This is a genomic window from Pseudomyxococcus flavus (assembly GCF_050038885.1).
Classification (GTDB): Bacteria; Myxococcota; Myxococcia; order Myxococcales; family Myxococcaceae; genus Myxococcus; species Myxococcus flavus.
In genome coordinates, this window is sequence record NZ_CP143624.1 from 6,268,867 (window position 1) to 6,325,769 (window position 56,903).

The 56,903-nt window shown below is 70.8% G+C and carries 47 protein-coding genes (2 of these 47 only partly in view); 23 read left to right on the forward strand and 24 right to left on the reverse strand.

The features are described from left to right. Positions 1-1,269, reverse strand: partial view of an RIO1 family regulatory kinase/ATPase gene (locus tag VZL07_RS26400; protein ID WP_426750499.1) — the 5' portion only. 921 nt of this gene lie to the left of the window's left edge; 1,269 of the gene's 2,190 nt are visible here — the first part of the coding sequence; its start codon is at positions 1,267-1,269; its stop codon lies off the left edge, out of view. Positions 1,270-1,646: 377 nt separating this feature from the next. On the opposite strand from VZL07_RS26400, the gene VZL07_RS26405 reads away from it, so the two are divergent. From VZL07_RS26405 to VZL07_RS26425, 5 genes are all read left to right on the forward strand, one after another. Then, entirely contained in the window at positions 1,647-2,234 is a 588-nt protein-coding gene (locus VZL07_RS26405) for an EF-hand domain-containing protein (protein WP_426750500.1), read from the forward strand. A gap of 42 nt (positions 2,235-2,276) precedes the next feature. Beyond that, positions 2,277-5,102: a response regulator gene (locus VZL07_RS26410; RefSeq protein WP_426750501.1), complete on the forward strand. Its 2,826-nt coding sequence runs from the start codon at positions 2,277-2,279 to the stop codon at positions 5,100-5,102. Between the two features lie 101 nt (positions 5,103-5,203). Continuing rightward, positions 5,204-6,625, forward strand: coding sequence for a glutathione-disulfide reductase (gene gor, locus VZL07_RS26415; protein ID WP_426750502.1), 1,422 nt, complete (start codon positions 5,204-5,206; stop codon positions 6,623-6,625). A gap of 77 nt (positions 6,626-6,702) precedes the next feature. Continuing rightward, positions 6,703-7,998, forward strand: a complete 1,296-nt coding sequence (locus VZL07_RS26420; RefSeq protein ID WP_426750503.1) for a DNA polymerase beta superfamily protein — start codon at positions 6,703-6,705, stop codon at positions 7,996-7,998. Continuing rightward, complete coding sequence (locus VZL07_RS26425; protein WP_426750504.1) at positions 7,995-8,783, forward strand: nucleotidyltransferase domain-containing protein; 789 nt, start codon at positions 7,995-7,997, stop codon at positions 8,781-8,783. Before VZL07_RS26420 ends, VZL07_RS26425 begins: the two co-directional genes overlap by 4 nt. Before the next feature lie 146 nt (positions 8,784-8,929). On the opposite strand, the gene VZL07_RS26430 is transcribed toward VZL07_RS26425, so the two are convergent. Then, complete coding sequence (locus VZL07_RS26430; RefSeq protein WP_426750505.1) at positions 8,930-10,090, reverse strand: serine hydrolase domain-containing protein; 1,161 nt, start codon at positions 10,088-10,090, stop codon at positions 8,930-8,932. Positions 10,091-10,126: 36 nt separating this feature from the next. Further along, positions 10,127-10,384: a DUF504 domain-containing protein gene (locus VZL07_RS26435; protein WP_426750506.1), complete on the reverse strand. Its 258-nt coding sequence runs from the start codon at positions 10,382-10,384 to the stop codon at positions 10,127-10,129. 344 nt (positions 10,385-10,728) lie between these two features. Between VZL07_RS26435 and VZL07_RS26440 the strand changes: the two genes are divergently transcribed. Then, complete coding sequence (locus VZL07_RS26440; protein WP_426750507.1) at positions 10,729-11,040, forward strand: hypothetical protein; 312 nt, start codon at positions 10,729-10,731, stop codon at positions 11,038-11,040. Between the two features lie 70 nt (positions 11,041-11,110). On the opposite strand, the gene VZL07_RS26445 is transcribed toward VZL07_RS26440, so the two are convergent. Next, a complete protein-coding gene (locus VZL07_RS26445; RefSeq protein ID WP_426750509.1) occupies positions 11,111-12,469 on the reverse strand; it encodes a BamA/TamA family outer membrane protein in 1,359 nt (452 codons plus the stop codon). A gap of 130 nt (positions 12,470-12,599) precedes the next feature. Between VZL07_RS26445 and VZL07_RS26450 the strand changes: the two genes are divergently transcribed. Beyond that, entirely contained in the window at positions 12,600-13,331 is a 732-nt protein-coding gene (locus VZL07_RS26450) for a M90 family metallopeptidase (RefSeq protein WP_426750511.1), read from the forward strand. A 69-nt stretch (positions 13,332-13,400) separates the two neighbouring features. Then, positions 13,401-14,357 (forward strand): type I pantothenate kinase, encoded by a 957-nt coding sequence (gene coaA, locus VZL07_RS26455; protein ID WP_426750513.1) that lies wholly within the window; start codon positions 13,401-13,403, stop codon positions 14,355-14,357. 9 nt (positions 14,358-14,366) lie between these two features. On the opposite strand, the gene VZL07_RS26460 is transcribed toward coaA, so the two are convergent. From VZL07_RS26460 to VZL07_RS26470, 3 genes are all read right to left on the reverse strand, one after another. After that, a complete protein-coding gene (locus VZL07_RS26460) occupies positions 14,367-15,752 on the reverse strand; it encodes an aldehyde dehydrogenase family protein (RefSeq protein ID WP_426750515.1) in 1,386 nt (461 codons plus the stop codon). Between the two features lie 153 nt (positions 15,753-15,905). Next, positions 15,906-17,480, reverse strand: coding sequence for a DUF1570 domain-containing protein (locus tag VZL07_RS26465; protein WP_426750516.1), 1,575 nt, complete (start codon positions 17,478-17,480; stop codon positions 15,906-15,908). Positions 17,481-17,579: 99 nt separating this feature from the next. Beyond that, positions 17,580-18,053 carry a GNAT family N-acetyltransferase gene (locus VZL07_RS26470; protein WP_426750517.1) on the reverse strand — a complete coding sequence of 158 codons (474 nt, stop codon included), beginning with the start codon at positions 18,051-18,053 and terminating at the stop codon, positions 17,580-17,582. A 93-nt stretch (positions 18,054-18,146) separates the two neighbouring features. Here VZL07_RS26470 and VZL07_RS26475 point away from each other — a divergent pair, with 93 nt between their 5' ends. Together VZL07_RS26475 and VZL07_RS26480 are read left to right on the forward strand one after the other, a co-directional pair. After that, positions 18,147-19,196, forward strand: a complete 1,050-nt coding sequence (locus tag VZL07_RS26475; RefSeq protein WP_426750518.1) for an AbrB family transcriptional regulator — start codon at positions 18,147-18,149, stop codon at positions 19,194-19,196. Between the two features lie 134 nt (positions 19,197-19,330). Continuing rightward, positions 19,331-20,194: an NAD-dependent protein deacetylase gene (locus VZL07_RS26480; protein ID WP_426750519.1), complete on the forward strand. Its 864-nt coding sequence runs from the start codon at positions 19,331-19,333 to the stop codon at positions 20,192-20,194. A 14-nt stretch (positions 20,195-20,208) separates the two neighbouring features. On the opposite strand, the gene gspC is transcribed toward VZL07_RS26480, so the two are convergent. Continuing rightward, a complete protein-coding gene (gspC, locus tag VZL07_RS26485; protein ID WP_426750521.1) occupies positions 20,209-21,081 on the reverse strand; it encodes a type II secretion system protein GspC in 873 nt (290 codons plus the stop codon). Positions 21,082-21,470: 389 nt separating this feature from the next. Between gspC and VZL07_RS26490 the strand changes: the two genes are divergently transcribed. After that, positions 21,471-23,105 (forward strand): transglycosylase SLT domain-containing protein, encoded by a 1,635-nt coding sequence (locus tag VZL07_RS26490; protein ID WP_426750522.1) that lies wholly within the window; start codon positions 21,471-21,473, stop codon positions 23,103-23,105. A 75-nt stretch (positions 23,106-23,180) separates the two neighbouring features. Here VZL07_RS26490 and VZL07_RS26495 read toward each other — a convergent pair whose 3' ends face one another. Continuing rightward, positions 23,181-24,299, reverse strand: coding sequence for a hypothetical protein (locus tag VZL07_RS26495; RefSeq protein ID WP_426750523.1), 1,119 nt, complete (start codon positions 24,297-24,299; stop codon positions 23,181-23,183). Between the two features lie 45 nt (positions 24,300-24,344). Here VZL07_RS26495 and VZL07_RS26500 point away from each other — a divergent pair, with 45 nt between their 5' ends. Next, on the forward strand, positions 24,345-25,307 hold the full coding sequence (locus tag VZL07_RS26500; protein WP_426750524.1) for a class I SAM-dependent methyltransferase: 963 nt from the start codon (positions 24,345-24,347) through the stop codon (positions 25,305-25,307). A gap of 44 nt (positions 25,308-25,351) precedes the next feature. Here the strand turns inward: VZL07_RS26500 and cysI are convergent, their stop codons facing one another. The 7 genes from cysI to VZL07_RS26535 are packed head-to-tail and all read right to left on the reverse strand — an operon-like array spanning position 25,352 to position 33,727. Further along, a complete protein-coding gene (gene cysI / locus VZL07_RS26505; protein ID WP_426750525.1) occupies positions 25,352-27,040 on the reverse strand; it encodes an assimilatory sulfite reductase (NADPH) hemoprotein subunit in 1,689 nt (562 codons plus the stop codon). A gap of 24 nt (positions 27,041-27,064) precedes the next feature. Next, positions 27,065-28,891, reverse strand: coding sequence for an assimilatory sulfite reductase (NADPH) flavoprotein subunit (locus VZL07_RS26510; RefSeq protein WP_426750526.1), 1,827 nt, complete (start codon positions 28,889-28,891; stop codon positions 27,065-27,067). Further along, entirely contained in the window at positions 28,888-30,612 is a 1,725-nt protein-coding gene (locus VZL07_RS26515; RefSeq protein WP_426750527.1) for a GTP-binding protein, read from the reverse strand. Before VZL07_RS26515 ends, VZL07_RS26510 begins: the two co-directional genes overlap by 4 nt. Further along, a complete protein-coding gene (cysD, locus tag VZL07_RS26520; protein ID WP_426750528.1) occupies positions 30,612-31,529 on the reverse strand; it encodes a sulfate adenylyltransferase subunit CysD in 918 nt (305 codons plus the stop codon). Before cysD ends, VZL07_RS26515 begins: the two co-directional genes overlap by 1 nt. Beyond that, on the reverse strand, positions 31,522-32,322 hold the full coding sequence (gene cobA / locus VZL07_RS26525) for a uroporphyrinogen-III C-methyltransferase (RefSeq protein ID WP_426750530.1): 801 nt from the start codon (positions 32,320-32,322) through the stop codon (positions 31,522-31,524). Before cobA ends, cysD begins: the two co-directional genes overlap by 8 nt. Beyond that, entirely contained in the window at positions 32,319-32,972 is a 654-nt protein-coding gene (locus tag VZL07_RS26530; RefSeq protein WP_426750531.1) for a precorrin-2 dehydrogenase/sirohydrochlorin ferrochelatase family protein, read from the reverse strand. The genes cobA and VZL07_RS26530 overlap by 4 nt, the downstream gene beginning before the upstream one ends. 8 nt (positions 32,973-32,980) lie before the next feature. Further along, positions 32,981-33,727 carry a phosphoadenylyl-sulfate reductase gene (locus VZL07_RS26535; RefSeq protein WP_426750532.1) on the reverse strand — a complete coding sequence of 249 codons (747 nt, stop codon included), beginning with the start codon at positions 33,725-33,727 and terminating at the stop codon, positions 32,981-32,983. Positions 33,728-34,386: 659 nt separating this feature from the next. Between VZL07_RS26535 and VZL07_RS26540 the strand changes: the two genes are divergently transcribed. Together VZL07_RS26540 and VZL07_RS26545 are read left to right on the forward strand one after the other, a co-directional pair. Then, on the forward strand, positions 34,387-34,824 hold the full coding sequence (locus tag VZL07_RS26540; protein WP_426750533.1) for a DUF2383 domain-containing protein: 438 nt from the start codon (positions 34,387-34,389) through the stop codon (positions 34,822-34,824). A 284-nt stretch (positions 34,825-35,108) separates the two neighbouring features. Then, positions 35,109-35,810, forward strand: coding sequence for a hypothetical protein (locus VZL07_RS26545; protein ID WP_426750535.1), 702 nt, complete (start codon positions 35,109-35,111; stop codon positions 35,808-35,810). Positions 35,811-35,825: 15 nt separating this feature from the next. On the opposite strand, the gene VZL07_RS26550 is transcribed toward VZL07_RS26545, so the two are convergent. Both VZL07_RS26550 and VZL07_RS26555 read right to left on the reverse strand, forming a co-directional pair. Then, positions 35,826-36,920 (reverse strand): hypothetical protein, encoded by a 1,095-nt coding sequence (locus VZL07_RS26550; protein WP_426750536.1) that lies wholly within the window; start codon positions 36,918-36,920, stop codon positions 35,826-35,828. Positions 36,921-37,014: 94 nt separating this feature from the next. Next, on the reverse strand, positions 37,015-37,407 hold the full coding sequence (locus VZL07_RS26555) for a hypothetical protein (protein ID WP_426750537.1): 393 nt from the start codon (positions 37,405-37,407) through the stop codon (positions 37,015-37,017). 330 nt (positions 37,408-37,737) lie between these two features. Here VZL07_RS26555 and VZL07_RS26560 point away from each other — a divergent pair, with 330 nt between their 5' ends. From VZL07_RS26560 to purL, 5 genes are all read left to right on the forward strand, one after another. Next, positions 37,738-39,255, forward strand: coding sequence for a hypothetical protein (locus VZL07_RS26560; RefSeq protein WP_426750538.1), 1,518 nt, complete (start codon positions 37,738-37,740; stop codon positions 39,253-39,255). Between the two features lie 31 nt (positions 39,256-39,286). Continuing rightward, positions 39,287-40,141, forward strand: coding sequence for a metal-dependent hydrolase (locus VZL07_RS26565; protein ID WP_426750539.1), 855 nt, complete (start codon positions 39,287-39,289; stop codon positions 40,139-40,141). Positions 40,142-40,244: 103 nt separating this feature from the next. Next, positions 40,245-41,405 (forward strand): NAD-dependent epimerase/dehydratase family protein, encoded by a 1,161-nt coding sequence (locus tag VZL07_RS26570; protein ID WP_426750540.1) that lies wholly within the window; start codon positions 40,245-40,247, stop codon positions 41,403-41,405. A 92-nt stretch (positions 41,406-41,497) separates the two neighbouring features. After that, entirely contained in the window at positions 41,498-42,691 is a 1,194-nt protein-coding gene (locus VZL07_RS26575) for a glycosyltransferase family 39 protein (protein WP_426750541.1), read from the forward strand. Positions 42,692-42,822: 131 nt separating this feature from the next. Then, positions 42,823-46,731: a phosphoribosylformylglycinamidine synthase gene (purL, locus tag VZL07_RS26580; protein WP_426750542.1), complete on the forward strand. Its 3,909-nt coding sequence runs from the start codon at positions 42,823-42,825 to the stop codon at positions 46,729-46,731. Positions 46,732-46,786: 55 nt separating this feature from the next. Here purL and msrB read toward each other — a convergent pair whose 3' ends face one another. Continuing rightward, positions 46,787-47,209, reverse strand: a complete 423-nt coding sequence (gene msrB / locus VZL07_RS26585; protein ID WP_426750543.1) for a peptide-methionine (R)-S-oxide reductase MsrB — start codon at positions 47,207-47,209, stop codon at positions 46,787-46,789. Positions 47,210-47,420: 211 nt separating this feature from the next. Here msrB and VZL07_RS26590 point away from each other — a divergent pair, with 211 nt between their 5' ends. After that, positions 47,421-47,837 (forward strand): CBS domain-containing protein, encoded by a 417-nt coding sequence (locus VZL07_RS26590; protein WP_426750545.1) that lies wholly within the window; start codon positions 47,421-47,423, stop codon positions 47,835-47,837. A 49-nt stretch (positions 47,838-47,886) separates the two neighbouring features. Here the strand turns inward: VZL07_RS26590 and thrS are convergent, their stop codons facing one another. Further along, on the reverse strand, positions 47,887-49,089 hold the full coding sequence (gene thrS, locus VZL07_RS26595) for a threonine--tRNA ligase (protein WP_426750546.1): 1,203 nt from the start codon (positions 49,087-49,089) through the stop codon (positions 47,887-47,889). A 339-nt stretch (positions 49,090-49,428) separates the two neighbouring features. Continuing rightward, positions 49,429-51,294: an OPT/YSL family transporter gene (locus VZL07_RS26600; RefSeq protein ID WP_426750547.1), complete on the reverse strand. Its 1,866-nt coding sequence runs from the start codon at positions 51,292-51,294 to the stop codon at positions 49,429-49,431. 137 nt (positions 51,295-51,431) lie between these two features. Here VZL07_RS26600 and VZL07_RS26605 point away from each other — a divergent pair, with 137 nt between their 5' ends. Further along, complete coding sequence (locus VZL07_RS26605) at positions 51,432-52,967, forward strand: MBL fold metallo-hydrolase (protein WP_426750548.1); 1,536 nt, start codon at positions 51,432-51,434, stop codon at positions 52,965-52,967. A gap of 5 nt (positions 52,968-52,972) precedes the next feature. Here the strand turns inward: VZL07_RS26605 and VZL07_RS26610 are convergent, their stop codons facing one another. Then, entirely contained in the window at positions 52,973-53,959 is a 987-nt protein-coding gene (locus VZL07_RS26610; protein WP_426750549.1) for a hypothetical protein, read from the reverse strand. Between the two features lie 101 nt (positions 53,960-54,060). On the opposite strand from VZL07_RS26610, the gene VZL07_RS26615 reads away from it, so the two are divergent. Next, positions 54,061-54,876, forward strand: a complete 816-nt coding sequence (locus VZL07_RS26615) for a methylase (protein WP_426750550.1) — start codon at positions 54,061-54,063, stop codon at positions 54,874-54,876. Between the two features lie 133 nt (positions 54,877-55,009). Here VZL07_RS26615 and VZL07_RS26620 read toward each other — a convergent pair whose 3' ends face one another. After that, positions 55,010-55,183 carry a hypothetical protein gene (locus tag VZL07_RS26620; RefSeq protein ID WP_426750552.1) on the reverse strand — a complete coding sequence of 58 codons (174 nt, stop codon included), beginning with the start codon at positions 55,181-55,183 and terminating at the stop codon, positions 55,010-55,012. Between VZL07_RS26620 and VZL07_RS26625 the strand changes: the two genes are divergently transcribed. After that, positions 55,182-56,480: a carbamoyl-phosphate synthase gene (locus VZL07_RS26625; RefSeq protein ID WP_426750553.1), complete on the forward strand. Its 1,299-nt coding sequence runs from the start codon at positions 55,182-55,184 to the stop codon at positions 56,478-56,480. The genes VZL07_RS26620 and VZL07_RS26625 overlap by 2 nt on opposite strands. On the opposite strand, the gene VZL07_RS26630 is transcribed toward VZL07_RS26625, so the two are convergent. After that, a protein-coding gene (locus VZL07_RS26630) for a pyridoxal-dependent decarboxylase (RefSeq protein ID WP_426750554.1) crosses the window boundary here: on the reverse strand, positions 56,470-56,903 show its 3' end. It continues 1,009 nt past the right edge of the window; only the last 434 of its 1,443 coding nucleotides appear in the window; its start codon lies beyond the right edge, outside the window; it ends in the stop codon at positions 56,470-56,472. The two genes, VZL07_RS26625 and VZL07_RS26630, sit on opposite strands and share 11 nt — an antisense overlap.

Genomic DNA, 56,903 nt, shown 5'->3' on the forward strand with positions numbered 1-56,903 from the left:
GCCGCCATTGCCCACGCGAGGCCCGCTGGGGCCCCCCTGGCGGCCACCGTCATTGTCACCCATGCGCCGCTCGTTCTGGCCCGGGCCGCCATTGCCCGTGCGAGGGCCGTTGGGCCCAGGGCGGCCACCGCCGCCGCTTCCCGTCCGCTGCTCATTTGGGCCGGAGCGCCCAGGCCCACCGCCGCCCATCCGCTGACCGTTCTGCGGTGGGCGCGGGCCGTTCGGGGTGTTTCCGCCACGGGGCGGGGGCCTGCCTCCGCCAAAGCCCCGGTTCCGGCCACCCCTCGGAGGGGGCGCGGCCACCGCGGGCTTGCCGCGCTCACCACCGCCCTGCCTCAGCACCAGGGCTTCCAGCTCGCGAAGCTCGGCCTCGGCGGCCTCCTCGGGCGTCATCGCGTGGGCGGGGGCGGCCGGCTCCAGCGGCGCGGGCTCCAGGGAGAACGCGTCACGGCGCTCGTCGCGCGGGGGCCGGGATCCCGGGCCGCGCGAGCCACCGCGGCCCCCGTTGCGACGCGGCGCATCCCGATACGTGCCCGACGGCGTGAAGTCCGGGGTGAGCTCCCGCCGCACGTAGGCGTTCCAGATTTCCCCCGTGTCACCCGCGGTGCCATGCAGCCAGGGGGCGGTGGCGGCGAGGAAGTTGCGGACGTTGTCCAGGTCGCGCCGGAAGTAGAACTCCGCGCGGTTGTTGCGGGCGGCCGCCACCGTCTGCGGAAAGTCGATGATGGTGGGCCCCGCGTAGCTCATGAGGATGTTGTACGGGGACAGGTCGCCGTGGATGAGGTCGGCGCACAGCATGTTGATGACCTGGGCCCGCAGGTCCAGGTAGAGCGCCTGGGCTTCCTCGGGCGTGGCCGGTGGTGCTTCCACCAGGCGGGGGGCGGGGTGGCCCGCCGCGTCCAGCACCACCTCCATCAGCAGGATGCCCTCGTAGAACATCACCGGCGTGGGCACGCGCACGCCCTGGGCGTGCAGCTTGTAGAGCGAGTCCGACTCCGCGCTCTTCCAGGCGTCCTCCGCGGCGTTCTGGCCGAAGCGGCTGCCCTTCTCGATGGCGCGGCGCGTGCGCGAGTTGCGCACCTCGCGCCCTTCCCGGTAGCCCGCGTTGTTGCGGAAGTTGCGCTCGTGGCGCTCCTTGTACAGCTTGGCCGCGACCACCTCACCGGCATGCTGGACCAGCCATACCTCTGCTTCCTTGCCCGTCTTCAGCTGACCGATGACGGCTTCGATGATGCCATCGGCCAGGAGGGTCTCTAGCGAGTCATTCATTCAGACGCGGGATTCCAGTGGGGGCCGGGCAGATTGTCGGCGCAGTGGCGTGCGGGCGGCCCTGTTCGCGGCGCACGGCGGCATGTGAACATCTCGCGGGCCCTTCTTGCTACCAACACAGTGCGGCAAGCTGCCAGGAAGCCTGGCGGACGGCCTGCTAGCAGCTTGCGTCCCCGTGTTCCAGGAGAGCCCGGGCTTTGAGGAAAGGGGTGGGTCATCTTGGACCAAACCCTCGTCCCGGGGCAGGGAATCCCACCGGTGGGGCCCGCCGGTCCACGCCCGGGGGCGCGGCTCGCCGCGGAGTCGCCACTCCACGCACGGTGCTTGGAGCCGCACGGGGGAGCGCTACGATGCGCCCGCTGAGGGAGGGGTTCATCATGGCGACGAAGTCACGCAAGACGGCTGTTGCGAAGAAGTCATCCCGAAAGAGCGCGACGGCCAAGAAGGCCGCTGCCAAGAAGGGCGGGGCCCGGAAGGTCGCGGCCAGGAAGACGTCGGCGAAGAAGGCCGGCGTCGCGAAGAAGAAGACGGCGGCGAAGAAGGCTCCCGCGAAGAAGGCCACGCCAAAGAAGGTGGCGGCGAAGAAGGCTCCCGCGAAGAAGGCCGCGGCGAAGAAGGCCACCGCGCGCAAGAAGGCGACGACGAAGCGGGCAGCCCGGCCGGCGACGGGCTCGCCGCTCATCGAACAGGTGGAGACCACGTCCGCGGGCGTGCAGCCGCTGGCGCCCACCCACGCGCCGGTGGATGAGTTCACCAGCACCGGCAACGAGGTGCTCGACATCTTCCAGCGCTATGACCGTGACCGGACCGGCACCATCGACCGCGCCGAGTTCGCGCGCCTGCTGGAGGCGCTGGGCCAGAACATCTCCGACGAAGAGCTGGAAATCGCGATCGACATCGTCGACACCGACCGTACCGGGAAGATTTCCTGGAACGAGTTCAAGGCGTGGTGGAACAGCCGCTGAGCGGGCGTGGCAAGTCCGTCCAGGACCGCGCGGCCCTCTGGCATGATGCGGTCCGAGCGGACCTTCATTCTCGCGGTAGGGGGAAGGGTGGCTGACCTGGCATCGAGCGCACATGCGGCAGTCTTCGAGCACTCCCGTGACGGGGTGCTCGTGCTGGATGCTGGGCAGAACGTCGTGGAGGTCAACCGTGCCGCGGAGCGAATCTTCGGGCCGCGGAGCGCCTACGTGGGGCAGCCGGTGGGGCTGCTCCTGCCGGGCTGGCGTCCCCCCGAGCCCCGCGCGTCCGCCGACGCTGCGGCTCGCGAGACGGAGCTGGCGGGCCAGCGCCCCGGTGGCTCGGGCCCCGCTGTCTATCTGCGCGTGCTGACGCTGCCGATTCCGGGCGAGCACGAGACGGGCTGGGTGCTCCAGCTCCAGGACATGACGGCGCGCCTGGAGGTGGAGGCGTCGCTGCGCCAGCAGAAGGAGTTCTTCGAGGCGGTGGTCATCAACAGCCCGGTGGCCATCATCACCATCACCCGCCAGTTCCGGGTGCTGTCGTGGAACCCCGAGGCGACGCGGCTGTTCGGCTACACCCCCGCCGAGGCGCTCGGGAAGCACATCTTCGACCTGGTGGCCACCGACTCGACCGTGCTCCCCGAGGCGCAGCAGGCGTCGCGGGAGGTCGTGCTGCGCGGGCGCCTGCGCTCCGTCACCCGGCGGGTGCGCAAGGACGGCACCGTGGTGGACGTGGAGCTGCGGGCGCTGCCGGTATCCGTGGGGGGACGGCAGCTCGGCTTCATCGCCATCTACCATGACATCACCGACCTGGAGCGGGCGCGCAAGGCGGCGGAGGCGGCCAACCAGGCCAAGAGCCTCTTCCTGGCCACGATGAGCCACGAAATCCGCACGCCGATGAACGCCATCATCGGCATGACGGGGCTGCTCCTGGACCGGGCGCTGACAGAGGAGCAGCGAGACTTCGTCGCCACCATCCGGCAGAGCAGCGAGGCGCTGCTGACGCTGCTCAACGACGTGCTGGACTTCTCCAAGATTGAAGCGGGCCGCTTCGAGGCGGAGCTGCGGCCCTTCGACCTGCGCCAGTGCGTGGAGTCGGTGCTGGACCTGCTGGCCGTGCGCGCCAGCGAGAAGGGCCTGGACCTGGGCTGCGACATCGCGCCGGAGGTGCCGCAGATGCTGGTGGGGGATGCCTCGCGCATCCGCCAGGTGCTGCTCAACCTCGTGGGCAACGCGCTCAAGTTCACCGAGCAGGGTGGGGCGGTGGTGAGCGTGGACGGCGCGCGCCTCCCCGGAGAGGAGGGCTCGGCGGAGTGGGTGTTGACCTTCGCCGTGCAGGACACCGGGCCCGGCATCCCCGAGGACCGCCGCACCGGGCTGTTCCAGCCGTTCAACCAACTGGACGCGTCGGTGTCCCGGCGCTTCGGAGGCACGGGCCTGGGGCTGGCCATCTCCAAGCGGCTGGTGGAAGCCATGGGAGGCTCCATCTGGGTGGAGAGCGAGGGCATCCCCGGGCGGGGCACCACCTTCCGTTTCACCCTTCGCGCCCAGGTCGCGCCACAGGCCTACGCGGTGCACCTGCGCCAGGACCAGCCACTGCTCCAAGGCCGGCGCATGCTCGTCGTGGACGACAACGCGCTCTTCCGGCGCCTGCTGGGGCGTCAGCTCCGGGCCTGGGGTGTAGAGCCGGTGGAGACGGCCTCGGGGAGTGAGGCCCTGGCCCAGTTCCAGGCGGGGGCGCGCTATGACGTGGTGCTCGTCGACCACCACATGCCGGGGATGGATGGCACCGTGCTCGCGGAGCGCATCCGGCAGCTCGAGCCGACCCTGCCGCTGCTGCTGCTGTCGACGCCGGGCCGGCGGGGCAATCCACCCGAAGGGCTGTTCGCCGGAGTGCTGTCCCGGCCGCTGAAGACCTCGCAGCTCTACGACGCGCTGATGTCGTGCTTCTCGCAGCACGTGCCCCACCTGCCCGGCAGCCGCGACGCACAGCCCTCCCGCGCGGGGCCCTTTCCGGGGGTGCGGCCGGGCGATTCCATCCCGCTCGACATCCTTCTGGTGGAGGACAACGCCACCAACCAGAAGCTGGCGCTGCTGGTGCTGGAGCGGCTCGGCTACCGCGCCGACGTGGCCCTCAATGGCCGGCAAGCCCTGCAGGCCGTGTCCCAGAAGCGCTACGACGTGGTCCTCATGGACCTGCAGATGCCGGAGATGGACGGCCTGGAGGCCACGCGCCGCATCCGACAGGAGCTGCCGCCCAGGGCCCAGCCGTGGGTCATCGCCATGACGGCCAACGCGATGGACTCCGACCGTGAGCAGTGCTTCTCGGCGGGCATGGATGACTTCCTCGGCAAGCCCATCCGCGTGGACGCGCTGACGGCCGCGCTCGTTCGCTGTGGGCAGCGCCGCTCGGAGGTGGCGCCGGAGCAGCGTGTCTCCGGTGGCACCGTGGTGACGCCTGTCACGACGCTCATGGACAGCCTCCCCGAGTCGGCCCGCATCCCGGGGCTGGAGCCCCTCGCGCTCGCGCGCCTGTGGGCGGAGCTGGGGGCGCAGGCGGGGCTGGTGCTGCCGGACCTCATCGACACCGCGATGCACAGCATGCCGGCGCTGCTGGAAGACGCGTACGCGGCGCTGGCCCGGGGCCACGCGGACGACCTGGGCCGTGCGGCGCACACGCTCAAGTCGAACGCGGCGTGGTTCGGCGCCAGCGCGTTGGAGGCGCAGGCTCGCGACATCGAGCAGCACGCGGATACGGGCAACCTGGACGGCATGGCGGCGCGGCTGGACCGCTGCCAGGAGGAGCTGGCGTCGACCCGGGTGCTGCTGGGCCAGCTGCGCGACAGCATCCTGGCCCTGTCGGGCGGCTGACACGGGGCGGGCCCGAAGCCGCACGTCGACGGTGCCGGAAGCCCTGCCCGGGCGCTATCTCTGGGGGGAGTCACAGACGCCACCGAGGAGAGCGAGAGCGCATGGCCCGTTACGACTTCGACCTGTTCACCATTGGCGGCGGTTCTGGCGGCGTGGCGGCCAGCCGCAGGGCGGGGGCCCACGGCGCCCGGGTCGCGGTGTGTGAGGACCGCGACGTGGGCGGCACGTGTGTCCACCGGGGCTGCGTGCCCAAGAAGCTCCTGGTGTATGGCTCGCACTTCCGCGAGGAGTTCCAGGACGCGGAGGGCTACGGCTGGTCGGTCCAGGAGCCGGTGTTCACCTGGCGCAAGCTGCTGGCGGCGAAGGACAAGGAGCTGGAGCGGCTGAAGGGGGTGTATGCGCGGCTGCTGCGCGACTCGGGCGTGACGCTGCTCGAGGGGCGAGGGCGCGTCCTGGACCCCCACACGGTGGAGGTGGCGGGGAAGCAGTACACGGCAGAGCGCATCCTGGTGGCCACCGGCTCCCGGCCGTACCTGCCGCCGGACATCACGGGCATCGAGCACGCCATCACCTCGGACGAGGCACTGTCCCTGCCGGAGCTGCCCCGGCGGCTGGCCATCGTGGGGGCCGGCTACATCGGCGTGGAGCTGGCGGGCGTCTTCCATGGCCTGGGCGCGACGGTGACCATGCTGATTCGCGGCGCGAGCGTGCTGGGCGGCTTCGACGACGACGTGCGCTCCTTCCTCACGGAGGAGATGCGGAAGAAGGGCATCGACCTGATGACGGACACCTTCATCCGGGACATCGAGAAGCGCGAGGACGGCGGGGTGAGCCTGCTGACGGGCGGCGGCGAGACGGTGGAGGCGGACGCGGTGCTCTTCGCCACCGGCCGGATTCCCAACACCGTGGGGCTGGGGCTGGAGGAAGCCGGCGTGGTGCTGGACGCGAGGGGCGCGGTGGTGGTGGACGAGTGGTCGCGCACCTCGGTGGAGAGCATCTACGCGGTGGGAGACGTCACCGACCGCATCAACCTCACGCCAGTGGCCATCGCGGAGGGCCGGGCCCTGGCGGAGACGCTCTTCAATGACAACCCGATGCAGATGGACCACACCAACGTGCCGTCCGCCGTCTTCAGCCAGCCGCCCGTGGCCTCCGTGGGGCTGACGGAGCTGGAGGCGAAGGCGCGGCACGGCAAGCTGGACATCTACGTCACCAGCTTCCGGCCGATGAAGCACACGCTGAGCGGACGCAACGAGCGCACCATGATGAAGGTGGTGGTGGACCGCGAGTCCAACCGGGTGCTCGGCTGCCACATGGTGGGGACGGACGCGCCGGAAATCATCCAGGGGCTGGCCGTGGCGGTGAAGTGTGGCGTCACCAAGAAGCAGCTCGACTCCACCGTGGGCATCCACCCCACCGCGGCCGAGGAGTTCGTCACCCTGCGCGACAAGCGGCCCGACCCCGACGAGCGCCTGGCTTCGGAGATGGGCCACGATGCGGTGGTGCCGCCACCCCGTCGGTGACGCCCCGTGCCAGGCCGGTCAGGCGCGGAGCCGTGCCGGCGTCCCTGGGCGGCTTCCGCCCCCCCCCGAGGTGAGCCATGAGTGATTCTCCCACGGAGTCCCCCGGCGCTGGCGCCGCGCGCATCCGAGGCCTGGAGCAGGTGGACCGGCTGTCGGTGCCCTTGCCTCACGGGACCGAGGTGACGACGCGCGTGGAGCGACTGGCCTCGGGTGGCCGCCGCATCCCACAGGGCGTGGTGGGCCGGGTGGTGCGCGCGCATGACGGCGGCTTCGACGTGCAGATTGTCGGCGTGGGCGAGGTCTGGTTCGCCCGCGACGAGCTGGTGCCCCGGCGCCCGGGACAGGTGCAGTTCGCCCGGCGCCGCGAGGCGGCGTGGAGCGCGCTGACACCCTGCGTGGTGTTGGAGACGCGCGTGGGCAGTCATGCATGGGGCCTGGCGGACGAGCGCTCCGACGTGGACGTGCGCGGCGTGTTCGCCCTGCCGTTGCCCTGGACCTTCGGGCTCGCGGAGCCGCCGCGCGATCTGGTGAGCGCGGATGGCAGCACCACGTACTGGGAGGTCCACAAGACGGTGGAGCAGGCGCTGCGCGCGGACCCCAACACGCTGGAGACGCTCTTCGTCCCCGGCGCGAAGGCCCTGGACCCGGTGGGCGCGTGGCTCCTGGAGGAGCGCGACGCCTTCGTGTCCAAGGCCCTGTTCGGCAGCTTCGGGCGTTACGCCATGAGCCAGCTCGACAAGCTCACGCGCAGCCAGCGGTTGGCGGAGCACCGGGACCTGCTGCTGGCGTGGCTGTGCGAGGAGCCCGCGCCGGACCTGGATGAAGTGGCGCGGCGCTTGTCGGCCGTGTCGCCGCGTGAAGCGCGGACGCCCCGGGATGCGCTGCTGGCGGCGAAGACGTACGTGAAGCAGCTCTATCGCTCGCTCTGGGACCAGGGGCTGCTGGCGGCCAACGACTTCAAGGCGCTGACCGAATACGCGCGTGGTGGCGGGCAGCGGCCTCCGTCCGCGCGCGAGCTGCGGCCGAAGAACGCCTACAACCTGCTGCGGCTGGTGGCCACGGCGACGGGGTGGCTGCGCGAGGGCGTGCCCGCCTTCGAGGCCACGGGCGCACTCAAGGGGCGTCTGCTGGACATCAAGGCCGGCCGCGTGCCGCTGGAGGATGTGCTGCGGGACGCGGAGGCCATGGCCCCGGAGCTGGAGGCCGCGCACCGGGAGAGCCGCCTGCCGGAGCACCCGGACTATGCGCGCGCGGACCGGCTGCTGCGGCGCGTGGGCGAGGAGCTCGCACGACGCTGGGTGATGAAGGAGCCCGGCCCCCTGGGACGCGATGCCCCGGAGGCCCCGGCCATGACGTGGAGGGAGATGGAATGAAGGGCACCTTGACGGAACATCAGCGCGCCATGGCGGACCGGGTGCTCGACGAAGAGTCCCGCCGCCGCTCGCACCTGGTCGTGTCGCTTTCGGGCGCGCATGCCTATGGCTTCCCCTCTCCGGACAGTGACCTGGACCTGAAGTCCATCCACGTCGCGCCCACCGCCACGTTGCTCGGCCTCCAGCCCACGCATATCCCCACGGAGCGGCTGGAGGTGGTGGAGGGCGTGGAGGTGGACTACTCCTCCAATGAGCTGCTGCCCGTGCTCCAGGGCATCCTTCAGGGCAATGGGAACTACCTGGAGCGGGTGCTGGGCGCCATCCCGCTGCGTGAGTCGCCGGAGCTGGAGGCGCTGCGGCCGCTGGTGCGCGGGGTGCTGTCCCGCCGCATCCATCGGCACTACCACGGCTTTGGCCAGGGCCAGCTCCGCGAGTGGGAGAAGAGCGGGTTCCGGTCCGCGAAGCGGTTGCTCTACGTCCTGCGCACCACGCTGACGGGGACGCATGCGCTGCGGACGGGCGTGGTGGAGACGGACGTGACGGAGCTCCTGGCGCCGTATGGCTTCGAGGACGCGCATGCGCTGGTGGAGCAGAAGCTCCGCGGGGAGAAGAGCGAGCTCCCCGAGGAGCTCAGTGTGAAGTGGCGCGGCGAGGTGGCGCGCTCGTTCGAGGTGCTCGAAGCCGCGCGGGCGGAGTCCGTGCTCCCCGAGGTTCCTCCCGCCGAGGCCGTGGCCGCGCTGGAAGCGTGGATGCTGGACCTCCGGCGGAGGAACTTCGGCGGATAGCTGCTCCCTCCGGCAGCATCGCCGCCAGGCAGGGATGCTGGGCCTCCGAAGGCGGAACTTCGGGGGCTCTTCGTCCCTGGAGGGAGCGCATTTCCACCCGGAGAGGATGCAAATCGTTCGGCGGAGCAGGGGGGCGAGCCGCTTCCTCAGGGTGTCATTGCCGCTCGGATGAGCGGCTTCACCGCCATGGAGAGGTTCATCGCGAAGCTGACGACCCCCGCGCCCGGGTCATCGCGCTCCAGGTGCATGCCGAGCACGGCGTAGTAGCCCGTCTCGCGGTCCACCCAGGGCGTCCAGCCGAAGGCGCCCGGTGAGCTGATGACGGCGCAGCCCCGCGCGGGTGTCGGGCACTCCAGCCACGCTGCCAGGCCGTAGCGCAGGCCCAGCCCCATGTCCGCCGAGGGCGAGCTGCCGATGATGACGTCGGGGTAGGGCTCGATGGCCTGGGCGTCGAACAGCTCCGGCGTGCCGAAGGTCCGGCCCGCGTAGACGCCGCGGTGGAACACGATGGCGAGCAGTGGGGCGTACTCGTCCATGGACGCGCGCAGGCCACCCGCCACCAGGGGATTGGTGGTGCCAATCGGCTGGTTGGGGAACGTGAAGTACGCCACGTCCGAGGGCAGCCCCAGGGGCTGCGCCAGCGTCTCGGCGAAGAGGTTGTTCCACGTCTTGCCCGTCGCCACCTCCGCCATGCGGGCCGCGACATGCAGGTGGGTGCTGCCGTAGTCGAACCGCGTTCCGGGCGGCGCGACCCGCGAGGTGTTGGCGATGCTGTCGACACACGCCGCCAGCGTGATGCCGGGTTGGAGCGTGCAGTGATGGCCGGGGGCAAGGCCCGACGTGAAGGAGAGCAGGTGCCGCAGGGTGATGCCCGCCTTGTCACCCGTCCAGCCGAGCACCTCGCCGGTGGTGGAATCCAGGGAGAGGTGGCCCTGCCGGATGAGCTCGAAGATGAGCGTGCCGGAGACCATCTTCGACGCCGAGGCTACCGCTACCCGGCGGTCCGGCGCGAAGTCGCCGACCATGCGCTCGTAAACCTTGTTGTCGTGAGCGTCGTAGATGGCGAGCCCGACGCCGGGAACGGATGTACCGGCGTCGGCGACGTGCGCTTCCAGCACGGCCGTTATGGCATCCCACGGGGAGCCGGCGTCCGGCTCCGGAACGCCCGCGTCAGCCGTGGGCTCACCCGCATCGGGGTTGAGCGTCCCGGCGTCGGGCTCCGGGACACCTGCGTCGGGCGCGGGCGTGTCCGCTCCACCACAGGCAAACAAGACGACTCCAGCAAGGGCCAACAGGGCTCGAAGCATGTGCGTGATTTTCGCCTCCAAGCCCCATCAACACGGCTACCCCGGCGGAGGTTGCGAAGAATCAAGCAGGTTCAGGCGCTCGCGCCGGTCCCAGACGACCTGATGGCGCCATTTGAAGTACCAGACGCGGTGCCAGGGAATCTCACCATCCGGGACGAAGGCGTCGAATGGCATCTCCTCGAGCGTCTCGCCATGGGCGTCATACCCGATGATGAACTCGCGTGGGTTGAACCGCTCGTCCCACCGGATGCGGTGGTAGACCTCGCGGCTGGTCGTGAAGCGCTCGTGGGACATGGCCGGGCTCGCAGGAGGAAGGGTGGGACCGCGCCCGTCCTCATTGATGTCACCGGGACCTGGCGCGGCGCACCCGACGGCCTACCTGGGGACCGTCTGACACGTCGCTCCTGACACGGCGGGGGCACATCCGTGAGGGCCGCTCAGGGTTTGTCCCCGTGTGGGGGGGCGGTCATTGCTCACGCTGAGAAGCACTGACGCCCGGCTCCTGGGCGCGAGCCCATCCGGCACACCTCTTGGTATATGCTGGATAGCTGACTTTGAAAGGCATTATTAGTTGCATCCCTCTGTGGAGTGCGTCAGCCTTGGATTGCAGGATATTCGCGTCTTGGGAGGGAGTCATCATGCGCAGAGTCGCTCTTCGTGCTGCTCTTGCCGTGATCGCCGTTGCCACCGTCGCGTCCGCTGCCCCCGCCATCAACTGGGAGTCGGGCCTGACCTTCTACAGCGACGATTTCATGACCCCCGTGGCGAACTTCCCGGACCCTGCCGGCGGGTGCCATGCGTTTCCAGCCACCGCCACGTCGCTCGTGGGGTGGAGCAACGTCGAGAACGTGATTGCCTACTGGTCGGATGACTGCAGCGGACAGGAGATCTGGCTCGGCACGCTGAGGACGTTCCAGCCGGGCGAGTACGCGAGCTTCTCCGCCTTCTGAGCCGCCACGACGGATGGGCATTCCTTCTGGAGTGCCCATCCGCCGCGCAGCTTGAAGTGCCCTCGGCGTATCAGGACGGATTCACGCCGGCGACGAGGTAGAAGCGGAACTCACCCGAGTTGACGCCGTAAGCCGCATCCACGCCCACCAGCGGGAGCACGATGTTGCGCAGGTAAAGGCGTAGGCCCGCGCCGACGCCCTGGGCCACGGTGGCGTTCCCCAGCCCTCCTTCCGAGCCCGGCAGGTAGCTGCGCACCACGCGGCCATTCACGTCGCGCAGCTCTCCGCTCCCGGGCAGCTTCCGCCACATCATCACCCCGGTGTCGGAGAAGGCCACGCCGCGGAAGGACAGCGGGCTCACCGTGAACAGGGGGAAGTGGTACTCGGCGGTGAAGCTCAGCCGCGAGTCGCCTCGGAACTGGCGGTAGACGAAGCCGCGCAGCGAGTTGCCGCCCATCACGAGCTCCTGATGGAAGGGCAGGTCCACGCCGGCGACGGCTTCTCCGCGCAGCACCAGGTTGTGCTCACCCACCAGCCGCAGGCCGTGGCGGTACAGCAGGCCGAAGCGCTCGTAGCGGAAGTCGCTGCCGACGTCGGGGCTGGAGACCTCGTAGGAGGCCTCCAGGTTGAGCCCCTCCATCACCGCGTGCAGGTTCTGCCGGGTGTCGACGCCCACCATCAGCCGCAGCGACGCGTCCGTCTGCGCGGGCCCCAGGGCGAAGACGGGCGTGGTCACTTCCTCCTTGGCGTCGGGGGACTTGGCGTCGATGGACATCAGCCGGTACTTGGCCGCCGCGCGCACCCGCTCGAACAGCAGGAAGCCCAGCTCTCCGGCGATGGACGCCGAGTTCATGCGTGTCCGCCGCACCACCTCCGGGCGCCGCTGGCCGGAGCCGGGCCGGTACTCGTCCACCCGGTCGCTGCGCAGCTGACCTTCCAGGCTGAAGCGCAGCTGCGGCAGGCCGAAGAGGTTCGGGTCCAGGAAGCCCGCGAAGATGCCGCTCTCCGCCGTGCTCACCTGCGCCGCGGTCGCGAACTTCTTGCTGCGGCCCCACAGGTTGTTCTCCGCGTACAGCACGCCGCCGCCCACGTTGTCCGACTGCAACACGAAGGTGGGCGCCACCACCCACGACGCCTTGTCCTCCACTTCGAGAATCAGCCGCACCCGGCCTGGGCCGGCGGGCTCGAAGTCCACCTTCACCTCCTGGAAGAGGCCCGTGGCGACGAGCCGGCGTTCAATCCTGGCGAGGTCCTCCTGGGTGAGCGGGTCTCCTTCATCCACGCGCGCATAGGCGCGCACCGTCTCGGGACGGGTCTTCTCCGGTCCTCGCACCACGACTTCGTCCACCACGGGGTCCGGTTCCGTGTATTGCGCAGTTGCCCGGGGCGCCAGGAGGCTCATCACCAGCGCCGCGCATCCAACCCACACGCGTCTGCTCATCGCTCGTTGCACGTCCGTGAAAGGGGCCGCCGGCCAGCGCCCGCGAAGCGGAACTTACCTTGAGTTTCACCCTGGGAGGTGCACCTCCGGACACGGCCCGTCTGCTATGCCTGGGCGTATGGTCTCCTTCCTCCGTCAGTTCCAGCGGCGGCGCCTGCTCCTTCGGCCCTTTCCCGAGGCCTGGCTGGGCCACCTCGACGCGCGCGTGCCCTTCTTCCGCACGCTGTCCCCCCCGTTGCGGCAGTCCTTCCTGGACAAGCTCAAGGTGTTCGCGTGGGAGAAGGAGTTCATTGGCGCGGGCGGGCTGGAGGTCACCGAGGAGATGCGCGTGGTGATCTCCGCCACGGCGGTGCAGCTCGTGCTGCACCTGGACCTCGGGTATTACGACCGGCTGCGGGAAGTCATCGTCTACCCCGGCGCCTTCCGCATCCCGGACCGCACGGGCGTGGTGCTGGGAGAGGCCAAGAACTGGGGCTCGGTCATCCTGTCGTGGGAGTCGGTGCTCGCGGGGCTGCGCAACCCCGTGGACGGCCACGACACCGCCACGCACGAGTTCGCGCACGTGCTGGACCGGGCGGACGGTGCCTTCGATGGTACGCCCAACCTGCGGGCGTACTCGCACTACCGGGCCTGGAGCTCGGTGATGAGCGAGCACTTCCACAAGCTCCAGCAGGGCCGCCGCCTGGAGCGGCAGGTCCTGGACGACTACGGGAGCCTCAACGAGGCCGAGTTCTTCGCGGTGGCCACCGAGTCGTTTTTCGAGAAACCCCGGCAAATGAGGGAGAAGACACCGGCGCTCTATGAGGAGCTGAAGCGCTTCTATGGTTGGGACCCGGCGACTGGCACCTGAACGTCCGAGCGCGAAGGCTCCGGCTGTGCTACGCGGCGGCCTGGATGTTCATCTCCTGGAGTGGAATCCATGGCCTCATCCCCCAGTAGCCCGTCCGCATCCATGTTCATCGACCTGGAACGGGATGCCTGGCGGGCGCTGCGTGCCACCACGCCCCTTTCATTGGAGTCCTCGGAGATTGACGGGCTTCGGGGGCTGGGAGAGCACCTGGACCTGGACGAGGTGGTGGACGTCTACCTGCCCTTGTCCCGGCTGTTGAACCTGCAGGTGGCCGCCGCGCAGCGACTGTGGGCGGACCAGCAGGCCTTCCTGGGCGGCACGGTGCAGAAGGTGCCGTTCATCATCGCCATCGCCGGGAGCGTGGCGGTGGGCAAGAGCACGACGGCGCGCATCCTCCAGGCCCTGCTGAAGCGGTGGCCGGACCACCCGCGCGTGGAGTTGGTGACGACCGACGGCTTCCTCTTCCCCAACGGCGTGCTCACCGAGCGCGGCCTGATGAAGCGCAAGGGGTTCCCGGAGAGCTACGACCGGCGAGGCCTGGTGCGCTTCCTGGCGGAGCTGAAGGCCGGGCGCGCCGAGGTGACAGCGCCGGTGTACTCGCACCTCGTGTACGACGTGCTGCCCGGCGAGGCGCAGGTCATTCGCCAGCCCGACATCCTCATCCTGGAGGGGCTCAACGTCCTGCAGACGGGGGCGCAGGAGGGGAAGCAGCTCCCCACCACGTTCCTCTCCGACTTCTTCGACTTCTCCATCTACGTGGATGCACACGAGCACGACATCCGCCGATGGTACGTGGACCGCTTCCTCACGCTCCAGCAGACGGCGTTCCGCGACGAGCGCAGCTACTTCCGCCGCTTCTCCGAGCTGAGCCATGAGCAGGCGGTGGCCATGGCCGAGTCGGTGTGGGGCGAGATCAACGGCCCCAACCTGGCCCAGAACATCGCGCCCACGCGCTCACGCGCCCGGCTCATCCTGCTGAAGGGACCGGACCACAAGGTGAAGCGGGTGCGCCTGCGGAAGATGTAGCGCCGCGTCTCAGAAGCGCAGGCGGTAGTGGAGCGCCTTGGGCCGCGTCAGGGCGTCGAAGCCCAGCGCGCTCAACGTCACGCCGCGGCCGGAGTCCTTCACGCCGCTCCAGGGCAGTGCGGGGTCCAGCGCGTCGCAGCGGTTCATGTAGACGGTGCCCGCCTCGAGCTGCCGTGCCAGCCGGTCCGCGCGCTCGCGGTCCGACGTCCAGACGCTCGCGGTGAGCCCCAGGCGCGAGGCATTCATCAGCGCCACGGCCTCCTCGTCGGAGTCGACGGGGGCGACGGGCAGCAGCGGTCCGAAGGACTCCTCGCGCATCAGCCGCGCCTGGGGGCTCACGTCCCGGAGCAGCGTGGGCCCGAAGAAGCGGCCCCGGCCTTCGACTTGCGTGGGCTGGCCACCCGCGACGAGCCGGGCGCCCAGGGCGGTGGCGTCCTGGACGAAGGCCTGGAGCTCGGCGGGGTGCCACGGTTGGGCGATGGGCCCCATCGTCGTCTGCTCGGACTCCGGGTCACCCAGCACGTACGCGCGCACGAGCGGCTCCGCGGCGGCGACGAAGCGCTCGTACAGCGAGCGGTGCACGTACACGCGCTCCACCGCGCAGCAGCTCTGCCCGGCGTTGTACATGGCGCCGTCGACGATGTTCTCCACCGTCTTGTCGAAGTCGCAGTCCGGCGCGACGTAGGCCGGGTCATTGCCCCCCAGCTCCAGGCCGATGTGCAGGAAGCGCTCGCGCGCGGCGGCCTGAATCCTGTGGCCGCCGAGCACCGAGCCGGTGAAGAGCACGTGGTCCACCCGCGCGTCGCCGACGAGCTGCTCCGTGCCGGGGTAGTCCAGGAAGATGGCCTGCACGGTGCCCTCGGGCGCGCCGGCCTCGGCGAAGGCGCGCGCGAAGTGGGCGCCGCACAGCGGGGTGCGCGGCGAGTGCTTCACCACGACGGCGTTGCCCGCGAGCACCGCCGGCGCAATGGCATTCACCGCCGTGAGCAGCGGGTAGTTCCACGCGGGCAGGTCCAGGACCACGCCCAGGGGTTCCTTGGCGATTCTCCGTTCGAAGCCGTCCTTGGGCGGCAGGACGATGTCCGCCAGCGACTCGGCGGCGATGGCGGCCATGTGGCGGAGCCGGCCCGCCATGCCGCCCACCTCGCTCCGCGCCTGGGAGAGGGGCTTGCCCATCTGCCGGGTGATGTCCCGGGCAATGGCCTCGGTGTGCTTCTCCATCGCCTCGCAGGCGCGCAGCACCAGCTGCACGCGCTCCTCCACGCGCAGGGAGCGCAGGGCGCGCGACGCGGCCCGGGCGCGCTCCAGCACGGCGTCCAGCTTCGCGGGCGGCGTGAACTCGACCGACGCGGCGACGTCGCCGGTGAAGGGGTTGTCGACGATGTGCGTGTTCATGGCCTCGCAGGAAAGCCACGAAGGCGCATGGCGTCATGGGCCCGCCTGGGCGCGGAGGGGCCGGCGCGTGCGGTACGCGACAGATGTCGCCAGGGAAGTGTTGCCGGTCCGTCGACTCCGGGAGCGCGCCCTCGGCCCGCGGACAGGCGGGCCTCAGGCGTCCGGGGTGGGGGCTCCGCAGAGCGTTCCGTCCTTGAGCCCGGCGATGCGGCGCTCGAGCGTCCGCTCCAGCTCCGGGACGCCTTCTTCCTGGATGAGCTCCAGCGCCCGCTGCTCGGTCTGGAGGGCTTCCTCGCATGCGCCGCTTCCGGCCAGGGCCAGGGCCAGCGTGTCCAGTGCGTTGGGGCTCCAGGGGGCAAGCGTCACGGCCCAGCGGGCCAGGGGCATGGCTTCCTCGGCCCGGCCCTGCGTGACGAACATCCAGGCCAGCTCGCGCGCCGCATGGGCATTGCGTGGGTCCAGCCTGAGGGCCTCGCGGTAGGCGGACTCGCGCTCTTCGTGGGCGAGCGGCTCGTGGCGCAGCGCGGACCCCAGCATCAACCAGGCCCCGGCCTCCGTGGGATGCGCCTTCACCGCCTCGCGGGCAATGGCGACACGCTCGCCCTCTGGCGCGCTCCGCAGCTTCGCCGACAGCGCCAGCAGCCCGGTGGGGTTCAGCCGGAGGGCTTCCTCGAGCTCGTCCTTGGCCACCTTCTGCCGGTTGGAGATGAAGGGCTCCCGGTGCGCCAGGGCCGCGCCCAGCGCCGCCAGCTTGGACCGGATGGCGTGGACCTGGGCGTCGTCGATGACCTCCTCGACGAAGCCCGTGCCCACGGGCGGCACGGTGACGGTGCGCTCCACGAAGCGGCGGTTGCGCACGTATTCGTAGAGCAGCGCGTCGAGCTCGGGGGAGGTCAGCTCGGGGAGCGCCCGCGCCAGCGCCTCATCGGGGGCGACGCCCTGGTTGAGCAGCGCCAGGTACTCGGCGAAGGGCCGGGGGCGCTCGTTCAGGAGCCAGTGCACCAGCAGCCAACTGCCCGCGTAGTTCGCGCCGACCTGCTTGTCCTGCTCGCGCGCCTCCAGCGTCCGGTCCCACTGGAGGACCCGCTGCATCGTCCAGCCCCGCGCCAGGCCCCGCTGGACAGCGTTGAGCCAGGAGCCCATGACCATGATGGCCTCCCAGTGGGGCGAGCCCACGACGGCCGTCTGCCCGTCCTCGGAGAGGCGCAGCGTCTCCAGGTACTCGGCCAGCCCCTCCGAGAGCCACCGGGGCTGACGGGAGAGGGTATAGGCGCTCAGGTAGTGGGCCAGCTCATGGTTCAGCGGCGAGGAGGTGGAGAGGGAGAGGCCCGCGAAGAGCCGGTCCCACGTCCGGGGCCGCCCCGACAGGACGATGAGCGCCTCGCTGTCGGAGCGGTGGAAGAAGGCCCGCACGCGGCGCGGGTAGAGGCCCTCGAACTCGCGTGGGCTCTGGAGGACGTAGACGTCCACCTTCGTCATCTGCTGGCCCTGGGCCTGGGGCCACATCGCGGTGAGGATGGCGGCGCGGGTCCGCTCCAGCCGCCGCATGGCCTCGCGGGCGTCCTCCGCGGGAAGGTCCGTGTGGAGCGTGTAGTGGTCGCTGTCCAGCCGCACCCAGGGGCGTCCCCCTTCGCCGGGACACGTGGTGAAGCGCGGGCCCACGACGCACGCGAGCTGGGTGGTGGAGAGCAGGGCGAGCAATGCCCCCATCGCGAGGCCGTGGCGCAAGTCGGGTTGTCTCCTTGGGCCAGGGCGCGGTCCCCGGCGCTTCGCCAGTGTAACGTCCGGCCCCCGCGGGCATAGCGGCGGGCGACGCGTCAGGGCGCGTCAGCGCTGGCCGCTCGCTGTCCGCACCATGTCGATGTGGGGAATGCCGTCCTCGTCGTACACGTCGCCTCGCGCCTGGAAGCCGAAGCCTTCGTAGAAGCGCTGGAGGTAGTGCTGGGCGCCGATGTGGATGGGCGCCTCCGGGTAGAGGCTGTCCAGGCGTGAGATGCCGCGCGCCACCAGCTCGCGTCCGAGTCCCAGGCCGCGTGCGCGGGGCGACGTCACCACGCGCCCCAGGCTGCTCTCCCCGGGGTACTTCAGGCCCGGGGGAAGGATTCGCAGGTAGGCGGCGAGCACGCGAGTGTCCTGGGATTCGTCATGGAGGAGCAGGTGCTCCGCGCCCCGGTCGAACCCGTCCACGTCCTGGTAGATGGAGCGCTGCTCCACCACGAACACCTCCTGCCGCAGGGCGAGCACGTCGTACAGCTCGTCCAGTGACAGGGCCTGGAAGGACTTCCACTGCCAGCTTCGCATGAGGTGGCCGTCTAGCACGGGTAAGCGGGCCGGACCTCTCTCGCCGTGCATCCGGCGCGTCTCGCAGGCCCGGCTGATACCCTGGGTGCCGTGATGATGAAGTCACGCCGGGTGGTGGCCGTCACCGTGGTGTCGCTGCTCGCCGCGGGGCTCGCCGAGCTCGCCCACCTGCCAGCCGGCGCGCTGCTGGGCTCGATGCTGGTGTCCATCGTGGCGTCGCTGACGCTGTCCGTGCATGCCCCGGTGTCGCGGCGAGGGATGCTGGTGTCTCAGTCCGTGCTCGGTGGCGCGCTGTGCGCGTCCTTCTCGCCGGAGGCCTGGAGCGCGCTCGCGGACAACTGGGCGGTGTCGCTTGCCGCCGTGGTGGGCGTGGTGGCGGTGGCGCAGGGCGTGGCGCTGGTGTGCGCGCGGCTGGGGCACCTGGACCCGCGCACGGCCACCCTGGGGCTGATGCCCGGGGGCGCGTCCGCGATGGTCGCGCTGAGCGACGAGCTGGGGGCGGACGCCCGGCTGGTGACGCTCTTCCAGTACATGCGCCTGTGCATCGTGATCCTGGTGGCCGTGGCGGTGGGCCGATGGGCGGGGGACACCCCGGACGAGGTGCTCGCCCGGGCGGCGGACCTGCCCGGCCCGCCTTCGCCGCTGCTGGCGTGGCTGACGACCGCGGGCGTCTGCGCGGTCGGGAGCTTCCTGGGACTGCGGCTGAACCTGCCGGCCGGCTCCTTCCTGGGCCCCGTGCTGCTGGGCATCCCGCTCACGGCCCTGGGGGTTCCGGTGGGCGCGTTGCCTCCGGGTGTCCTGCTGCTCGCCTTGTGGGCGTTGGGCGTTCGCGTGGGCAGCCAGTTCGATGCCTCGGCCATCCATGAGTTGAAGCGGGTCGCTCACGTCGCGGTGGTGGCCTCGGTGGCGATGGTGGCCGGCTGCCTGCTGCTCGCCTGGGGGTGGTCCGCGGCCTCGGGCGTGGACCTGATCACCACCTACTTCGCGACCTCGCCCGGCGGCGCCGATTCGGTGCTGGCCATCGCGCTGGGAACGCGTGCCACTTTGTCCGTCGTCCTGGCGGTCCAGGTGGGGCGGGTGCTCCTCATCTTCCTGGTCGCGCCGTCCTTCCTGCGCCGCCTCTCGCCCTCGCGTGAGAGCTGAGGTGCTCGGTGGGTTGCCTGCCTGCCGGCCGAGCAGGATGCAGGGGGCGAGGCACGACACATTCAGGGCAGGAGACCCCAGCGAGGGCCGACATCCGGCGGCGCTGGGTTTACGCGGTTAGTATGTAGGCCGCGATGACCTCACTGCACGATGTCCTGCCTGCCTCCGACGCGAACCCGAGCGTGGAGGCACTGGCCGCGCTGCTCCGGCGCCGCAGCACGGTGGTGCTCACCGGTGCGGGGTGCAGCACGGAGTCGGGCATCCCGGACTACCGGGGGCCAGGGACGCGGGCCCGCGCGCGCAACCCCATCCAACATCGCGAGTTCCTCACGCGGCCCGAGGCGCGGGCGCGCTACTGGGCGCGGAGCCTGATGGGCTGGCCGCGCTTCTCCTCGGCCCGGCCCAACGCGGCGCATGCGGCGCTCGCGGCGCTGGAGCAGGCGGGGCATGTGCGCGGCCTCATCACCCAGAACGTGGACCGGCTTCACCACGCGGCGGGCAGCTCGCGGGTCATCGAGCTGCATGGCGCGCTGGCCCGGGTCCGCTGCCTGGCCTGCGGCGCCCAGGAGTCGCGAGCGGACTTGCAGGAGCGGCTGCTGGCGCTCAACCCCGGCTTCTCCCACGAGGTGCTGGTGCTGAGGCCCGACGGCGACGCGGACCTGTCCTCCGAGCAGCTGTCCTCATTCCAGGTCCCGGCGTGCCTGAGCTGCGGCGGCACGCTCAAGCCGGATGTCGTCTTCTTCGGCGACAACGTGCCCGCGCCCACGGTGGAGGCCGCGTTCGCGCTCCTGGAGGAGGGCGATGCGTTGCTGGTGGTGGGCTCGTCGTTGGCCATCTTCTCTGGCTACCGCTTCCTGGTGCGGGCCTCGGAGCGGCGCATGCCCATTGCCATCCTCAACATCGGCGAGTGCCGCGGTGTGGAGCTGGCGGACGTCCACCTGGAGGCCCGGGCGGGGGACGCGCTCCCGCGGCTCGCGGAGGCGCTGGCCCGGAGCTGAGCGGCAGCGGGGGCTCACCTCATGTCGTAGACCTTGCGGATGGGGGCTCCGCCGCGCTCGATGTCGAGCTCGATGTGCGGTGTCCCGCGCAGCAGGGTGAAGGCTTCCAGGGCCCGCTCGGGACTGTCGAGCGGGATGCCATTGATGCGCCGGAGCACGTCCCCCGTCTGGACTCCGAGCTGCTCGTAGAGGGAGCCCTTCTTGACGGCGTAGAGCTTGAAGCCCTGGGGCTTGCCGTCACGGAAGGCGGGAACCACGCGCGCCTGGCTGAGCAGCCCATCCATGTTGTTGAGCGCGTCGTCGATGCTGCGGCGGGACACCTCGTAGGTGTGTTCGCCCACGGCGCGGATGCCCGAATCCAGGGGCGCGACGTTCGCCAGGACGGGCGCCAGGGGCGTGGCGCCATGTCGGGTGAACTGGAGGTATTCCTCGCGGCCGTCGATGGAGAAGGTGATGCGCTCCCGCTCGATGGAGACGATGCGGGCGCCCAGCAGCTCGTCGCCGGTCATCACGCTCCGGATGCGCCTGGCGTCCAGGTCCTCGACGGAGGCAAGCGACCACTGCGAGTCATGCGCCACCAGCGTGCCCAGCAGCTTCAAGCGCAGCGACGTGTTCATCGCCGCGGTGGGGGGAGCGTCGGGGCCACCTGTCGTGGAGGGCTTCCCCAGCCGGAGGCCGGTGAGGCGGGCCAGGCGTTCTCCTTCGAGGGGCGTCCGGGGCGCGTCGTCGAGCTTGCCGGGGGATGAAGTCACATCCGCGACACCTGGCACCGGAGGCGAGAGCGAGAACTCGACGAACAGGTTGGTGGTGCTCGCCACGAGCAACGCAGTGAGCGCGATGAAGCCCGTGGTCACGAGCCAGAAGGACCTGCGCGGGAAAGAGGCCATGAGTGCGTGTCTCCGTGTGCGGGATGGGAGTGACACGAGGCCTTGAGCAATCACGAGGCCACGGGGGCCGTGGGCGTTCCTTCACTCGGAGCGCTTCGTGCGCAGACTCCGCGCGCCGCTGTCCCTGTCACGAAGTCACGACGCGTGCGTGACAAGCTGTCAGAAGGCGCTTTGACAGAACTGTCACAAATTGTGCGGCGTGTCATTTGTCCGCTGTCTTTGGAAACCAACACTGCTTGTGGCGGGGAAATGGCTGGGTGGATTTGGTCAGATTTGACAATTCCGACACCAGCGTTCGTTGAGGCACGAGGCAACTTCGGCTCGCGGCTGCCGACAATCGTGGCATCCCCCCAACGCACCTGTCTGTCTGGGTGACGAGAGCTCTGGCCGTGAAGACCTACTCCGTCCGCAGTGGCGACACGCTGAGCGCGCTGGCGCGTCAGTTCAACACGTCTGTTTCCGCGCTGGCCAAGGCCAATGACATCTCAGACCCGAACAAGATTCGGACGGGCCAGAAGCTGACCATTCCGGACGCCTTCGAGGGCGCGCCGCGACAGGGTGGAGCCAGCTCGGGCGCCGGCACGGCTGGCCGTCCCGCGGGCGGCGACACCTTCACGGCGGCACCGCCGACGGCACGCGCCGCCAACGGCCAGGTTCGCGACGACGATGGCCGCACCTTCTCCACGTCGAGGGACGGCACGCCGCTCTACAAGCAGGGCGATGCGCAGTGGGGCTCGCGGCGGCTGGGCACCAGCTCCAGCCTGTCCGCGGCGGGCTGTGCCATGACGGCCACGGCGATGGCCGTGAGCAAGATCACCGGGAAGACCATCAACCCGGGCGAGATGGACGCCTACCTGGACCGCAACAACGGCTATGCGGGCAACGCGCTCAAGTGGGGCTCCGCGGCGGCCATGGGCGGCCTGGGGGCGGCGAAGCAGGCGTGGAAGCTCGACACCATCAACAAGCAGATCGACGCCGGCCGGCCGGTGGTCGTTGGCGTGGACTACAAGGCGGGCAGCGGCGGTGGCGCGAATGGCACCGACCACTGGATCACCATCACCGGCCGCGGCACGCAGAACGGCAAGCCCGTCTACTACGCGAATGATCCGGCCACCGGGAAGGAGATCACCCTCAACGTCCAGGGCAGCCGCCTGACGGGGGGCCCCCAGGGCTACAAGACGACGGGCGAGCTGGTGACCTTCTCGGGCGGCAACCCGCGTCCGGGCAACACGAACGGCACGGGCGGTACGCAGGGCTCTGGCGAGACGCCGCCGTCCACCTCGGGTGGTTCGGTGAAGGGCATGGCGCTGCCCGGCCGCGACCTGGAGAAGGGCGCTCGCGGGCCCGCCGTGGAGAAGCTCCAGAGCGCGCTGGTGAAGGGCGGCTACATGACCCAGGCCGAGATGAACACCGGCCCGGGCGTCTTTGGCCCCCGCACCGAGGCGGCCCTCAAGGAGTTCCAGGCCGCCAACGGCGTGCCCAACACGGGCTACTACGGCCCGCTGACGCGCGCGGCGTTCTCGAAGCTGGGCGCCGAAGTGGCCAGCGGCGGCTCCACCAGCGGCACGGGGGGCACGCAGGGCACGGGCAACGCGGGGCCGGCGAAGGGGAACAACGACCTGAGCGGCTTCTCGTCCAACAAGTACGACAACCTCATCAACGAGATGTCGCGGAAGTACGACGTGCCCGCGCGCCTCATCAAGGCGGTCATCCAGCAGGAGTCCGCCTTCAACCCGAACGCGCGCTCGGGTGCGGGGGCCGTGGGGCTGATGCAGCTGATGCCCGGCACGGCGAGCGACCTGGGCGTCACGAACCGGACGGACCCGCGTCAGAGCATCGAGGGCGGCACCAAGTACCTCTCGCAGCAGCTCAAGCGCTTCAATGGCGACGTGCGCCTGGCGCTCGCGGCCTACAACGCGGGGCCGGGCAACGTGAGCAAGTACGGTGGCGTGCCGCCGTTCAAGGAGACGCAGGACTACGTGCGGAAGATCACCGGCTGGTACAACGGCGCGGGGCCGGCGTAGCTCCTCCGGTCGACGTTCCGCGCACGGCCCGGTCCCCCTCGCGGTGGCCGGGCCGTTGTCTTCTGGCGCCGTGGCTCAGCGCGCGGGCCAGAAGGCGGGCGCATAGGCGTCCGGGATGGACGTCACCCGCTGCCGCGTCTCCGGGTTCCAGACGGTGGCCGCCGCATAGCCACCGTACGACGTCACGAGCAGCAGGCCCCGGTCGAACAGGAAGCTCAGGTAGGCGTCCGGCTCCGTGAGGTCCTTCAGGGACACACGCTCGTCTCCGCGTGCCCAGAGCAGGGGTTGGCCCATCATGGTCAGGGGGCCTTCCTGGCGGGCCCGGAAATAGAGCGTGCCGCCCGGGCCGGGCAGCTCCATCCACCAGCCGTCCTTCGAGATGCCAGGTGCCTGGGCATCCAATGACTGCGCCGTGGCCGCGGGGACGCGCGTCCCCAGGAGCTGGCCAGGCGGCGAGGCAGTCCACACCGGCGTGAGCGTCGACTCGGCGTCGAGCAGGCCGTGGTCGGACGTGGTGTCCTCCTGGACACGGTTCACCTTGGCCTCGATGCGCTTCCATCCGCCGTCCTCCAGGCGAAAGGCCAGGGCGAGCCCCGGGACGCCCGGGCCGGGCGGTACGGGAAAGCTCTCGCCGGCGAAGGTGAGCGCGCCCTTCTTGATGGCCTTGGCCTCGAACGCCACGTAGACGAGCGCGACGGGACGGCCCTGGGCATCGAAGCCGAGGCGGGACACATAAGGCTCGTTCGGCTCACCCGCGCTGTTGCCTCCAGGCAGCGTCTTCAGGTCGAGCGGCTGGCCGGACTTCGCGTCGACGTCCACACGCCAGGCGCGGGGCACCTCGCCCTCGCCCGAGGGCCATGTGAAGACGAGCCCCTGCTTCCCATCCGGGCTCCACGACACCGAGGACCGGTCGCAGTAGGCGTCGAAGCGGAACACGCGCGTGGGCGTGCCCGGCAGGGGCTGGCGCATCCACTCGCAGTGCTCGGCGTCCTCGGTGGGCTTGAGGTAGCCGAGCTCCACGGTGGGGGCAGGCGGGGGCGCGGGCTTCGCTGGCGCCGGCGCGGGCACCTGCGGTGTGGGGGCAGGGGCGGTGGTGGCGGGAGGTGGCGCGGGCGTCTTGTTGTCCTGTCCAGACTGACAGCCCATGAGCGCCACGGCGGCGAGCAAGGCGGGAGTGGAGCGGAACCGATGCATGGGGCGAACGATACAGGAGAGGTGCCGCGATAGGCTGCTGGCGTCATGCCGAGCCCCACCGAGCCTTCCGCGCAGCCTCGCCGCTTCCACGACGAGCCCCTCGTCGTCATCCATCGACATCTGCTGGAGCGGCTTGGCGCGGGCTCGGTGAGCATCGAGGTCCCTGACCCGGACCTGGGGCGGGGCTGTTACCCCGGCGAGCAGGTGGGCCCCGGGGGCACGCTGGTCCATCGTCCCCTGCGGAGCTGGTGCGACCTGGCGGAGGGGCTCGGGTGCCGGCTGCGGACGCCTCGCGCGGTGGATGGGACGCACGTGTCGCTGACCTTCGAGCGGCTGGGGCCCGAGGCGCCCTGGCACGTGGGCGGCGAGGTGGAGGGGGGCGCGCCCGCGCAGGAGCGCTACGGCGCCGCGTCCGCATTCGCTCGGCTTCGGAAGCTGGAGGACGCGGGCTTCCTGCTGCCCTGGCTCGACGCGCTCGGCCGCATCCGGCTGCCCGAGTCCGCCCGTGTGCTCGACCTGGGGGTGAATCGTGGGGATGAGCTGGCGGCCTTCTCGTGGCTGGAAGGCACGCCGGACGTGCGCTTCGTGGGCGTGGACCACAGCGCGAGCGCCATCGCGGAGGCCCGTGCTCGCTTCCCGGATGCGCGTCACGCGTTCGTTGTCGCGGACCTCAACGCGCTGCCAGAGGGGCTGGGCCGCTTCCACCTCGTGGTGTCGGTGGGCACGTTGCAGAGCCCCGGCGTGGACGACCACGCGCTGCTGCGCAAGCTCGTGCAGGAACACCTGGAGCCGAGCTCGGCGCTGCTGCTCGGCTTCCCCAACTCACGCTTCCGGGATGGTGAGGTCGTCTACGGCGCCCGGGTGCGGAACCTTCGCGAGCCCGACCTCTCGCTGCTGGTGAAGGACCTGTCCTTCTACCGCCGCTACCTGCACCAGCACGGGTTCCGCACCTTCCTGGGCGGTAAGTACGACCTGCTCCTCACGGCGGTGCGCGACGCGGGCGGCTGAGCACAGCCTGCCCGGATGTCTCGCCGGGCAGGCTGTGTGTCCGCTCAGGAGGGACGTGGCGAGGCGCTCGGGGCCGGGACGTGGCCCGCGCGCACCACGAAGTCACCGAAGCCTTCACCGGGCTGCCGTTCCCGCGCGTAGTCCGCGAACAGGGGCTCCAGCGCGGCGAGGATGGTGTCCTCGTCGATGTTCTCCCGGTACAGGCGGTTGAGGCGCTGGCCGCGCGCATCGCCGCCCAGGTGCAGGTTGTAGCGGCCTGGCGCCTTGCCCACGAGGCCCACCTCCGCCAGGTACGGCCTCGCGCAGCCATTGGGGCACCCGGTGATGCGGAGCAGCAGGTTGGCGTCCTGGAGCCCATGGGCGCGCAGGCGCTCCTCCACGCGGCCCACGAAGGTGGGCAGGTACCGCTCGGCCTCGGCCATGGCCAGGCCGCACGTGGGCAGCGCCACGCACGCCAGCGCGTTGCGGCGCACGGGGCTGACGCTGCGGAAGCTGTCCAGCGCATGCGCGGCCACCAGCGCGTCGATGGTGGCCCGGGCTTCTGCGGGCACTCCAGCGATGATGAGGTTCTGGTTCGCGGTGAGGCGGAAGTCCCCGGTGTGGATGCGCGCGATTTCCCGCAGGCCGGTGAGGTGCGGGGCGCCAGGCCGGTCCGCCACGCGGCCGCTGTCCAGGTGCAGCGTCAGGTGCCACCGGCCGTCATGGCCCTCCGTCCAGCCGAAGCGGTCCCCGTTGTGCTCGAAGGCGAAGGGGCGCGCCGGCTCGAGCGCGAAGCCCAGCCGCTTCTCCAGCTCCGACGTGAACCAGGGGACGCCGCGCTCCTCCAGGACGTACTTCAGGCGGGCGTGCTTGCGGTTCGCCCGGTCGCCGAAGTCGCGGTGAATCTTCACCACCTCCTCGGCGACGGTGAGCGTCTTCTCCGGTGTGATGAAGCCGACGACGTCCGCCAGTCGGGGATAGGTGGCCGCGTCGCCATGCGTGGCGCCCATGCCGCCGCCTACCGAGACGTTGAAGCCCACGAGCGCTCCGTTCTCGATGATGGCGATGAAGCCCAGGTCCTGGGCGAACACGTCCACGTCGTTGAGGGGCGGCACCGCGACGGCGGTCTTGAACTTCCGGGGCAGGTAGGTGGGGCCGTAGATGGGCTCGTCCTCGCCGCCGGCCACCTTCTCCTTGCCCAGCCAGACTTCGTAGTAGGCGCGCGTCTTCGGCAGCAGGTGCTCGGAGATGCGCACCGCCCACTGGTACACGGTTTCGTGGACGCGCGAGTCCACGGGGTTGGGGTTGCACAGCACGTTGCGGTTGACGTCACCACAGGCGGCAAGGGTGTCCATCATCGCTTCGTTGATGCGCGCGATGGTGGCCTGGAGGTCGTCCTTGATGACGCCGTGGAGCTGGAACGCCTGCCGTGTGGTGATGCGCAGCGTGTGGTTGGCGTGCGCTTTCGCCAGCGCGTCCATCGCCAGCCACTGGGCGGGTGTGCAGACGCCTCCCGGAAGGCGGGTGCGGAGCATGAAGCTGTAGTCGGGCTCGAGCTTCTGCTGACGCCGCTCCTCGCGCACGTCGCGGTCGTCCTGCTGGTAGCTGCCGTGGAACTTGATGAGGCTGGTGTCCGGCGTGGCCAGGCCACCCGTCACCGGGTCCTGCAGGCTCTCCGCCAGGGTTCCCCGGAGCAGGCGGCTCTGCGCCTTGATGTGCTCCACTTCGGAGAGCGGCTTGGGCTGGTTGCTCATGTCGTTGCTCGCAAACGGAATGGGTCAGTAGACGTCGCGCAGGTAGCGCCGCTGCTCGCGCAGCGACTCGAGCCAGGCGTGCGCGTCCTCGCGGCTCTTGCCGCCGTGGGTGGAGACGATGTCCACCAATGCCGCGTGGACATCCGGGGCCATGCGCTGGGCGTCGCCGCACACGTAGAGCGAGGCGCCGCCTTCGAGCCACGCGTACACGTCGCGTCCGGCCTCGCGCAGCCGGTGCTGCACGTAGACCTTCTGGGCGCGGTCTCTCGAGAAGGCGAGCGACAGCCGGTGCAAGGTCTGCTTCTTCAGCGCCTCCTGCCACTCCGTCTGGTAGAGGAACTGGGTCCGGAAGTGCTGCTCGCCGAAGAAGAGCCAGTTGCGGCCCCGAGCGCCGGTCTCCGCCCGCTCCTGGACGAAGGCGCGGAAGGGCGCCACGCCGGTGCCCGGGCCAATCATCAGCACGTCCGTGTCGCCATTCTCGGGCAGTCGGAAGCGCTCGTTCGGCTCCACGAAGACGCGGACCTTGTCGGTGCCCGCCGTGCGCGTGGACAGGTAGGACGAGGCAGCTCCGAAGTGCCGCAGGCCGAAGGCCGTGTAGTCCACCACCGACACGGTCAGGTGTGCTTCCTCGCCCACGCGCTTGGGGCTGGAGGCAATCGAGTACAGCCGGGGCGTCAGCCGGCGCAGGGCCTGGACGAGTGCGGCGGCCTCCCATGTCGCCTTGTGCGCGCGCAGCACGTCGATGACCTGATGGCTGGCCAGCAGCGCGCGGAAGGCCTCGGCCTGGCCGGGCTCGAGCGCCTCTCGCAGCGCCGTGCTGCCCGACAGGGCGGCGTGTCGCTCCAGGAAGGGGCGGTTGAGCTTGGTGATCTCCAGCTCGTCGCTCAGCCAGCGCGCCAGGGGCAGCGTGCGGCCGTCGCGCGTGACGTCCGCGTGGCCATCCAGGCGGAGCTCGGACAGGAGGGTCTCCACCAGCTCGGGCGGGTTGTGGTGCCACACGCCCAAGGCGTCGCCCGGGGCGTAGCTCAGCCCGGAGCCTTCGAGTGACAGCTCCAGGTGCCGCACGTCCTTGAGCGCGCCTCGCGCGGTGATGCGCTGATTGAGGAGCACCTCCGCGGCGAAGGGCGCCTCCTTGCCGTGCGCGGGCGTGGCGGGCGGCTCGCGCAGCGGCACGACAGTAGCCGTCGCTTGCGCCTGGGGGGCCAGTGCCTCGCGCGCGCGGGCGAAGGCCTGGTCGAGCCACCCCTTGGCGACGGGCTCGAAGTCCACGTCACAGTCCGCGCGCTCCAGCAGGCGGGTGGCGCCCAGCTCCGCGAAGCGGGCGTCCAGCACGCGGCCCACCTCGCAGAAGCGCGGGTAGCTGGAGTCACCGAGGCCGAGGACGGCGTAGCGCAGCCCCTCCACGCGAGGCGCGCGCTTGCCGAGGACGAACTCGCAGAAACCACGTGCGTCGTCTGGCGGGTCGCCGTCTCCCTGCGTGCTGATGACCACGCAGAGCAACTTCTCCTTGGCCAGCTCCCGCACCGGATAGTCACTGGCGCGGAACAGGCGTGCGCCCAGCCCGGCGGACTCCACCTGACGCTTGAGGCGTTCGGCGAGCAGACGGCTGTTCCCTGTCTGCGTCCCGTAGATGATGGTGAAGGAGACGGCCGGCGCGGCCACGGGCGCGGGAGCCACGGGCGCCACGGTGGCGTGTGGCGTGCGAGCCGCGAGGCCCGCCGCGTAGCCGCTCAGCCAGTGGAGGGCGGAGGCATCGAGCCCCTGGAGGAGCTCGAGCAACTGGGTGCTCCGGGGCTCGCCGAGCAGCGTGCTGACGAACGGCTGCGCCTGGGGCGCGGGGGCGGCGCTCATCGTGCGGCCTCCCGGAGGGTGGTGATTCGGGTGAGCTGCTGCTCCAGGTCCTCACTGGCATCCAGCTCCAGCCACGCGGCGCCGGCATCCCGGGCCTCCGCGCGCAGCGTCTGGCGCGCCTGGGGCGCGTCCGTGTGGACCAGGGCCACCAGCCCCGCCGTCGCCAGCGCGAGCGCGACCTCCACGTCGCCCTGGACGGCGGAGACATGCCAGCCGAGGTCGAACAGGCGGCGCTCCAGCTGGAAGGCGCGGGTGCTGGCGTCCTCGGTGGCGGGCAGCAGGACGATGGCGCCCGGCTGACCCAGCCGTCCCCGCCGCTCGGACTGCGTGACGAGTGAAGACGCCACCGCGCCACTCGACGCGTCCTCCGGGGGACCCAGGACCATGCCCGCGCCCACCGTGTCGTGCGTGAGCGCGTCGATGACGATGAAGGCGCCCGTGCGGCGATTGTCCCGGTACGGGTCGGTCAGCAGCGGGCGGCGGCACACCAGCCGCACCCGTCCGATGTCATTGAGGGCCAGCGACTCCGCGGGCTGCTCGGACAGGTCCGCCAGCTCCTTGCGCCACAGCACCCGCTCGATGTGCGCGGGCGCGGTGCGAGAGGCCTGCTTCACCAGGTAGCGGCGTGAGCAGTCCAGCGGCTGCTCCCCGAACCACACCAGCATCGCGTCGAGCCGGTGGAGCGACAGGGGCGGCTGCTCGACGTGTGACAGCAGGTCGCCCCGGCTGGCGTCCACCTCGTCGGCGAGCCGCAGCGTGATGGAGGCCGGGAAGGATGCCTCCTCCAGCGGCCCGTCGAAGGTGTCGATTCCCGCCACCCGCGTGCGGCGTCCGGACGGATGGACCTGCACTTCGTCTCCCACGCGGATGGTGCCGGAGGCCAGCTGCCCCGCGAGCCCCCGGTAGTCCTGGTGCGGCCTCAGGACGTACTGGACGGGGAAGCGGAAGGGCGCGTCCTCCTGCCGGCGCTGGTGGGGGAGGGACTCCAGCCACGCGAGCAGCGTGCCTCCCTGGTGCCAGGGCGTGCGGGCACTCGGACGGGTGATGTTGTCGCCCCGGCTGGCGCTGACCGGAAAGAGGCGCACGCCCTCGAAGCCGAGCGCATGGGCGAAGTCGGCCAGCTCGGCGCCGATGCGTTCGAAGATGGCCTGGTCGAAGCCCGTCAGGTCCATCTTGTTCACCGCCACGGCCAGGTAGGGGATGCCCAGCAGCGAGGCGATGTACGCGTGGCGGCGCGTCTGCGGCAGCACGCCCAGCCGCGCGTCCACCAGGATGACGGCCGCGTCCGCCGTGGAGGCGCCGGTGGCCATGTTGCGCGTGTACTGAATGTGCCCCGGCGTGTCCGCGATGATGACCTTGCGGCGCGCGGTGCTCAGGTACCGGTACGCGACGTCGATGGTGATGCCCTGCTCGCGTTCGGCGCGCAGGCCGTCGGTGAAGAGGGAGAAGTCCAGCTCCTCCTCTTCGGCGCCGGCCGCGGCCCGCAGGCCCTGGGCCAGCACCTCTGGTGGCGCGTTGGACGCGGCGTCCGTCGGGCGGGCGGCCCGCTTCGCGCTGGCCTTGCGCACGGCGGAAATCTGGTCCTCGAAGAGCCCGTCGCTCTCGTAGAGGAGCCGGCCGATGAGGGTGGACTTCCCATCGTCCACGGAGCCGACGACCACCAGCCGGAGCAGCTCGCGGGCGGAGTGCTGTTCGAGCAGTTGCTGCAACCCGGTATCCATCAGAAGTAGCCCTCGCGCTTCTTGAGCTCCATGGAGCCCTCTTCGTCGTGGTCGATGAGCCGGCCCTGCCGCTCGGACTGGCGGGCGTTCACCATCTCGTGGATGACGCTCTCCACCGTGGTGGCGGAGGACTCGATGGCGCCGCTCAGCGGATAGCAACCCAGCGTGCGGAAGCGCACCCGCCGCAGCTCGGGCTTCTCCCCGGGCCGCAGCCGCATGCGCTCGTCGTCCACCATCAGCAGGGTGCCGCCCCGGTCAATCACGGGGCGCTCGGCCGCGAAGTACAGCGGCACCACGGGGATGCGCTCGCGCAGCACGTAGTGCCACACGTCCAGCTCCGTCCAGTTGGACAGCGGGAAGACGCGCATGCTCTCCCCGGCGTCGACGCGGCCGTTGTAGAGGTTCCACAGCTCCGGGCGCTGGCGCCGTGGGTCCCACTGGCCATGCCGGTCCCGGAAGGAGAACACCCGCTCCTTGGCGCGGGACTTCTCCTCGTCGCGGCGCGCGCCGCCGAAGGCCGCGTCGAAGCCGTGCTGCGCCAGCGCCTCGAGCAGCGCCTGCGTCTTCATCGCGTGCGTGTACTTCTGGCTGCCGTGGTCGAAGGGGTTGATGCCCTCGGCCAGCGCGCGCTGGTTCTGGTGGACGATGAGCCGCAGCCCGTGCCGGGCCACGAAGGCATCGCGGAACGCGTACATGTCCCGGAACTTCCAGGTGGTGTCCACGTGGAGCAGCGGGAAGGGCAGGGGCGCCGGATGGAAGGCCTTGCGCGCCAGGTGCAGCAGCACCTGGGAGTCCTTGCCAATGCTGTAGAGCATCACCGGGTTGGCGAACTCGGCCACCGTCTCCCGGATGATGTGGATGCTCTCCGCCTCCAGCTCCGCCAGGTGCGTGGTGCGTGCGACCGGACTCTCACTCATGACCGCCCTCCGCCGCGCGCGCGAGCGCGGGTTCGTTCCATGGGGTGCCCCGCGCCACCAGCGAGGGGAGCCGTGAGCGCAGCGAGACGACCTCGCCCACGATGAGCAGCGACGGCGAGCCAAGCGAGGCCCGCTTCACCTCGTGAGCGATGCGCCCCAGCGGCGCCTCCACCACCCGCTGGTGTTCCCAGGTGCCGGCCTCCACCACGGCGGCGGGGGTCGACGCGGCCCGCCCCGCGTTGACCAGGGCCCGCGCCGTCTCCTCCAGCCGGCTCCCCGCCATGTAGAGGACCAGCGTCTGGGACTGCGCGAGGAAGGCCCAGTCCGGCGTGCTTCCCTCCCGGTGGGCGGTGGCGAACGTCACCGCGCCGGAGACGCCCCGGTGCGTGACGGGAATGGCCGCCGCCGCGGGCACGGCCGTCCCGGCGGTGATGCCGGGCACCACTTCATACGCGATGCCCGCCTCCTCCAGGGCGAGGGCTTCCTCGCCGCCGCGGCCGAAGACGAAGGCGTCGCCGCCCTTGAGCCGCACCACGCTGCGGCCGAGCAGCGCCTGGGCGATGAGGATGACGTGGATTTCGTCCTGGCGGACGGAGTCGCCACCGCCCTCCTTGCCCACGTAGATGAGCCGCGCATGAGGACGCGCGTGCTCCAGCACCGCCGGATGCACGAGCCGGTCGTACACGACGGTGTCCGCCTCGCGAAGCACGCGCGCGGCGCGCAGGGTCAACAACTCCGGGTCTCCCGGGCCTGCGCCCACCAGGAACACACGGCCTTTCGACTGCTCTCTCATGGTGCCTCTCCAGAAGTCTTCCAAGCCTTCAGTTCCGCGCGCAGCAGCACCCAGGCGGCCTTGCGCTCGCCCCGTGCCAGGCGCGCGCCGATGTCGCCCGTCGCCACGTCCTTCAGCAGCCGCTGCCGCGCTCCGCCTCGGGGCAGGTGCCCCCGCAGCCAGCCACTGAGCCGCGCGCGCCAGACGTGGTGTCGCGCCACCTGGGCCGTGAGCGCCTGGCGAAGGTGGCTCGCGAGCGCGGGGGCCTGCCCTCCGGTGGACACGGCGACGGTGATGGGGCCTCGCCTGCCCACGGAGGGCAGGGTGAAGTCACACAGCTCGGGCTCGTCCGCGGTGTTGACCCAGAGGCCCAGGGCTCGCGCCTCCGCGGCCACCTGCCGGCCCACCGCCGGGTCATCCGTGGCCGCGAGCACCAGGTGATGACCGCGCACGTCGCCCGCCGCGTAGGGCCGCGGCAGCCACTCCAGGCGGCCTTCCTCGGCCAGTCGCCGCAGCGTGGGCGTGGCCGCCGGCGCGATGACGCGCAGGCGTGCGCCCGCGTCGAGCACCGCCAGGGCACGCCCTTCGGCGACGGCGCCGCCTCCCACCAGGAGGATGTGGCGCCCCTCCAGGCGGAGGCAGACGGCGTAGTCGAGTCGGGGGGAGGGCATGGCGCGCTTCACCGGACCGGATGGAGGCCGCACTCGCGATTCTCCGCGGACTCCCACCACCAGCGGCCGGCGCGCTCGTCCTCGTAGGGCTTCACCGCGCGCGTGCAGGGCGCGCAGCCGATGGACGGGTAGCCCCGGTCATGGAGCGCGTTGTAGGGCACGCCATTCGCCCGGACGTAGGCCCAGATGTCGCGGCTGCTCCACGCGGCCAGCGGGTTGAGCTTGAGCAGCCCGTGGGTGCTGTCCAGCTCCAGCGTCTCCACGTCGGTGCGGGTGACGGACTGCTCGCGGCGCAGGCCTGTCACCCATGCCTCGCGGCCAGCCAGCGCGCGCTTGAGCGGCGCGACCTTGCGGATGGCGCAGCACTCCTTGCGCGCCTCCAGGCTCTGTCGAAAGGAGAAGTACCCCTTCGTGGATTCGAGCGCCTCCACCTGCTCGCGCTCGGGGAAGTACGTCTCCACGGTGGCGCCGTAGCGCTTGCGGACCACCTCGATGAGCTCGTAGGTCTCCGGCGGCAGGCGGCCGGTATCGAGGGTGAAGATGCGCAGGCTGGGCGCGTGCTGGCGCGCCAGGTCGATGAGGACCATGTCCTCCACGCCGAAGCTGGAGGCGATGGCCGCGCGAGCGCCGAAGCGACGCTCGGTCCAGGCCAGCACGGCTTCGGCGGAGGCATTCTTCAAGTCAGCGGCTTCGGCGAGCAGGGCTTCCGCGGGCGCCTTGGGAGCGGGGGAAGCCTGGGGCAGCGGGGGCGTCATGGGGACTCCGGGGAAAAGAAAACGGCCCGCCTCTTTCGAGGTCGGGCCGCACGAGCAGGAAGGTTCAAGAAGGGCGGACTACGCGCTTCCTGATGCTCGGCGCCCGCCCCACGGCGGACACGCGGAACACGCACAGCACAGACAGCACGCGGCACACGCGGCGGAGAGCGCGGAGGACGTCGAGGTGCGGAGGCCGGCGGAAAGGGACATGAGGACGCGCTGCACGGACGGGGAGACACGAAAAAGGCCCGGTTCCTGGGACAGGAGACCGGGCCGGGGGACCGCGCGATGGGAAGCGGCGAAGGGCTTCCCGTGTGCGCGTCAACAACCCAGGTCCGGCTGGCGACAACAGGCACACGACCGACAGCAGCGGCAGCGGAACGGCGCGGCGGTCGGGGTGGGCAGGTGCGTCATCGAGGGCCCTACGCTAACGGCTGGTCGGCAAGGCGTCAACCGGCCCTCGTGCCCATGCGTGGGGACGCCGCTTGCCTGCCCCTGGAGTCCGCTGCGGGGCCCCAGCGGAGCCGGGTGGCCCTGAGACTGGACACCGGAGGGCCTCGTGGAAGGAGGCAGGGCGCCGGGCCCTCGTTGCCCATGTGGCGGTGGGCATCACCTTTTGCGGCAAGCGGGATTCACCCGTCACCCAATGGAGGCCATCGATGGCGAGCACGAACAAGGACGTCGAGACGCTCAACTCCTTCCTTCGCGGTGAGATCTCCGCGGTGGAGACCTACCGGCAGGCGATCGGGCACGTCTCGGACGGCCTGGCGCGTGACGCACTGGAGTACTGCCAGCACGACCATGAGCACCGCGTCGAGGAGATTCGCGAGCGCATCTTGAAGATGGGCGGAAAGCCCACCGAGAGCTCAGGCATCTGGGGCACCTTCGCCAAGCTTGCCCAAAGCGGCGCGGACGCCCTGGGCGAGAAGGCCGCCATCCAGGCGCTGGAGGAGGGAGAGGACCACGGCCTGGCCGACTACCAGCGCGACGCGGACCAGGTACACGGCGAGGCCCGCCGCTTCGTGCGGATGGAGCTGATTCCCGCCCAGAAGCGGACCCATGAGCGGCTGAGCCGCCTCAAGCGCACCCTGCACTGAGGGCGCGCGGCGCCTGTCGATACTGGCCGGGCGTCCCCCAAGGCGCCCGGCCGTTATCGTTTTCGTGTCGCGCGGCGTGCGCTTGAATCCCTGGAGCCGGGGCCCGTCTGTGGACACGCGCATGGCCGTGAACCCTGCCCTCGCGGGGAGTTGGAGCTTGTCGGCACGGCATGCGATACCTGGGGTTGGCTCATCGTGTTGGGAGGCGAAGCATGTCGCCGGACCGCGGTTCATCGGAACGTGATTCTCGCCCGGAGGATGTCTCCAGCGAGGAACCCCGGTCCGTGCCCGCGCCCTCGACCACGCTGATGGATGCCAGCCACGCCGGCGCGCTGAGCGCGGGATGTGAGGCCCTGTTCCGGGCCACGGAGACCACGCTCCAGTGGGCCTGGCGGGTGTTGAAGTGCGCGAAGGCCGGTCCCGGTGCGGGGCCCCTGGCCGCGTCCGCCCGGCTCTGCGCGCTCGAGTTCCTGGACCGCGTTCCGCCCCACGTGCGCCGCGGCGTGGCGGAGTTGCTGGGGTACAGCAGCCTCTGGCAGGCCATGTGTACGCGGCTCGGGCGCCCGGTGGCGCGCTCCAACGAAGAGCTGCTGCAGGAGCTGGGCGAGGACCTCCAGGTCCTCCTCCACGGGGCCCAGGCGCGGCTGGGGACCGCCTCCGCGCTGGAGCAGGGGCTGCTCGTCCACCTGGGCCGGCTGCGGGATTCACGCCGGGGGGAGCTCGGCGCGCCGCTGGAGCTGCGCGCCGCGCTGGATGCCTTCACCCACGCGCTCTCCGAGCTGATGACCGCGGCCAGCGCCTACCGCCGCGCGTGGGAGGCCATGGAGGCCGAGCTGTCGGAGTCCGCCGCGTGGCTGGACGCGGGAGACCCCGGCTTCTGCGCGTGGATGGCGGACCACCTGTCGGAGACCGTCTTCGCCTGGCGCCAGGCCCATGCCGCCATCCGGCTGCTGCGCGAGCTCGGCGAGCTGGCCCATCAGCCGTGAGGCGCGCGTGGCGCCTCAGGCCTCCACGAGGATGCGGTGCCGGTACAGCTCCAGCAGGACGTCCTCGGACAGGTCCGCCTGCTTGTGCTCGCGCAGGTGCTGGCGCACGGCCTCTACGCTCTCGCGTCCGGTGAAGTCCACCAGCAGGCCGTAGGCCTCGCCGGGGAGGGCCACGGCGTCGTACTCGCTGTAGGCGCCCAGCGCCACGCTGCCGTCCGGTAGCCACTGCACGGTGGCGTCGGGGTTGAGCTTGAGTGTGCGCGGCAGCTTCGGCGAGACGGCGGTGTCGTGGAGCTTCTCCAGCGTCTTCAGCTCGATGGTGCCATCCAGGCCGAGCAGCTTCTCCAGCCCGTCCGGCGGCAGCGCCTTCACCAGCCGGTAGCAGTCCCGGTAGTAGTCGAGCTCGCGGCCCTCGTGCTCCTTCCACAGCGCGGCATACGCCTTGGCGGGCGGCGCGGTGTCGTCCAGGTCCTCCACGCTCAGCGACGCCTGCTGCGTCTCCGCGCGGTCCTTGCCGGACAGGACGTAGTCGGGCAGGAGCTGGAGCGCCGCCCAGCGCGAGAGCTGGATTTCCGCCAGCGTCAGGTACGTCTTGACGGACATCCAGAACTTGCGGCCGTCCGCGCCCGCCACGTACTTGCAGAAGAAGGTGGAGCAGACCGCCTCGCGGTATGGCCAGATGGTGCAGCCGCCGCTGTCCAGCGAGAAGTAGGCGCAGCGCAGGGACGCGGCGCGGCCGAAGAACTGGTTGCCGTTCTTGTAGAGCAGGTGGAACTTGGCCGGCGGCTTCACCCACTGCGGCGTGACGCCGACGCGGCTGGCAATCTTCGCCTCCATGCGGCGGCGGCCCTCGGCCAGCTCCGGGCGCTCATCCGACAGCAGCGCGCCCACCAGGTAGTTGGGCAGGCGGGGCGAGTAGGTGCAGCACTTGGTGTCCGGGCGGAACAGCCGGCTCACGCCGTCCACGGACTCGACGGCGCCCAGCGCGGTGTCCTGGCACATGGCGCAGTTGGCGCATGTGGCCTTGTGCTCCTCGGGCACGTCCTCCCGGAAGAAGCCGGGGAGGAGGTCGCGGTAGAGCAGGGGCAGGCTGTCGAGCAGGCGAGGCATGGAGGCTCCGGGAAGTCGTTCACCGACGCGCCTGGACTCCTCGGCGCGGGCTTTCTTCCCGGAGCCTGACGAGCACGACGACGCGTCGAGCCGCCTAGAAGTAGCAGACGGAGTCCGCGCCGCAGTAGCCCTGCTGGTCACCGCACTGGCAGTGGTAGTCATCCGCACAGAACATCGCGGGGCAGAAGGGGCCACCGCCACCGCCGCCACCACCGCCGCCGGTCCGGTACGTGTACTCGCAGACGTTGTTCACGCACCCAGCCCACAGCGCGCTGGGACACGCGTTCTGGCACTGATAGTCGTCGTCACAGAACATCGCGAAACAGAACCCGGCCGCGGCCTCCTCCCCCTCCGGGGCAGGGGCGGCGCGCGCGCTGCTCTCGCAGAGCGCCTGGGGCTCGGCGCTGATGGGGTCGGCGACCGCGGCGCTCGCGAACGTCAGCAGGATGGCGGCGCTCCAGGCAAAGGGACGGCGGTTGAGGGACATGAACGGCTCCTGGCCCGGAGGGCCCATGCGGGAGTGCATGGGAATATCGGGCTGTCCAAGAATACCAGGAGGCGTCAGGGATGAGCGCGACGGTGCTGGGGCCGCATGCCTCCAATGGCAGACACCGCGCGAGCTCGGCGCGTCGGGAGCGGCACCCGTGCGCGCTGACGCAGCGCATTCCTCACGAGTCGTGATGCACCCGCGCAGTCAGGTCAAAAAGCATGGCTCTCAGTGGAATCGCGCGATGAACTGAACGTCCCGAGGCATGTCCGCTAGGCTACGCACCCGATGCCGTAGGTCATCCCCCCGCTGACCGCTCGGACGTGTGCCATGGACGGTTCTGGTCCCCTCTCACCTCCGGTTGAAGCCCGTGGTGCTGGCGTCATCGAGCGGGTCCATGCCGCGCTGGCGCACCAGTTCCCCCACCTTCACCCCATCGCACGTCACGCCATCGGCGCGCTCGTGCGGGGCTGTGCGGGGTGGCGGCAGCTGTTTCCTCCGCGCCGTCCCTCGGACGTGGTGCCCGCGCTGACGACGTGGGAGCAGTACCTGGCCACCGAGTCCCGCTCGCGCCGCGTCATGATGACCGTGCAGCCGGTGGGCGTGGACACGGCTGGCGGCGCGTGGGCCGTGGCGCTGCTATCGGGCGTGGCGCGGTGGTACCGGGACAGCCGCGGTGTGCGCCGGCACAACCAGCCTTTGGACGTCTGGGTGGCGCGCTTCGGGCGCGAGGGCTCCGATGCGCGCCAGCGCGTCAGCGACCCGGAGGTCCTGACCGCCGCTGTGACATGTGCGGAGGGCCGGTTCCAGGTGGTCCGGCTGCCGCTCGACGAGGCCGCGTTGACGGCGGAGGCGGTGGCGGCGCGGCTGGCCCGAACGCGTCCGTGCTCGCTGGCCGAGGCTCGTCGCGCTGGCCTGCGTCCGCAGGTGGTGGTGGACCGGGCCGGGCGCGGTGGCAGCGCGTGGGCCTCGCACCTGCTGACGTCCAGCGCCTGGCTGGGGGCGCGCGTGGAGGAGGCCACGGGCTCGCTGGAGCTGAGCTTCGACCACCTGGTGATGGATGGCACGGCGATGGCCGAGCTGTCACTAGCGGCAGCGGCGGGGCTTCCGCGAAGGCGCAACCACGCGCAGGTGGGCGAGTGGCTCACCGGACCGGAGGAGCCCACCCCGGTGTTGCGCGTGGAGCTGCCCGAGCGGCTCGACTTCCGGAGCCTCACCTGCGCGATGCTCGAGGCGCTGGCGCAGACCGGCGCGGACGTGTTCCCCGTCGACAACGTCTCGCTGCTGGTGCCGGTGCTGCCCGCGTCACCGTTCTCGGTGGCGCGCAAGTGGCGCCGTATCGGCATCGCGGTGGTGTCCTCGCGGACGCGCGCCGGGCCGGTGACGCCCGCGCAGGTCGCGGAGGTGCTGGAGCAGACGCGGCGGGGCGGCGGTGTTCTGGAGGACATCTTCTCCACCCTGTACTCACCGGCGCTGCCCTGGTGGATGCCGTCCCTCACCACGCGCGCCTTCGCCGGCACGCCCCTGCTGCGGCAGGTCCCCGCGGCGCTGGGGGGCAACGCCCTGCTGTCCAAAATCACCCTGGAGGTCGACGATGATGAAGCGCTGGCACGGCATCCTCCTCTCTTCTTCAACACGATGCGGCCGCTGGGCGCCGTGGGCGGTGGCGTGGCGCTCTGTGTGACGGAGGTGCTCCGTCCGGCCCGCCCGGGCGTGCGCAAGCGCTTCTTCGCGGCGCTCGCGGGCAGTGGCCCCTTCGCCGCGCGCGAGCGGCTGCTCGCCTTCCGGGCGGCGCTGCTCTCCGAGGCCGCCCGCCGGGCCCGTCCCGAGCGTCCCACACCTCCCTGAACCTCTCCGGTCTGCCGTCAGAAAGCCCTTCATGGTCCCTTCCCAAGACCCCGGACGCATCCAGCCACGGCTTCACCTGAAGTTCCCCTTCGACTCCAGCTTTCCACGCATCTGGCATCGCAACGGCCTGGGCTCCACCCACCTGTGGAATGGGCTCAACATGCTCTTCCCCCAGGGCGAGCGGTTCTTCGTGCGCAGCGTCAACCACTACCTGCCGCAGTTGGCGGACGCGCCGGAGCTGCGCGCGCAGGTGAAGGCGTTCTTCGCGCAGGAAGGCAAGCACGCGCGCGAGCACCAGGACTACATCGAGCTGCTCGAGTCACAGGGCTACGCGCTCCGCGGCTTCATGCGCCGCTACGAGGCGTTCCTCTGGGGCTTCATCGACGGGAGGCTGCCGCCCGCGTTGCGGCTGTCCATCACCGCGGCGCTGGAGCACTACACGGCGTTGATGGGGGAGAACACGTTGCGCCTGGGCGTGTTCGCGGACGGGCACCCGGCCATGCGGAGCCTCATCGAATGGCACGCGGCGGAGGAAATCGAGCACAAGGCGGTGGCCTTCGACGTGCTGAAGAAGGTGGCGCCGGGCTACGGGCTGCGCGTGCTGGGCATGGTGCTGGGCGTGACGTCCCTCTTCGCCCTGTGGTTCGCCGCCACGGTGATGTTGCTGCGTCAGGAGCGGGGGCTGGGGTGGATGGGGCTGCTGCGAGAGCTGTGGCGGGCGCACCGGAAGGACCCGGTGCTGTTCCGCGTGCTGGGGCACGGCCTGCGGCAGTACCTGCGTCCCTCGTTCCATCCCCTGGACAATGACAACCTGGCCCTGGCGCGGGCCCACCTGGCGACACTGGAGGCGGCGCCCGAGGCGAGGCCGGAGCGCGAGGCCGCGTAGGCGTGGGCGACCACCTGGGGAGCACCCGACGGGAATGAAACGCGCGGTGTGGGGTTTCGAGCCCATCCCCCCGGCGCGCTCCTGACCCCTGGAGTCGCCTCATATGTCCACATCGCGCAGGAAGTTCCTGGAGTACTCCCTCGCGGGCGCGTCCTTGCTCGCGCTCGAGCGTGGCGCGCTGGCCGCGCCCGGCGGTCCGGCGACGTCGAAGGGCGTGAAGAAGCGCATCCTGATTCTGGGCGGCACGGGCTTCCTCGGGCCCGCGGTCGTGGAAGCGGCGCGGGCGCGAGGGCACTCGCTGACGCTGTTCAACCGGGGCCGGACGCGCCCGGACCTGTTCCCCGGGGTGGAGAAGCTGCGCGGGGACCGCGACCCGAACAAGGGGGAGGGGCTCAAGGCGCTCGAGGGCCGCACCTGGGACGCGGTGGTGGACACGTCCGGCTACTACCCGCGCATCGTGCGGGCCTCGGCGACGCTGCTGGCGCCGAGCGTGAAGCAGTACCTCTTCATCTCCAGCGTCTCCGCGTATGCCAGCGACAAGACGCCGCACGAGGACGAGCGGGGCCCCACGGCCGTGCTGGCGGACCCCACGGTGGAGGAGATGGGCAAGGACTACGCCTTCTATGGCGGCCTCAAGCGCGCCTGCGAGGAGGCCGCGGAGGCGGCGATGCCAGGGCGCGTGGCGAACATCCGCCCGGGGTACATCGTGGGCCCGGAGGACCGCTCGGACCGCTTCACGTACTGGCCGGTGCGCTTCGACAAGGGCGGGGAGATGCTGGCGCCGGGAACGCCGAAGGACCCGCTGCAAATCATCGACGTGCGCGACCTGGCCGAGTGGCTGGTGCTCCTCATCGAGCGCAACACCCGCGGCATCTTCAATGCCGTCGGGCCCGGGCAGGCGTGGACGATGGGGGCGATGCTCGACACGTGCCGCAAGGTGACCGGCAAGGACACGAAGGTGACCTGGGTGCCCGCGGAGTTCCTGGCGACACAGGGCGAGGTCGGCGACGTGCGGCTTCCCATCTACATGCCCCCGACGGGCGACACCGCGGGCACACACCTGCGCAGCAACGCGAAGGCCGTGAAGGCTGGCCTGCGCTTCCGTCCGGTGGACGCCACCGTTCGCGACACGCTGGCCTGGTTCAAGGGCCTGCCCCAGGAGCGGCGCGATAAGATGCGCGCGGGGCTGCCACCCGCGCGCGAGGCCGAGCTGCTGGCGGCCTGGGCGAAGGCGTCCGCGGCCGCAGCCGGTAAGGGAGGGTAGGAAAAACTGGGAATGCGGATATCTTCGATTGCCTGTCCTTGGGCCCGGAGGGTAACTGCGGGCCTGGGATGAGCGCCCCGACACCATCTCGCATGAAGAGGCCAGGAGCCTGGCTCCTGGGCATCCTCCTCGTCGCGGTCATCCTGGGATTCCAGACGAGGTCTCAGGGCCCCAACCTCTATTCGCTCCAGGCAGAGGCATGGCTCGGCGGGCGGTTGGATGTGGCGCCCGGTCCGCATGACCTGGCGCTGTATGACGGCAGGGCCTGGGTGCCGTTTCCGCCATTTCCCTCCGTGTTGTTGCTTCCGGTGGTGGCGGCGACCGGCGCCGAGCGGGCGCCCGTCGTCATGGTGTCCGGATTGCTGTCGCTGTTGGCAGGGTGGGCCACGTGGCGGCTGCTCACGCGGCTGGACGTGGCATTGCCCGAGCGAGCGTGGCTGTCCGCCGCGCTGCTTCTGGGCACGGGCTTCTGGTCCTGTGTGCTGTGGAGCAACGGCGTCTGGTTCTTCGCGCATGTGGTGGCCGCCACGTTCCTGTTGCTGGCGGTCTCGGAGGCGCTTGGGCGGGGGCGTGCGGTTTGGGTGGGGCTGCTGGCGGGCTGTGCGTTCCTGTCGAGGCAGCTCGTGGTCTACAGCCTCGTCTTCCTGCTGGCCGTATTGTGGCGGCGCGCGAGCGCACACGGTCGGAAGCGACAGGTGGTGCAGGTGGTGCTCGCGCTGGGAGGCTTCGGCCTCTGCGCGCTCGTGTATCTGGCCTACAACGCCGCTCGTTTTGGCGGGCCCTTCGATACGGGCTACGCGTACATCCCGCTGGACGACTTCCTCGCGGCGCGCGTAGCGAAGTATGGGCTCTTCCATCCGGCCTACGTGCCGTTCAACTTCGTCTCCATGTTCCTGGAGGGACCGCACTTCGTCTTTTCGCCGCCGCGTCTGTTGCAGCCGGTGGCGGTGGACGGCGTCGGCACGTCCCTCACCATCGCCAGCCCCTTCGTGTTCGTGGCGCTGGCGGCGCGAGGAGATGGAACCTCCGTTCCTGTCCGGGCCGCGTGGGCCAGCGTGTTGCTGGCGTTGACCCACATGCTGCTCTACTACAACAACGGATACGTGCAGTTGAACGCGCACCGCTTCTGCCTGGACTTCTTCCCGGTGCTGTTCGTGCTCGTCGCGCTCGGCGCCAATCGGCTCCCCGCGGACCGGTGGAAGCCGCTGGTCGCCTGGGCGGTCGGGCTCAATGTGTTCGTGCTGGCCGTACTTCCCGGGTTGTCGCGAGCGCTCCGCAGGCTCTGACGTGCGGCTGACACCTACCGTGACGCCTGTCCGCGTGTCCGGCAGGCGGTCCAGCGCGAACTCTTCACGCGACGGGACGACGCGCGGTGATAAGGACGGCCCGGCTGTTACCCAGAGCCACGACTTCGACCATGTCCAGCATGCATACCCTGCGTGGGGCCCCGGCCCTTTCTGAATTCAGGCTCGCCAAGCTCCTGGCCCAGTGCCGGGAGCGGGTGCCCTCCGTGTCGTCCATCCACGCGGAGTTCGTGCATTTCGTCGACGCTCCGGCGCCCCTCTCCGAGGCGGAGCAGGCCGCGCTGGGCCGCCTGCTCGACTACGGCCCGCGCGTGGCCTCGGGCGAGCGGACCGGCAGCCTGCTGCTGGTGATTCCCCGGCCGGGCACGATTTCACCGTGGTCCTCGAAGGCCACCGACATCACCCACAACTGCGGCCTGGCGGGCAGGGTGCGGCGCATGGAGCGCGGCACGGCCTTCTTCATCGCCGGACCGGAGGGCCGTGCGCTGCCCGAGGCGGAGCTGGAGCGCCTCAAGCCGGTGCTGCATGACCGGATGACGCAGGCCGTGGTGGGCCGCCTGGAGGACGCGGCCATCCTCTTCGCCGAGCACACGCCGCGCCCCTTCACCACCGTGGACGTCCTGGGGGGAGGCCGTGAGGCCCTGGTGGTCGCCAACCGCGACCTGGGGCTGGCCCTGGCCGACGACGAGATGGACTACCTGGTGGCGCGCTTCACCGAGCTGAAGCGCAACCCCACCGACGTCGAGCTGATGATGTTCGCGCAGGCCAACAGCGAGCATTGCCGGCACAAGATCTTCAACGCGAGCTGGACCATCGACGGCAAGCCGCAGGAGCGCTCGCTCTTCCAGGCCATCAAGAACACCTACGTCCAGCACAAGGACGGCGTGCTCGGCGCCTACAAGGACAACGCGGCGGTCATCGAAGGCTTCGAGGTGGACCGCTTCTTCCCGTCCCCCGAGTCTCGTGAGTGGGGCTTCGTCCGCGAGCCGGCCCACATCATGATCAAGGTGGAGACGCACAACCACCCGACGGCCATCTCGCCCTTCCCGGGCGCGGCCACGGGCGCGGGCGGAGAGATTCGCGACGAAGGGGCCACGGGGCGCGGCGCCCGGCCGAAGGCGGGCCTCACGGGCTTCAGCGTGAGCCACCTGCGCATCCCCGGCTTCGAGCAGCCGTGGGAGGTGCCCTACGGCAAGCCGGACCGCATCGTCTCCGCGCTGGACATCATGGTGGACGGCCCGCTGGGCGGCGCCGCGTTCAACAACGAGTTCGGCCGTCCGAACCTCGCTGGCTACTTCCGCAGCTACGAGGTGCAGGTCCCCACGCCCGGTGGCGTGGAGGTGCGCGGCTACCACAAGCCCATCATGATTGCCGGTGGCCTGGGCAACATCCGGGCGGCCCACGTGCAGAAGGCGCGGCTGCGGCCGGGGGACAAGCTCATCGTCCTGGGCGGGCCCGCGATGCTCATTGGCCTGGGCGGTGGCGCGGCGTCGTCCATGGCTCAGGGCGCGAGCGCGGCGGACCTCGACTTCGCCTCCGTGCAGCGCGACAACGCGGAGATGGAGCGGCGCTGCCAGGAGGTCATCGACCAGTGCTGGGCCATGGGCGAGCAGAACCCCATCCGCTCCATCCATGACGTGGGCGCGGGCGGCCTCTCCAACGCGGTGCCGGAGCTTGCGCACGACAATGACCTGGGGGGACGCCTGGAGCTGCGCGCGGTGCCCAACGCCGAGCCGGGCATGTCCCCGGTGGAAATCTGGTGCAACGAGGCGCAGGAGCGCTACGTGCTGGGCGTGGCGCCGGAGGACCTGGCTCGCTTCGCCGCCCTGTGCGAGCGCGAGCGCGCGCCCTTCGCCGTGCTGGGCGATGCCACCGCCGAGCAGACCCTGAAGCTGGCGGACAGCCAGTTCGGTGACGCGCCCATCGACCTGCCCATGGACGTGCTGTTCGGCAAGCCGCCGCGCATGCACCGCGACGTGACGTCCCGCCCGGTGTCCTACGCGCCGCTGAAGCTGGACGGCTCGCTGAAGGACCTGGCCGAGCGCGTGCTGAGCCACCCGACGGTGGCGGACAAGTCGTTCCTCATCACGATTGGCGACCGCACCGTCTCCGGGCTCAGCAGCCGGGATCAGATGGTGGGGCCGTGGCAGGTGCCGGTGGCGGACTGCGCGGTGACGCTGTCCACCGTGACGAGCACCACCGGCGAGGCCATGGCCATGGGGGAGCGCACGCCGCTGGCCCTCATCGACGCGGCGGCCTCCGCGCGCATGGCGGTGGGAGAGGCGCTCACCAACATCGCGGCGGCGCGCATCGGCAAGCTGTCCGACGTGAAGCTGTCCGCCAACTGGATGGCCTCCGCGGGCAGCCCGGGTGAGGACGCCAGCCTGTACGCCGCGGTGAACGCGGTGGGCATGGAGCTGTGCCCGGCGCTGGGGCTCACCATCCCCGTGGGCAAGGACTCCATGTCCATGCGGACCGTCTGGGAGGAGCAGGGCACGCGCAAGGCCGTGACGGCGCCCGTGTCGCTCATCATCTCCGCGTTCGCGCCCGTGCTGGACGTGCGCAAGTCGCTCACGCCGCAGCTCGTGGACGTGGCGGAGGACACGCGGCTGCTGTTCATCGACCTGGCCCGCGGCAAGCAGCGGCTGGGTGGCTCCGTGGCGGCGCACGTCCACGGGCAGGTGGGCCCGGAGAGCCCGGACGTGGAGGACCCGGCGCTGCTGCGTGGCTTCTTCGCCGCGGTGCAGGCGCTCAACGACGCGGGCGCGCTGCTGGCGTACCACGACCGCTCCGACGGTGGCCTCTGGGCCACGCTGTGCGAGATGGCCTTCGCCGGCCGCTGCGGCTTCGACGTGGACGTGGCCGCGCTGGGCGGTGACGTGACGGCCGCCCTCTTCAACGAGGAGCTGGGCGCGGTGGTGCAGGTGCGGGCGGCCGACGTGGCGCGCGTGCGCGAGGTGCTCGGCCAGCACGGCCTGGCGGCGCAGGTCCACGAGCTGGGCCGTCCCCAACCGGCGCTGGACGTGCGCGTGCGGCACGGTGCCAAGGTGCTGTTGTCCGAGGACACGCTGGCCCTGCGCCGCATTTGGTCCCGCGTCAGCTATGAGATGCAGAAGCTGCGCGACAACCCCGCGTGTGCCGACCAGGAGTCCGCGGCGCGGAGCGACCCGACGGATCCGGGCCTGTCGCCGAAGCTGACCTTCGACCCGGCCCAGGACGTGGCCGCGCCCTTCATCGTGAAGGGGGCCCGGCCACGCGTGGCGGTGCTGCGCGAGCAGGGCGTCAACAGCCAGCAGGAGATGGCCGCGGCCTTCACGCGCGCGGGCTTCGCCGCGGTGGATGTCCACATGAGCGACATCCTGACCGGGCGCGTGTCGCTGGCGGACTTCAAGGGCGTGCTGGCGTGTGGCGGCTTCTCCTACGGTGACGTGCTGGGCGCGGGCGGTGGCTGGGCGAAGTCCATCCTCTTCAACCCGCGCGCGCGTGACGCCTTCGCCGCCTTCTTCGCGCGGCCGGACAGCTTCGGCCTGGGCGTGTGCAACGGCTGCCAGATGATGTCCCAGCTCAAGGACATCATCCCGGGCGCGGAGCACTTCCCCCGCTTCGTGCGCAATGCCTCCGAGCAGTACGAGGCGCGGCTGTCCCTGGTCGAGGTGGCGAAGACGCCTTCGCTCTTCTACCAGGGCATGGAAGGCAGCCGGATGCTCATCGTCACGTCGCACGGCGAGGGCCGCGCGGAGTTCTCCAGCGCGGACGAGGCGGCCCGCGTCAATGGACTGGGCCTGGTGACGACGCGCTGGGTGGACAACCACGGCCGGGTGACGGAGGCGTATCCCGCCAACCCGAACGGCTCGCCGCACGGCATCGCCGGCCTGACGACGAAGGACGGGCGCTTCACCATCACCATGCCGCATCCGGAGCGCGTGCACCGCTCGGTGCAGCACTCGTGGCGGCCGCGCGAGTGGGGCGACGACGGCCCCTGGATGCGCATGTTCCGCAACGCCCGCGTCTGGCTGGGCTGAGCGGCGCGCGGGGAGCCGGGCCGGTGTGTCACCCGGCCCGCTCACCCCTTCGCGACTATGCCTTCACCAGCTCCAGGGGCTGGCCTTCGGGCACGTGCTTCATGGACACCGAGTTCATGCAGTAGCGCAGGCCGGTGGGCGGCGGGCCGTCGGGGAAGACGTGCCCCAGGTGGCCGTCGCAGCGCGCGCAGCGGACCTCGGTGCGAATCATGCCGTAGGAGAAGTCCTGAATCTCCGCCACGGCGTCCGCCGTCACCGGCTGGGTGAAGGACGGCCACCCCGTCCCGGACTCGAACTTCGTGCCCGCCTTGAAGAGCGGGTTGCCGCAGCCCGCGCAGACGTAGGTGCCGGGCGTCTTCGTGCCCAGGAAGCAGCCGGAGCCAGGACGCTCCGTGCCGTGCTTGCGGAGGACTTCGTACTCCTGGGGGCTCAGGCGCTTGCGCCACTCGTCGTCGCTGAGAATGAGCTTGTCGACCATGCCTTCGTGCTCCTTGTCCGGGCCCGGACCGGGGCCCACGCGCATTTCAGATGCGCATCCTGCCCCAGGGTCGCGCCTGGTGGGCAACGAGGAGGCGGGAGGCCTGTCCGTTCCCTTGCTTCACGTCCGGGGAGAGGGCGGGAGGCGGCAGCGCAGCGGCGGGGTTTCCACAGTCGTGGGGAGGGGCGTCACGCCGAGCAAGGAGAGTGCAATGCGGATTGGCGAGCTGATGACCAAGAACCTGGAGACCATCGAAGCAGGTGAGCCCATCCGGGCCGCGGCCCTGAGGATGCGGACGTGCAACATCGGCTCCCTGCCCGTGCTCGAAGGGGGGCAGCTGGTGGGCATGCTGACGGACCGGGACATCGCGGTGCGGTCCGCGGCCCTGGGACAGGACCCGAACACCACGCCCGTGCGCGAGGTGATGACGGCCACGGTCATCACGTGCGACGTGGACGCGTCGCTCGAGGCGGCGGAGCAGACGATGGAAGAGAAGATGGTGCGCCGCCTCGTGGTGGTGGATGGCGAGCGCCGGCCGGTGGGCCTCCTGAGCCTGGACGACCTGGCCACCGTGCCCGAGGAAATCCTCCACGCGGGCGAGGTGCTGGAGCGGCTCCAGCAGGCTTGAGGTTCCGGGGCGCGAGCGGCGGACTCCACCGCTCGCGCCCCGGTGCTGCTTACGCATCCGGAGCGGGTCGGCACGCGGCGGCGAGCTCCGCCACGGCCACGCCCCACGGCAGGTCCCGCTGGGCGCCATCCCGCTGCCGCAGCCGCACGGTGCCCGCCGCCATCTCCCGCGCGCCCACGACCACCAGCCACGGGACGCCCGCCTCATGGGCATCCAGCACCTTGCGCGACAGGGACTCGCCCCGGCTGTCCACGCTGGCGCGGCAGCCCGACTCCCGCAGTTGCGCTGCGAAGCGCTCGGCGTAGTCCCCCGCGGCCTCGCCCACGGCGGCCACCACCACCTGCTGGGGGGCCAGCCAGGGCGGTAGCGCGCCGCCATGGTGCTCCAGCAGGACGCCGATGAAGCGCTCCAGGCTGCCGAGCAACGCGCGGTGAAGCATCACCGGGCGCGCTCGGGCTCCAGAGGCTTCGACGTAGTGGAGGTCGAAGCGCTCGGGCAGCACGAGGTCGAGCTGGATGGTGCCGCATTGCCACGCCCGCCCCAGCCGGTCCTTCAGGACGAACTCCAGCTTGGGGCCGTAGAAGGCGCCTTCGCCCGGCTGCATGTGGCAGTCGAGGCCCGCTTCCCTGGCGGCGAGGAGGAGCCACGACTCGGCCTTGTCCCAGAGCGCGTCGTGCCCCGCGCGGGCGGGAGGCCTGCCGGAGAAGGCGACCTGGACGTCGTCGAAGCCGAAGCCCGCGTAGAAGGCGCGCAGCGAGCGCGCGAAGCGGACCACCTCCGGCACCACCTGGGCCTCGGCGCAGAAGATGTGGCCATCATCCTGGGTGAACTGGCGCAGGCGGAACAAGCCGTGGAGCGCGCCCCCGGGCTCGGCGCGGTGCACCAGCCCGAACTCGCCCAGGCGCAGCGGCAGGTCGCGGTAGCTCGGCGCCATGCGCTGCACCATCTCGATGTGGCCGGGGCAGCTCACCGGCTTCACGCCCAGGTGTCGCGCGCCGTCCTCCACGAGGAACATGTTCTCGCGGAAGTTCTCCCAGTGGCCGCTGCGCTCCCACAGCGGCTGCGCGTAGATTTGAGGGGTCCTGACTTCCTGGTAGCCCTCGCGCCGCATGCGCTGGCGGACGTGCTCCTCCAGCAGGCGGTACAGCATCAACCCACGTGGGTGCCAGAACACCATGCCGGGGGCCTCTTCCTGCAGGTGGAAGAGGTCCAGGCGCTGGCCCAGCGCGCGGTGGTCGTGTTCGTCGAGCATGACTTCGTCTCCGATTCGGAAGGGTGAAACGCCATCCGGACGGAGCGCTGAGCGAGCGCACGGTTGCCCCGGCCGGAGATGGCGGGGCAGGGAACCGTGCGTTCGTCAGCTCACCACGTGACGCGCACCGCTCCACGCCCGCCGAAGCGAGTCGTGGTGCCGGTGGTCGTGGTGGTGATGACGAAGCTCACGCGAAACAAGATGCGAGGGGCGCGAGGAATTGTCAACTCGGCCCCTGGGGCCTCAATTGAAGCACGGCCATCCAGACAGGACCGAGAGCGCGCGGGCGATTGTACCCGGCGCGCTCCCGTCCCGGCGGGAGTGCCCGTGAAGGTGTTGCTACGCCAACAGCGACGCGAGCCCGATGAGGCCGGCGATGAGGAAGAACAGCGACTCACCGGCGATGAGCCCACCGCCCATGAGGGACATGGTGCTCATGTCCTCGGGGAGGGCCTCGCCCTCGGCGGGGCTGCCGCTCGCGGACGGCTGTCCTCGCTTCGTGAACGTGTTCCAGAGGGACGTCACGATGCCTCCCGCGCCGAACCACAAGGACACCGGGAACGCCACGAAGCCGCCGAACGACGAGGCATAGGGACTGGGCAGCAGGAGGGCATCCACCGTCCAGCCCACGGCGAAGCCCGTGCGAGAGCTCTTCACGTACTGCTGATAGCGCGCGTTGCCCCGCACCACCTTGCGCAGCAGCTCATAGACGAAGCCGATGGCCAGGCCGATGAGCAGGGCGTTCACGACGGCTTGAGACAGCGAGCCGAGGTCACGGATGGCGCCCACCAGCTTGTACGTCATCGCCGAGCCCCACTGGCCCACGTCGGCGTTGGGGTTGTCGAGTTGGTTGATGGTGAGCGCCGGGTAGGCCGTCATGAACACGCGCGCCAGACCCACGCACAAGAGCGCGCCCATGGTGACGCCCAGCACCTGGTAGCGGAACTGGGTGACGCGGTTGGTTCCCAGGCGCCAGCCGGTGGAGCGGTCCTGCTGCATGTCGCAGCCCACCGAGGTGGAGATGAGCAGGATGGTCGCGGCCATCATGCCCACGAGCGGAACCCGCAGGCCCATCATGGACATCAGGAGCACGGAGATGACGAAGGCGCTGGAGATGGGGTTCTGGTCGGTGATGCCGAACGAGATGCCGTTGATGAGCACGAACAGCAGGGCGAGCAGCATGCCGAAGAGGAGCCAGCCGATGGGCTGACCCAGCACCTGCGTGCCCACCAGCAGCGTCGCGCCGCCCCAGACGGCGACCCAGGCCAGCAGCCGGGGGATGTTGACCTTCTTCCAGGACTCCTCCGCCGCTTCGTCCTTCACCGTGGTCCGCTCGCGGATGCGCTTCGCCGCCTGGACGGCCAGCAGCGACAGGTCCACCACGGCCGCGCCGCAAATCATCCCCAGCCCGATGACGAAGCCGATTTTACGGAAGGGGTCATTCGGGCCGAGCCAGCCGATTTCCCGGAAGGTGGGCAGAAGCGCCACGCCGATGACGGCCATCACGATGGCGGGCACGGTGATGCGGCTGCCGACAATCATGCCCGCGCCCAGCGTCGCCGCGCTGGTGCCGATGGAGGCGACGAAGGCCACCTTCTCCGTCATCCACGCCGCCAGGGCGCCCAGGAGGGTGCCGCCACCCAGCTTGGAGATGGACGCCTTGAGCAGGCGCTTGTCCGTGAGGGCGCGCAGGATGTTGGCCACCGCCAGCCCGGACGGATAGTCGAGCTGGAGCTTGTCCACGAGCAGCGGCGTGTAGAGCATGCCCACGCCCACGGCGAACATGCCCACGCAGCCGACGAAGAGCATCAGCTTCCAGGCGGCGGGCATCTCCATGCCCAGCCACACCATGGACTGGATGAGCACGGACATGGCGCACAGCGAGGCCACCGAGGCGGCCATCGTCTGCATGTAGTTGGCGCCGTGCTTGCCCTCCGCGCCATAGCCGTAGGTGACGGCGCTGCCGAGGATGCCGGCCAGCACCTGGCCGCCGACGAAGAAGCCCACGCTGAAGTTCATGTACGAGGCGGCGATGCCGCCCAGGGGCCCCAGGACGAACAGGGCCACCGCGCTCAGCAGCAGGTGGTACTTCCACGTCCCCACGGGGGGCAGCCAGCGGAAGCGGGGGGAGGTGAGCTCGGAGGCGGCGCCACCCGAGGACGGAAGCGAGGGCTCCGGGGGGAGCGAGGGGGCTGGCAGTGACATTCGGAGGTGAAGGGTACCGGCCTTCCGCGCTCATGTCACAACCTGGGCCGTCGGATGAGGGCGCGGGTGCGCCCGCTCGCCCGCACCAGGGCGAAGCCACGCCGCACGCATGGCGCGGCGTGGCAACATCCGCCGCCATGCGATTCACCCTGCACCGGGGCGTCAGTCTGGCCGTGCTCGCCTCGGCCCGGACGGAGGCCGACCACCACGAGGACCTGGGCTGCAGCATCCAGGGCCCCACCGCGCGTCCCGTGCGCCGGGCCTCCCTGCCGCTGAAGCGGCATGTCGCCAGGCTCGGCCGCGAGGGCGCCCTGCATGAGGCGGAGGCGCTGGTGCGCTGGCTGGAGGACACCCCGCGCTATGCCGCGTTGTGCGTGGGGAAGACGCGCCGGATGGGACGGCGGGTGCTGCGGCCCGACGTGCTGTTTCCGGACGCCACGCGCCACCGGCCTCGCGTGCTGCACCTCCGCCAGGACGCGCTGGGCCTGGATGTTCCCGTGCGTGCATCCGAGTGGCCAGCGGTGGCGGACTTCTTCGCGGCGCTCGCCCGGGGCGCCACGCGCGCGGAGCTGCGGGCCTTCTCGGCCACGCCCGTGCTGGCGGAGCTCATCGCCGACCTGGGACAGGCGGGCTGGCTCGTGCGGCACGAGGCACCGGTGGACGTGCCGGCGCCCGGCGCGCTCTTCGTGGGCCACAACACGGTGCTGGTCGCCGGGCGCGAGGGCCGCGTGCTGGTGGACCCGTACTTCCGGCCCGCTGGCGCGGTGGACGTGCCGGGCTATTCACCCATGCAGCCGCGCGACGTGGGGCGCGTGGACGCGGTGGTCATCACCCATTCCCACGGCGACCACTTCCACCTGGGCTCGCTGCTGCAGTTGCCTCGTGACACGCGCATCTTCGTGCCAGCCGTGTCCCGGGAGAGCCTCTTCTCCACCGACTGCGCCCTGCGGCTGGCGCAGCTCGGCTTCACGCGCGTGGAGCCCCTGCGCTGGGGCGAGTCCCGGCTGGTGGGCGACGTCACGGTACGGGCGCTGCCGTTCCATGGCGAGCAGCCGACGGATGGCGAAGGGCCCTATCCCGACCTCTTCAACGAGGGCAGCACGTGGCTGGTGCGGGCGCCGGGCTTCTCCGCCGCCTTCTTCGCGGACTCGGGGCACGATGTGCGCGGGGACATGGCGGCGGTGTGCCGGCGCGTGCGCCGCGAGGCGCCCGTGGACGTGCTCTTCTGTGGCGTCCGGGGCTTCCGGCTGGCGCCCATCTTCTTCGGCTTCACCACGCTGGAGGCGTTCCTCGTCAACGTGCCCAGGGCATCGCTGAAGGCGCCGCAGCGGCTCATGGCCGGGCCGGAGGAGGCGCTGCGCTACGGTGCGTTGCTCGGCGCGCGCTACGTGGTGCCGTGCGCGGATGGCGGGGCACCCTGGTACTGGCGCGAAGGCATGGGGCCCCGGTACGAGGGCTACCCGGGCGAGCCCGTGAGCGGCGCGAGCCACCTGGACGAGAACCCGGATGCGGACCCGTACCCGGAGCGGCTCGCCGAGGTACGGCGGACGATGAAGGACGGGCCGCGGCCCCTGGTGCTGCGGCCCGGGGAGTCGTTGCGCTGGCGGGGCGCGCGCACCCCGGAGGTGCTGCGCCATCCCGGCTTCACGTGGCCCTTCGGCCAGGCGGCCTGAGGGGCTCAGCGCGCCGCGAGCCGCGCCCTGCCACGGAAGAACTGCACCCCGTACACCACGGCGACGACGCCGAGGCAGAGCACGGCCAGCGTCAGGTACCGGTTGATGAGCTGGGCTTCGTCCCAGCCGTGCGCCCCCACGAGCTTGCTGGCATCGCTCAGGCCCGAACCTTCGTTCTTCCCGAAGGGGATGGCGGCGAAGTCCCGCTTCGCTGCCCACCAGGTGTTGAATCCATCCATGAGGGACAGCGCCCCCAGGGGGAGGAAGCCCCAGCGCAGGGCCTGCTTGTGGAGGTAGCTTCCCGCGGGAGCATAGAAGGTCAGGACCATCCCCATGCCCAGCACCATCATCCCCGCGTCCCCGCCGAAGGTGACGAGCATGTCCACCGTTCGCGACGGCAGGAGGAGCGTGCCCATGGCTTGAAGCGCCAGCAGGCCACCACCCCCCACCACCCACGTCCACTGGCGGCGCTTCCAGCCCGTCCAGACCAGGAGGCCCAGCGCGGCGGCGAGCAGCAGCGCGAGCATGAGGGAGCGCCCGAAGATGAGGGTCTTCCATAGCGTGGGGAATGCGGACAGGCCACACAGCCAGGCCGTCATGGCGTGGCCCAGCTCATGGAAGGGCATGGTGAGGATGCGCACCACGAACGCGCTGAAGTTGCCCTTCACCGCGATGAAGGCCGCGAGGAGCGCCACGGGGACGGCCCAGGTGCGCAGGCGGTGCTCGAACGCCGCTTCCTCGGCGTCCACGTCCCACGCGGGCGTCTCCGGCGGCAGGACGTCCGAGCGCAGGTCCGGCGCCTGGAGCCACGCGGGGTCGACGTGTGGCGGTGCCTCCTCGCCGGTCACCGGTGGCGGCGCGGCGACTTCCTCGCGCTGTCTCGCGGCCCGGGCCTCCGCCTTGGCGTAGATGATGCCGCAGCGGGGGCACTCCGGCCCGGCGGCGCGAGGGGACTGGCAGCGAGGGCAGGACAGGGCGGAAGGGGCTTCCACGGTATTCTCACTCTAGGAGTCCAGCGCGTCCGGCGAAAATCCGGAGCGGGTGCGACCCCGGCGGCCTTGACGTCCGAGCCCGGGTCGCCCATGAGCGCACCATGGCGTCACTGGACACGAAGACGCGCGGCCGGACTTCTCGCGGACGCTTGCGCGCGCTGGATGCGTACCTGTGCCGCTGCGAGCGTCCGCTGCTCGAGCGCAACGAGGGGCCCTGGGCCCACGCTGTCTTCGTCGACGTGGGTTTTGGCGAGCACCCGTGGACGACGCTCGAGAGCGCCCAGGCCTTCCGCGCACTCAACCCGGAGCTGACCGTGGTGGGCGTGGAGCTGGACGCGGAGCGCGCGGCCGCGGCGCAGGCGGACGCCGACGCGCGCACGCACTTCCGGCAGGGCGGCTTCGAGCTTCCGCTCCGCGCCGACGAGCCCGCCCGGCTGGTGCGGGCCATGAACCTGCTCCGCCAGGGCGCCCCCGAGCGCGTCCCCGAGGTTCATCGCACCCTGGCCGGGTATCTGCTGCCCTCCGGCCTGCTGGTGGAGGGCAGCGCGGATGCCACGGGCGCGGTGCTCTCCGCACACCTGCTGCGGCGCGCCAGTGACGCCGCCGGCATGCCCTTCCGGGAGGGGCTGCTCTTCTACACCGACTTCAGCCACGGCTTCGCGCCGGTGCTGTTCCGCGACTGGCTGCCCAGGGACTTGCGCCGCCGGGTGCGACCCGGGGAGCCCATCCACGACTTCTTCGCGGCGTGGAGCGCCGCGTGGCAGCAGGCCCGTGCGGCGGGCCATGTGCGCCCACCCGATGCCTTTCGCGAAGCCGCGTGCGGGCTGGCCACGCGCGTGGACGGAGTGGAGACCGACCCGTGGCTCCTCTCCCACGGCTACGTTGTTTGGAGGCCCAAGGGGGGTGTCTGTTTTTGACGACAAGGCGCGGGCCGCTCGTGTCGGAGAAGAAGACAGCGAAGGGGAGGGAAGCCAAGCGGGGGGTGTGCGGCTATTCTGCGCCTGGGAAATCCCGGGGTCCTCGCCATCGACGCACGTCAGCGCGGCCCACCTACGACATGAAACGGCACATCTTTTCCCTCCTCACCGCGGCGTTGGCCGCCAGCGCGTCGGGCGTCAGCACGCCGGCCCAGGCGTCCAGCTCGGTGCGACCGGTGTCATCGCGCTCGCGCCGCGCGGGCGTGAGCGGCGTGCCAGGAAGACAGCAGGAGAACGAGACCGCCATGGTGGAGCAGGCACCCCGGGTTCGCGTGGAGGGCCGGCCATCCGTGCTGCTCTTCTCCGCGGGTTTCTACGGCACGCTCGCCGCCGCGCGTTGCTTCGGGCGCAACGGCATCGACGTCACGGTGGCGGACCCCGGCAGGCTGGGGCCGGCGAGCTGGTCTCGCTTCGTGGGCCGCCGCATCCAGTGTCCGCCCGAGTCCCAGGCCGAGGCGTTCGTCGAGTGGCTGCTGGCGCTGGGCCGGCGCGAGCCGCTCCAGCACGTGCTCTACCCGACGAGCGACGAGCTGGCGTGGCTGGTGTCGCTGCACCGCGAGGCGCTGTCGGAGTACTTCCACCTGTACGACCCGGGCATCGACGCCGTCTACGGCCTGCTCAACAAGCGCAAGCTCTTCGAGGCGGGCCAGGCGGTGGGCCTGACGCTGCCGCGCACCTGGTTCCCGGAGTCCGAGGCGGACCTGGACGCGGTGTCGCGCGAGGCGCGCTTCCCCGTGCTCATCAAGCCCACCACGCAGATTCTCTACTCCACCCACCGCAAGGGGCAGCCGGTGCAGGCGCCCGCGCAGCTGGCGGAGGAGTACCGCGCCTTCTCGCGGGACGGCTACGCGCCCATGCTGGTGCGCTTCGACCCCGCGGTGTCGCGCCCCATGGTGCAGGAGTTCCACCCGGAGGCGGCGGAGGGCATCTACAGCCTCTCCGGCTTCGTGGACGAGACGGGCGAGCTGTTCGAGGTGCGCGGCGCCATGAAGGTGCTCCAGCGTCCCCGGCGGCTGGGCGTGGGCGTGTGCTTCGAGTCCGCTCCGGTGCGCGAGGAGCTGGCCGCGGGGCTCCAGCGCCTGTGCAAGCACCTGGGCTACCACGGCGTCTTCGAGGTGGAGTTCATCCAGACGAAGGACGACTTCCTCCTCATCGACTTCAACCCGCGCTACTACGGGCAGATGGGCTTCGACATCGCCCGGGGCCTGCCGCTGCCGCTGCTGGCCTACCACGCGGCGCTGGGAGACCGGGACGCGCTGCGGCGCGAGCTGAACGCCGCCCGCGAGTGGCGCGGCAACGGCGAGGTGTTCTGCAACCGCATCGCGCTGGAGATGCTGCTCAACCTCCAGCGGCTGTCCGGGGCGCTCCCCGCGGACGAGGCGCGCCAGTGGCGGCGCTGGCTGGGGGACAACCAGGGGCTGACGGTGGATCCGCTCATCGACGCGGATGACCTGATGCCCACCGCGGTGGAGGTGGCGCAGATTCTCTACGGCTCCGCGCGCCACCCCCGGGCCTTCATACGGATGATGGTGCTCAACCGGTGAGGGCGGCGCGGTCGACGTTCTCGTCGAACGTCACCAGGTCGTCGAATGTCTCCGCGCGCCGCAGCAGCCGCTCCTGGCCATCCTCCAGCGCGATGATGGCCGGCTGGGGATAGGAGAAGGACGTGGCGAAGGGCACGAAGTAGGCGCCCGCGTCCATGATGGCCAGCGTGTCACCCACCCGCAGCGCTGGCAGCCGCTTGGCGTGGTAGAGCGTGTCGCCCGGGGTGCAGATGGGGCCCACCACCGTGTAGACCTTGTCCGCGGGCGCGTCCGGCCGGTTCACATGGAAGAGCTGGTGGTACTCGTTGCGCACGCACTCGGCATGGTTGATGCCGGCGTCCAGCACCGCCCACGTCCGGTCCTCGCCCGCCTTGAGCGCGTGCACGCGGCCCAGGAGCAGCTGGGTGTCGCCCGTCATGGCTC

Excerpts from the sequence above, each read along its gene's own strand:
- VZL07_RS26405 (WP_426750500.1), top strand. The coding sequence starts at position 1,647 with ATGGCGACGAAGTCACGCAAGACGGCTGTTGCGAAGAAGTCATCCCGA.
- VZL07_RS26410 (WP_426750501.1), top strand. The coding sequence starts at position 2,277 with ATGATGCGGTCCGAGCGGACCTTCATTCTCGCGGTAGGGGGAAGGGTG.
- gor (WP_426750502.1), top strand. The coding sequence starts at position 5,204 with ATGGCCCGTTACGACTTCGACCTGTTCACCATTGGCGGCGGTTCTGGC.
- VZL07_RS26420 (WP_426750503.1), top strand. The coding sequence starts at position 6,703 with ATGAGTGATTCTCCCACGGAGTCCCCCGGCGCTGGCGCCGCGCGCATC.
- VZL07_RS26425 (WP_426750504.1), top strand. The coding sequence starts at position 7,995 with ATGAAGGGCACCTTGACGGAACATCAGCGCGCCATGGCGGACCGGGTG.
- VZL07_RS26430 (WP_426750505.1), bottom strand. The coding sequence starts at position 10,090 with ATGCTTCGAGCCCTGTTGGCCCTTGCTGGAGTCGTCTTGTTTGCCTGT.
- VZL07_RS26435 (WP_426750506.1), bottom strand. The coding sequence starts at position 10,384 with ATGTCCCACGAGCGCTTCACGACCAGCCGCGAGGTCTACCACCGCATC.
- VZL07_RS26440 (WP_426750507.1), top strand. The coding sequence starts at position 10,729 with ATGCGCAGAGTCGCTCTTCGTGCTGCTCTTGCCGTGATCGCCGTTGCC.
- VZL07_RS26450 (WP_426750511.1), top strand. The coding sequence starts at position 12,600 with ATGGTCTCCTTCCTCCGTCAGTTCCAGCGGCGGCGCCTGCTCCTTCGG.
- coaA (WP_426750513.1), top strand. The coding sequence starts at position 13,401 with ATGGCCTCATCCCCCAGTAGCCCGTCCGCATCCATGTTCATCGACCTG.
- VZL07_RS26460 (WP_426750515.1), bottom strand. The coding sequence starts at position 15,752 with ATGAACACGCACATCGTCGACAACCCCTTCACCGGCGACGTCGCCGCG.
- VZL07_RS26470 (WP_426750517.1), bottom strand. The coding sequence starts at position 18,053 with ATGCGAAGCTGGCAGTGGAAGTCCTTCCAGGCCCTGTCACTGGACGAG.
- VZL07_RS26475 (WP_426750518.1), top strand. The coding sequence starts at position 18,147 with ATGATGAAGTCACGCCGGGTGGTGGCCGTCACCGTGGTGTCGCTGCTC.
- VZL07_RS26480 (WP_426750519.1), top strand. The coding sequence starts at position 19,331 with ATGACCTCACTGCACGATGTCCTGCCTGCCTCCGACGCGAACCCGAGC.
- gspC (WP_426750521.1), bottom strand. The coding sequence starts at position 21,081 with ATGGCCTCTTTCCCGCGCAGGTCCTTCTGGCTCGTGACCACGGGCTTC.
- VZL07_RS26495 (WP_426750523.1), bottom strand. The coding sequence starts at position 24,299 with ATGCATCGGTTCCGCTCCACTCCCGCCTTGCTCGCCGCCGTGGCGCTC.
- VZL07_RS26500 (WP_426750524.1), top strand. The coding sequence starts at position 24,345 with ATGCCGAGCCCCACCGAGCCTTCCGCGCAGCCTCGCCGCTTCCACGAC.
- cysI (WP_426750525.1), bottom strand. The coding sequence starts at position 27,040 with ATGAGCAACCAGCCCAAGCCGCTCTCCGAAGTGGAGCACATCAAGGCG.
- VZL07_RS26510 (WP_426750526.1), bottom strand. The coding sequence starts at position 28,891 with ATGAGCGCCGCCCCCGCGCCCCAGGCGCAGCCGTTCGTCAGCACGCTG.
- VZL07_RS26515 (WP_426750527.1), bottom strand. The coding sequence starts at position 30,612 with ATGGATACCGGGTTGCAGCAACTGCTCGAACAGCACTCCGCCCGCGAG.
- cysD (WP_426750528.1), bottom strand. The coding sequence starts at position 31,529 with ATGAGTGAGAGTCCGGTCGCACGCACCACGCACCTGGCGGAGCTGGAG.
- cobA (WP_426750530.1), bottom strand. The coding sequence starts at position 32,322 with ATGAGAGAGCAGTCGAAAGGCCGTGTGTTCCTGGTGGGCGCAGGCCCG.
- VZL07_RS26530 (WP_426750531.1), bottom strand. The coding sequence starts at position 32,972 with ATGCCCTCCCCCCGACTCGACTACGCCGTCTGCCTCCGCCTGGAGGGG.
- VZL07_RS26535 (WP_426750532.1), bottom strand. The coding sequence starts at position 33,727 with ATGACGCCCCCGCTGCCCCAGGCTTCCCCCGCTCCCAAGGCGCCCGCG.
- VZL07_RS26540 (WP_426750533.1), top strand. The coding sequence starts at position 34,387 with ATGGCGAGCACGAACAAGGACGTCGAGACGCTCAACTCCTTCCTTCGC.
- VZL07_RS26550 (WP_426750536.1), bottom strand. The coding sequence starts at position 36,920 with ATGCCTCGCCTGCTCGACAGCCTGCCCCTGCTCTACCGCGACCTCCTC.
- VZL07_RS26555 (WP_426750537.1), bottom strand. The coding sequence starts at position 37,407 with ATGTCCCTCAACCGCCGTCCCTTTGCCTGGAGCGCCGCCATCCTGCTG.
- VZL07_RS26560 (WP_426750538.1), top strand. The coding sequence starts at position 37,738 with ATGGACGGTTCTGGTCCCCTCTCACCTCCGGTTGAAGCCCGTGGTGCT.
- VZL07_RS26565 (WP_426750539.1), top strand. The coding sequence starts at position 39,287 with ATGGTCCCTTCCCAAGACCCCGGACGCATCCAGCCACGGCTTCACCTG.
- VZL07_RS26570 (WP_426750540.1), top strand. The coding sequence starts at position 40,245 with ATGTCCACATCGCGCAGGAAGTTCCTGGAGTACTCCCTCGCGGGCGCG.
- VZL07_RS26575 (WP_426750541.1), top strand. The coding sequence starts at position 41,498 with ATGAAGAGGCCAGGAGCCTGGCTCCTGGGCATCCTCCTCGTCGCGGTC.
- purL (WP_426750542.1), top strand. The coding sequence starts at position 42,823 with ATGTCCAGCATGCATACCCTGCGTGGGGCCCCGGCCCTTTCTGAATTC.
- msrB (WP_426750543.1), bottom strand. The coding sequence starts at position 47,209 with ATGGTCGACAAGCTCATTCTCAGCGACGACGAGTGGCGCAAGCGCCTG.
- VZL07_RS26590 (WP_426750545.1), top strand. The coding sequence starts at position 47,421 with ATGCGGATTGGCGAGCTGATGACCAAGAACCTGGAGACCATCGAAGCA.
- thrS (WP_426750546.1), bottom strand. The coding sequence starts at position 49,089 with ATGCTCGACGAACACGACCACCGCGCGCTGGGCCAGCGCCTGGACCTC.
- VZL07_RS26600 (WP_426750547.1), bottom strand. The coding sequence starts at position 51,294 with ATGTCACTGCCAGCCCCCTCGCTCCCCCCGGAGCCCTCGCTTCCGTCC.
- VZL07_RS26605 (WP_426750548.1), top strand. The coding sequence starts at position 51,432 with ATGCGATTCACCCTGCACCGGGGCGTCAGTCTGGCCGTGCTCGCCTCG.
- VZL07_RS26615 (WP_426750550.1), top strand. The coding sequence starts at position 54,061 with ATGGCGTCACTGGACACGAAGACGCGCGGCCGGACTTCTCGCGGACGC.
- VZL07_RS26625 (WP_426750553.1), top strand. The coding sequence starts at position 55,182 with ATGGTGGAGCAGGCACCCCGGGTTCGCGTGGAGGGCCGGCCATCCGTG.
- VZL07_RS26620 (WP_426750552.1), bottom strand. The coding sequence starts at position 55,183 with ATGGCGGTCTCGTTCTCCTGCTGTCTTCCTGGCACGCCGCTCACGCCC.